This is a genomic window from Kitasatospora sp. NPDC002543 (genome assembly GCF_053594915.1).
In genome coordinates, this window is the sequence record NZ_JBSFWR010000006.1 from 1 (window position 1) to 57671 (window position 57671).

The following is a 57671-nucleotide window of genomic DNA, read 5'->3' on the forward strand; positions in this document are numbered from 1 at the left end:
CTGCCCGGTGTCGGTGATCATCACGTTGTCCGGCTTGATGTCCCGGTGCACCATGCCCGCGTCGTGCGCCGCCGGCGGGGCGGCCTCCGTGCCGTCCGGGGCCGGGCCGGGACCGGTGCGGGACCGGTGCGGGGCCGGCCCGGGACCGGTGCGCGGGCGGCTACTCGCCGCTGTCGGGGGCGAAGCGGATCACGACCGCCTTGGAGGTGGGGGTGTTACTGACGTCGGCGGTGGAGTCGAGCGGCACCAGGACGTTGGTCTCGGGGTAGTAGGCCGCCGCCCCGCCGCGGGCGACGGGGTAGTGGACGACCCGGAAGTGCGGGGCGCGGCGCTCCACGCCGTCGGTCCACTCGCTGACCAGGTCGACGTACAGGCCGTCGGCGAGTCCGAGCTCCTCGGCGTCCGCGGGGTTGACCAGGACCACCCGGCGGCCGCCCTTGATGCCGCGGTAGCGGTCGTCGAGGCCGTAGATCGTGGTGTTGTACTGGTCGTGCGAGCGCAGGGTCTGGAGCAGCAGCCGGCCCGGCGGGACCTCGGGGGCGGTCAGCGGGTTGACGGAGAAGTTGGCCTTCCCGGTCGCGGTCGGGAAGGTGCGGGAGTCCCGGGGGCCGTGCGGCAGGGTGAAGCCGCCGGGGCGGCGGACCTTCTCGTTGAAGTCCTCGAAGCCCGGCACGACACGGGCGATCCGGTCCCGCAGGGTGTCGTAGTCGGCGGCGAAGTCCTCCCACGGCACGGTGTCCCCGGGCCCGAGCACGGTGCGGGCGAGCCGGCAGACGATCGCGGTCTCGGAGAGCAGCCCGGGGGCGGGCGGGCGCAGGCCGCCGCGCGAGGCGTGCACCTGGCCCATCGAGTCCTCGACGCTGACGAACTGGGCGCCGCGGGCGGTGACGTCCCGGTCGGTGCGGCCCAGGGTGGGCAGGATCAGGGCGCGGGCGCCGGTGACCACGTGCGAGCGGTTGAGCTTGGTGGAGACGTGGACGGTCAGCCGGCAGCGGCGCATCGCGGCCTCGGTGACCTCGGTGTCGGGGGTGGCCGCGACGAAGTTGCCGCCCATCGCGAAGAAGACCCCGATCCTGCCGTCGCGCATCGCGCGGATGGTGTCCACCGAGTCGAGGCCGTGCTCGCGCGGCGGTTCGAAGCCGAACTCCCCGCCCAGCGCGTCCAGGAAGGCGGCGCCGGGGCGCTCGAAGATGCCCATCGTCCGGTCGCCCTGGACGTTGCTGTGCCCGCGCACCGGGCAGACCCCGGCGCCGGGGCGGCCGACGTTGCCGCGCAGCAGCAGGAAGTTGACCACCTCGCGGATGGTCGGCACGGCGTGCTTGTGCTGGGTGAGGCCCATCGCCCAGCAGACGATGATCTTCTCGGACCGCAGCACCAGCCGGCCGAGCTCCTCGATCTGCTCCCAGGGCAGGCCGGTCGCGGCGAGCACCTCGTCGCGGTCGGTCTTCCGCGCCTGGGCCTCGAACTCCTCGAAGCCGTGGCAGTGTTCGGCGACGAAGCCGTGGTCGACGCCGTCCTGCTCCAGGACGATCCGGTTCAGCGCGCGGAACAGCGCGAGGTCGCCGCCGAGGCGTATCTGCAGGAAGAGGTCGGTCAGCTTGGTGCCGTGGCCGACCAGGCCGCGGGCGTGCTGCGGGTTCTTGAACCGCTCCAGGCCGGCCTCCGGCAGCGGGTTGACGCTGACGACGGTGGCGCCGGCCCGCTTGGCGCGCTCCAGCGCGGAGAGCATCCGGGGGTGGTTGGTGCCCGGGTTCTGGCCCGCCACGATGATCAGGTCGGCCTGGTAGAGGTCCTTCAGACCGACGCTGCCCTTGCCGACGCCGAGCGTCTCGGTGAGCGCCGAGCCGGAGGACTCGTGGCACATGTTGGAACAGTCCGGCAGGTTGTTGGTGCCGAGCCGGCGGGCGAACAGCTGGTACGCGAAGGCGGCCTCGTTGCTGGTCCGGCCGGAGGTGTAGAAGGCGGCGCCGTCCGGGGTGTCCAGGGCCTTCAGCTCCTCGGCGATCAGCGCGAAGGCGTCGTCCCAGGAGACCGGGGTGTAGTGGGTGGCGCCCTCGTCGAGCAGCATCGGCTGGGTGAGCCGGCCCTGCTGGCCGAGCCAGTAGCCGGAGCGGCCGGCCAGGTCGGCGACCGGGTGGGCGGCGAAGAACTCGGCGCGGATGCGGCGCTCGGTGGCCTCCTCGGCGACGGCCTTGGCGCCGTTCTCGCAGAACTCGGCGGTGTGGGGCTTGTCCGGCTCCGGCCAGGCGCAGCCCGGGCAGTCGAAGCCGTTCTGCTGGTTGACCTTGAGCAGGGTGGCCAGGGTGCGGCGGGCGCCCATCTGCTCGGCGGCCATCCGCAGGCTGTGGCCGACGGCGGGCAGCCCGGCGGCCGCGTGCTGGGGCGCGGACACCTCGGGGGCGTCCTGGGCCGGGTCGCTCTGCGGGGCCTGCTTGGCCATGGCCGCTCTCCTCGGGCTCTGCTGGTCCGGGCCGCCGCGTCGTCGCGGGGCCCGCCGTCCATCCTTCCACCTGGCCGGGGGCGGCGGGAGGGCGGCGGGCGGCGTCGCTAGAGTCTGTGGGACACAGCCGACGGGGGAGGGCGCGTGCGACTCGGGGACGTCCTGGACGACCGGTACGAGCTGGTGCAGAAGCTCGGGCAGGGCGGCTTCGGGGTGGTGTGGCGGGCCGAGGACCTCCGGCTGGGGCGCTCGGTGGCGGTCAAGGTCATCGGGCACCACGACGGCGACCAGGCGAAGGCGGCGCTGCGGTTCGTCCGCGAGGCGCACGCCGCGGGCCAGTTGTCGCACCCGCACATCGTCACCGTGCACGACCTCGGCCAGTGCGGGACGGAGGAGGACCGGGAGGTCACCTTCCTGGTGATGGAACTGCTCACCGGCCGCACCCTGACCCAGGTGATCCGGGCGGGGCTGCCGGACCCGGAGCAGAGCCTGCGCTGGGGGCGGCAGATCTGCGAGGCGCTGGCGGCGGCGCACGACGCGGGCATGGTGCACCGGGACATCAAGCCGGACAACGTGATGATCACCGACACCGGGCAGCTGAAGGTGCTGGACTTCGGCATCGCCCAGCTGGACACCGGCGCGGCCGGGCTGACCACCGTCGGGACGGTCATCGGCAGCCCGCCGTACATGGCCCCCGAGCGGTGGACCGGCGACCGGGTGGACGGACGGGCCGACCTGTACGCGCTCGGCTGCGTCCTGGTCGAACTCTGCACCGGGGCAAGGCCGTTCGCGGGGGACTCGACGCCCGTGCTGATGTACCAGCACCTCAACGAGCCGCCGCCGGCGGTGGACCCGGCCCGGCACGGGCTGTCGCCGCACCTGCCGGTGCTGCTCGCCGAGCTGCTGGCGAAGGACCCGCAGGACCGGCCGGCCGACGCCCGGACGGTCGCGCGCCGGCTCGCGGACCTGGCGGAGGGCAAGGAGCCGCCCCCGGCACCGCCCGTCCGGCCCGCGCCGACCACCCGGCGGGCCGCCGCCCGGCAGGTCCGGCCGCGCGGCCGGATCCGGCAGCCGAACCTGAAGCCGGTGGGGCGGCCGCCGCTGGTGCTGCCCGATCCGCCGCGGCCCGTCCCTCCGGACCGCCCGGACCGTCCGGACCGCCCGGACCGGCCCGACCTGCCGCCGGCCGCCGTCGAGGACGAGGCGGCCGTCCGGGGCCGGCTGCGGGAGGGGCTGCGGGCGGCGGAGCGGGAGGGCTCCGACACGGAGGCGCTGCGCCTGCTGCGGCCGCTGGTCGACGGCGCCGCGCGGGCGCTCGGGGCGGTCGACCCGGAGGTCGTCCCCGCCCGGCGGGACCTCGCCGACCGCCTCGGCCGGGCCGGCGAGGCGGCGGAGGCCGTCCGCAGGCTCCAGGAGCTGGTGGAGGACCTCGGGCCGGGCGACGCCCGCACGGTGGAGGTGCGGTACGACCTGGCCGGGCTGGTCCGGCACAGCGGCGAGGCGGTCACCGCGATCCGCCTGCTGACCGAACTCCTGCCCGCGATGCGGGAAACCTGGGGTCCGTGGGGCGCCCCCGTCCTCCGGGCCCGGTACGACCTCGCGGTGTGCCGGGCCCGGCGGGGCGACTTCCGGACCGCCGCGCTGGAGCTGGGCGAACTGCTGCCCCGGCTCGTCGAGGTCCTCGGCGGGCAGGACCGGCTCTGCGTCCGGGCCGCGGCGGACCTGGCGGAGTACCGGGAGCGGTCGCGGCGCCGCGACCGTGCGGGCCGGGCCGTCCGCCGGCTGAAGCGACGGATCGACCGGGCCGCGGCGGCGGCGCTGGTACGGCGGATCCGGGACGCCGGTCACGCCGGGCTCTCCCCCGAGGAGCCGGCCCGCGCCCTGGAGCGCGGGACCGGCGTCGGCGGTGTCGGGCAGCGGGTGGCCGCCGCTCCGGCCTACGTCTCGGACGAGGATCTGGTGGAGGAGATCTTCGGCTCGTAGCCCGCGTCACCCCACCAGTGCCGGGGCCGCCGGGAGGGCGGCCAGGGCCCGGAGCAGGGCGCGGGCGGCGGAGTCGTTCTGCCGGAAGCCCGGGGCGTCGGTGCGGGGGCGGGCGAAGGCGGCGGCCGCGCGCAGGCTGGTGTGCGGGCCGAGGGCGGTGCGGCGCGGGTGCGGGGCGCCGCCGAGGGCCGGGTCGAGCAGCCGGCTGTCGGCGGGGGCGATGGTGACCAGGCCGGAGCGGTGGGTGTGGTCCGGGTCGGTGACCACCTCCTCGACGACACGGCCGGTGCGGTGCAGTTCGCGCAGCAGCGGGTCCAGGGTGCGGGCCAGTTCGTGCTTGGGCAGGTACGCCTCGACCAGCGCCGTCGCGCTGACGCGGTGGCCGGGCACGGTGGCGCCGGAGGCCCGCCAGGTGCCGCTCGCCTCGTCCCGTTCGACCCGCACGTCCGCACCGAGGAAGCGCACCACCCCGGCCTCGGAGAGGGCGAGCAGCTGGCGCAGCCGGAAGCCGGGCGGGCCGGAGGCGAGGAAGCTGAAGTAGCCGAAGAACCACTCGTCCACCTCCTCGGCGATCGAGCGGGCGGTGAGCCGGCCGCTCGCCGTCACCCGGGGGAGCTGGCCGAACAGGGAGAGCAGGGCGAGGAAGGCGCCGAGGTCGGCGCTGTGCGCGGGGTCGGCGCGGCGGTCTGCGTCCGCGGTGACGTACCCGCGCAGGTGGGCCTGGAGCTCCTCGTCGGTGCCGAGTTCGAGCCCGGCCAGCGGGTGGTCGAGCCGTTCGAAGTCGATCCGGTCGGCCGGGTCGGGGACGGCCTCGGCGACCAGGGCGGCGAGTTCGGGGGAGTACCAGCCGTGGCGGTCGTAGCGGGCGAGGAACTCCGGCCAGGGCAGGGCGGTGCGTTCGGGGTGGGCGTGGAACAGCTCGTGGTAGTGCCCGAAGCCGATCTCCTTGGCCATCAACGGCCAGAAGTCGCGCCGCAGTTCGAGCGGTCCGCCGGTGGCGAGCACGGCGTCCACGGCGGCCTTGTCGAAGTACCGGGGGAGCGGGGCGGGCGGCCCCTGGAGGCGGTAGCCGGTCTTGGAGTGGTACGGGACGCCGCGCCGCGAGCCGAGGTGGAGCACCGGCTCGCGCCCGGACGGGAGGTAGCGCAGCGCGGGCCCGTCCCCGGTGGGTTCGAAGCGGCCGCCGCGGCCCTCGGTGAGCAGGGCGATCAGATCCACCGAGGCGAGGCCGAGGCCGCGCACCACCACCTGTTCGCCGGGGGCCAGGCCCGCCAGCTCGGCGGCCGTGTCGGCGGTGTAGGCGGGCGGGAGGTGGAAGCGGCCGTGCCGGGCGGCGAACTCGGCGTCGGCGGCGAAGCGCGGGTGCGGGGCGGAGTCGAGGTGGCCGAGGGTGAGGACGACGTGGTCGGCGGTGAGCGTCCGGTCGGTGAGGTGGACGGTCTGCGGGCCGTCGGCCGGGCCCTCGATCCGCCGGACGGTGTCGCGGTGGACGGTGACCGTGACGTGTGCCGGCAGGTCGGCGACGGCGCGGCGGAACACCCAGTCCAGGTAGGCGCTCTGGGCCCGGCGGGTGGGGAAGTCGGTGGGTTCGAGGGTGCGCAGCTCGGCCCGGACGGCCGGGTCGGCGACCGTCCGGTAGGGCGCGAACTCCTCCTGCCGCGGCGCCCATTCGGCCAGCGAGGGGCCGGGGCGGACCGGCCCTTCGAGGGTGGAGCGCTCGTCGGTGAACATGGTGACGTCCTCCGCCATCGAGTTCATCCGCAGCAGCGGGGACTGGTCGTGGCGCCAGATCCGGCCCCCGCCCGGCGGGTACGGGTCGACCAGGTGGATCGCCAACGGTCGCCCGGCGGGCAGGAGTTCGGCGGCGTTGGCGGCGAGCCGCTCCAGCAGCGCGGTGCCGCGCGGGCCGGCCCCGACGATGACGAGGGCGCTGTCCGCGATGATTCGCCCGCTGCGCTCACTCATGTGCCCGCACCACCCTGGCGAAGGCCGCCCGGGCCCGCTGCAGCGGGGTGGGCGGCAGGCCGTCGCGGGTGGCGCCCCGGGCGAAGTGCCGTTCCACGTAGTACTGGCCGATGGACAGCAGGGTGGTGACCACCAGGTACCAGATGGTGGCGACCATCAGCATAGGGATGACCTGGTACGACTGGAGGTAGACCAGCTGCACCGAGTAGAGCAGGTCGGAGACGGCCAGCACGCTGACGATGCTGGTGCCCTTGAGCGCCCCGATCAGCATGTTCCCGGCGGTCGGCACGATCGCCCGCATGGCCTGCGGCACCACGATCCGGCGCAGTACCCGCCACCGGCCGAGGCCGAGCGCGGACGCCGCCTCCAGCTGGCCGCGGTCCACGGAGAGGATGCCGCCGCGGATCACCTCGGCGGCGTACGCGGTCTCCAGCAGGGTGAGGCCGATGACGGCGGTCAGGGTGGGGCCCATCAGGTTCACCGTCCGCACCGTGACGAACTCGGGGCCGAACGGGATGCCGAGGCCGAGGGTCGGGTAGAGCGCGCCGATGTTGAAGAAGAACAGCAGCTGCACCAGCGGCGGGGTGGAGCGGAACACCCAGATGTAGGCCCAACTGAGCGTGCGCAGGACCGGGTTGGCGGACAGCCGCATGGTGGCGAGGAGGGTGCCGAGCAGGAAGCCGAGGGCGAGGGTGACGGCGGTCAGCCAGAGGGTCAGGGTGAGCCCGTTGAGCACCGAGCGGGCGGTGAACCAGTCGGCGACCACGCTCCACCGGAAGGCCTTGTTGCGGATCACCGAGTTGAGCGCCATCGCGGCCAGCAGCAGGGCGACGGCGGCGGCGGCCCACTGACCGGGCTTGCGGCGGGCGACGATCCGGGCCTCGGTGGCGGGTGGCGCGGTGGGGCGGTCGACGAGGGAGGGGGCGGGCAGGACGTCCTGCGGGGTGGCCATGGCGGCGGCTCCTGGGCGGAGTGCGGGCGGGAGGGTACGGCGGTGGTCACGTACGCGGGGCGCGGCCCGTGTCCCTCAACACGGCCGGCGCATGGCACTGCACTCCGCGCCGATCGTACGCATGCGCGATCGACGGCTGTCAAGGGTGATCGGGGTGGGGAAGGGGTCGGTCGGGGCGTGTAGGAAAAGCGACAGGAGATCGCAACAGTGCGGCAATGATGGATGGTTGACGTACCGATCGGCCGACTGTTCAACTTGGGGCCATGTACGCCGAGCAGCCCCTGGTCAGTCGCGACCACATCGACTTCGGTCGGGTGTGGTCCGCGGCGTGTCGCGGCTGACCCGGCAGCGGGCCGCCCGTCCGGCCTGATCCCCCGACGGGGAGCCCTCCCTCGGTCCGCCCCGTCGCGGCCGGTTCCGTCGGCCGCCGGCCGGCGACGCGCCGGGCGCCCCCGCTGCCGCCGACGAAGCCGATGAACCGGCACTGCGCTCCGGCAGTCTCCCCACTCCTTCCACCGTCACCCCCGCTTCCACCGCCACCCCGCTCGACGGCCGCCCCGCCGCGGCCGCCTCCGGGCTGCCCACCCGCGGCCCGACGGAGTCCCGCCCACCCGAAAGGTTCCGCCATGCCCGTCGAATTCCTCGGCATCGCCGCCACCGGCGACGGTTCGGAGACCACCGCCCGCACCACCGCCGCCTTCGACCGCGACTACACCCTGCGGCTGGCCCGGGCGCACGAGGACCACGGCTGGGACCGGGTGCTCTTCGCCTACGGGGCCGGCGCCCCGGAGCCGGCCGCCGCGGCCGCCTTCCTCGCCTCGCACCTGGACCGCCTCCAGATCCTGCTGGCGCACCGGCCGAACGTCTCCTACCCGACCTTCGCGGCCAAGACCTTCGCGACCCTCGACCGGATCAGCGACGGCCGGCTGACCGTGCACTTCATCACCGGCGGCAACGACCACGAACAGCAGCGCGAGGGCGACTTCCTGACCAAGGACCAGCGCTACGAGCGCACCCGCGAGTACATCGGCATCGTCAAGAAGGCCTGGACCAGCCGGGAGCCCTTCGACCACGAGGGCCCGTACTACCGCTTCAACGACTTCGTCTCGGACGTCTTCCCCGTCCAACTCCCGCGCCCCGACGTCTCCTTCGGCGGCTCCTCGGACGCGGCCTACGCGGCCGGCGGCGCCGAGGCGGACATCTACTGCCTCTGGGGCGAGCCGCTGGCCCGCACCGCCGAGCAGATCGAGCGGGTGAAGGAGGCGGCCCGGGCCGCCGGGCGCACCGACGTGCCGCGGATCCAGGTGGCGTTCCGGCCGATCATCGCGCCGACCGAGGAACTGGCCTGGGAGAAGGCCCACCGGACGGTGGCCGCGATCCGGGCCCGCCGGGGCGCGAACCGGCCGGGGGCCGCCCCGGGTGCCGTGACGCCCGAGCCCGTGGCACCCGGGGCCGTGGCACCCGAGAACGTCGGCTCCCGGCGGCTGATCGAGATCGCCGAGGCCGGCGAGCGCTACGACCGCGCGCTGTGGACCCCGACCGCCGCGGCCACCGGCGGGGCGGGCAACTCCAACGCGCTGGTCGGCACCCCGGAGACGGTCGCCCAGGCGCTGCTCGACTACTACGACCTCGGCGTGGACATCCTCTCCGCGCGCGGCTACGACCTGGTGGACGACGCGATCGACTTCGGCCGGTACGTCATCCCGATCGTCCGCGAGGAGGTCGCCAAGCGGGACGCCGCCGCGGCCGCCCGGGCCGCCCGGGCCGAGCGCGACCGCCACCAGCTGATCGCGGCGCAGGCGTGAGCGGGGGCGTGAGCGCGGGTTCGAGCATCGGTGTCGGCGCGGCCCCGTCGCCCGCGGCCGACTTCCGCCGGGTCGCCGTCGACGACCCGCTGGCCGAGCCGCTGCTGCGCGAGCTGACCCACGAGTACGTCACCCGGTACGGCCCCGAGGCGCACCAGGAGATGACCCGCTACCCGAACGAGGCCTTCGCCGAGCCGCACGGCGTGCTGCTCCTCCTGCTGGAGGACGGTGAGCCGGTGGCCGGCGGCGCCTACAAGCGCCGCGACGAGTCCACCGCCGAGGTGAAGCGGATGTGGACGCACTCCGCGCACCGCCGCCGGGGCCTGGCCCGCCGGGTGCTGGCCGAACTGGAGCGGACGGCGGCCGCGGCCGGCTACACCCGCTTCTACCTCACCACCGGACCGCGTCAGCCCGAGGCCAAGGGCCTCTACCTGGCGGCCGGCTACACCCCGCTGTTCGACGTCTCGGCCGACCCCCTGACCATCGGCCCGCTCCCCTTCGAGAAGCAACTGCCCGCCGCCGCGGAGCAGTTGCCAGTCCTGGCCCCGACCTCCTGAAAGGCCCCCCGTGAGAACCAGCACCGTCCGCCGCCGCCTGCTCGCGACCGCCGCCCTGCTGCCGGTCCTGGCCCTGGCCGCCTGCGGCTCGGACCCGAAGATCGCGGGCGCGGCGGTGGCGGGCGGTCCGGCCGCCACCGCCACCGAGGACCTCGTCTCCGGCCTGCGGACCTCCGAGGCCGCCGCCGCGCTGCTGCCCGAGGAGGTCCGCAGGGCCGGCACGCTGAAGTTCGGCTCCTCCTTCGGCTCGCCGCCCAGCGCGTTCTACGCCGACCAGGTCAGCAAGAAGCCCGCCGGGATCGACGTGGACTTCACCGACGCGGTGGCCAAGCTGCTCGGCCTGACCGTGCAGCGCGAGGAGGCCGCCTTCGAGACCATCCTGCCCGCCCTGGACAGCGGGAAGTTCGACGTCGGCACCGGCAACTTCGGGGTCACCGCGGCCCGGCTGAAGACCATCGACTTCGTCACCTACATCGACGACGGCCAGGGCTTCGCGGTGAAGAAGGACAACACCGCGATCCAGCCGGTCACCGACCTCGTCCAGCTGTGCGGACTGACCGTCGGCACCGGCGCCGGCACCACCTTCGAGACCACCCTCAACAGCCGGCGGAACGTCTGCGCCGACGCGGGGCGCAAGCCGTACGAGGTCAAGGCGTTCAGCGAGGGCGGCGCCCTGCTGACCGGCCTCCAGCAGGGGCGGGTGGACGTCGTGATGTCCACCATCAACGGCCTGCGCCACCAGGCCGCGCAGGAGGCCTCCGGGACCCGCTTCCTCGGCGAGTTCCACCGCCTCGACGTCGGCTTCGCGCTGAAGAAGGGCTCGAAGCTCGCCCCGGCCCTCCAGGCGGCGGTCAACCAGCTGATCAAGGACGGGACGTACGAGCGGATCCTGCGCAAGTGGGGGGTCGCCGAGTCGGCGATCACGGAGTCGCAGATCAGCCCGCCCGAGCACGCCTGAGCGCCGCTGCCCCGCCCGCCGCCCGCCGCCCGCCGTCCAAGGAGTCCCCGATGACCGTCAGCACCGCGGCGCCGCCGACGCCGCCGACACCCCCGCCCCCGTCCGGGCCGGCCCCGGCCCCGGCCGCCCTCGACCTCGACGAACTGGCCGGCCTGCGGACCGTCCCCGCCCGCCACCCCTGGCGCTGGGCCGTCGGGCTCGCCGCGCTGGTCGTGCTCGCCCAGTTCGCCCACGGCCTGGCCACCAACCCCGGCTGGGACTGGGCGACCTTCCGGCTCTACTTCACCGCCGACACCATCCTCCGGGCGATCGGACGGACCCTCGAACTCACCGCCTACGGCACGGTACTGGGCTTCCTGCTGGGCGCCGCGGTGGCCGCGATGCGGCTGTCCCGCAGCGCGATCCTGCGGTCCATCGCCTGGGCCTACGTGTGGGTGTTCCGCTCGATCCCGCTGATCGTCCAGCTGGTCTTCTGGTTCAACCTCTCCTACCTGTACAAGCGGTTCGGGATCGGCATCCCCTTCGGCCCGACCTTCGGCGACGTCGAGACGGTCGGGGTGCTCGGCGCGCTCGGCGCGGCGGTGCTCGGCCTCGGGCTGCACCAGGCCGCGTTCGCCGCCGAGATCATCCGCGGCGGCATCGTCGCGGTGGACGCCGGCCAGCGGGAGGCCGCCGCCGCGCTCGGCATCCCGCCCTGGCGCCAGGGCCTGCGGATCGTGCTGCCGCAGGCCATGCGCGGCATCCTGCCGGCCGCCGCCAACGAGGTGGTCTCGCTGCTCAAGGGCACCTCGGTGGTCTACGTGATGGCGATCGGCGAGCTCTTCTACCAGGCCCAGGTCATCTACGGCCGCACCGGCCGGGTGGTGCCGCTGCTGATGGTCGCCACCGTCTGGTACGTGCTGCTGACCACCGTGCTCTCGATCGGCCAGTACTACGTCGAGCGCCGCTTCGCCCGCGGCACCCGACGCACCCCGCCGCCCACCCCCTGGCAGCGCGCCCGGGCCTTCGCCCGCGGCCTGCGGTCGGGCACGGGTCCCGCCGCCGCCCGCATCCGTCCCGCCGCCGCCCGCACCTCCGGAGGACAGCCGTGACCACCCTGACGAAGCCCGGCCCGAACCCGGCCGGACCGCCCCCGGCCGCCCCGATGGTGCAGGTCCGCGGCCTGCACAAGAGCTTCGGCCGGCTGGAGGTGCTGCGCGGCGTCGACCTGGACGTCCCGGCGGGCTCGGTGACCGTGGTGCTCGGCCCGTCCGGCTCCGGCAAGTCCACCCTGCTGCGCGCGATCAACCACCTGGAGAAGCTGGACCGCGGCCACGTCGCCATCGACGGCGAACTGATCGGCTACCGCCGCTCCGGGGACCGGCTGTACGAGCTCAAGGAGCGCGAGGTGCTGCGCCAGCGCACCGGCATCGGCTTCGTGTTCCAGAACTTCAACCTGTTCCCGCACCTCACCGTGCTGGAGAACCTGGTGGAGGCGCCGGTCGCCGCGCTGCGCCGTCCCAAGGCCGAGGCCAGGGCGACGGCGCTGGCGCTGCTGGAGCGGGTCGGGCTGGCGGACAAGGCCGCCGCCTACCCCCGGCAGCTGTCCGGCGGGCAGCAGCAGCGGGTGGCGATCGCCCGGGCGCTGGCGCTGGAGCCGAAGGTGCTGCTGTTCGACGAGCCGACCTCGGCGCTCGACCCGGAGCTGGTCGGCGAGGTGCTGGACGTCATCAAGGACCTGGCCCGCAGCGGCACCACGATGATCGTGGTCACCCACGAGATCGGCTTCGCCCGCGAGGTCGCCGACACCGTGGTCTTCATGGACGGCGGCGTGGTGGTCGAGCAGGGCCCGCCCGCCGAGGTCCTGGACCGGCCGCGGCACGAGCGCACCCGGGCCTTCCTGGCCAAGGTGCTCTGACCCGCCCGCTCCCCACCGACCCACCCGTACCCAGCCCGCTCCCCGCCCCCGCCCCGCCCAGACACCACGCCACCTTCACCGAGCAGGAGTCCCGCCGTGCCCCTACCCCGCCGCGCCCTCGTGACCGCCGCCGGCGCGCTCGCCGCCGCCCTCGCCCTGGCCGGCTGCGGCAGCACCGCCACGGGCGCCGCGGCGGACCTCGCCCCGGCCGGGGGCGGCACCGCGCCCGACGGCACCGTGGTGAACCTGTCGCCGAACCAGAACCGGGTCACCACGCCCAAGGTCGACGCGATCGCCGCGCTCGTCCCGGAGGAGATCAGGAAGAAGGGGACGCTGACCGTGGTCGACTCGATCGGCACCACCCCGCCGCTGGACTTCTACGCGAACGACGACAGGACCGTCATCGGCGTCGAGCCGGACCTCGCCTCGCTGATCGGCAACGTGCTGGGCCTCAGGGTCGAGTTCAACCCGGTCTCCTGGGAGAACATCTTCGTCGGCCTGGACAGCGGCAAGTACGACGTCGGCCTCTCCAACATCACCGTCACCGAGGAGCGCAAGGAGAAGTACGACTTCGCCACCTACCGGCTGGACGTCCTCGGCTTCGAGGCGAAGAAGGGCAGCGGCCTCAAGGTCACCGGCGCCCGGGACCTCGCCGGGAAGACGGTCGGCGTCGCCACCGGCACCAACCAGGAGAAGCTGCTGGTCTCCTGGAGCGAGGAGAACGTCAGGAACGGCCTCAAGCCGATCGACATCAAGTACTTCCAGGGCACCGAGTACTACCTGGCGCTCTCCTCCGGCCGGATCGAGGTCTACAGCGGCCCCAACCCCAGTCTGGCCTTCCACGCCGTGCAGACCGGCCAGACGGAGGTCGTCGGCACCTACTCGGGCGGCGGCGCGGACGTCATCGGCAAGATCGCGGCGACCACCCGGAAGGACAACGGGCTGGTCAGGGCGCTGAACGGGGCGATCGACGAGGTGATCCGCAACGGCAGCTACGGGCAGGTGCTCAAGCGCTGGGGCCTGGACACCGAGGCCGTGGCGGCCTCCGAGATCAACCCGCCCGGACTGCCCAGGCCGAAGCCGTAGCGCACCGGTCCGGGCTCGTTCACCCGTTCGTCCCCGCCCGCCGCTATGGTGACCCCTCCGACGGCGAACGGCGTGCGGTCGCGGTCGAGTTGGGGGAGGGCATGGAGCAGGGCGAGGTGCTCGGCGGACGCTTCCGGCTGGAGCAGAAGCTGGGCAGGGGCGGTTTCGGGGTGGTCTGGCGGGCGACCGACACGACCATCGACCGGGAGGTCGCGGTCAAGGTGCTGCTCGCCGAGCACGCCACCGACCGGGAGGCGGTCAGCCGGTTCGTCCGCGAGGCCCGGACGGCCGGGAGCCTCAACAGCCAGCACATCGTGACCGTGTACGACTACGGCTGGACCGAGACGGCCTCCGGCAAGATCCCGTACCTGGTGATGGAGCTGGTCCGCGGCCGGGTGCTGTCCGAGGTGCTCAGGACGGGGCGGCCGGACCACAAGCAGGCGCTGCGCTGGATGCGGCACGTGTGCAAGGCGCTGGACGCCGCGCACCGCTCGGGGATCGTCCACCGGGACATCAAGCCCGAGAACGTGATGATCACCGAGGGGGACGAGCGCGCCAAGGTCCTGGACTTCGGCATCGCCCGACTGGTCACCCAGACCGTCCGGCTCACCTCCACCGGCAACGTGGTCGGCACCGTCCCGTACCTGGCCCCCGAGTGCTGGTCCGGCGGCGCGGTGGACGGCCGGGCCGACCTCTACGCGCTCGGCATCATGCTGTACGAGGTCTGCGCCGGTGCCCGCCCGTTCCGCGCCGCCTCGGCCGCCGAGTACATGTACAAGCACCTGGAGGAGGTTCCGCCCCGGGTGCGCAGCAAGGACCCGGCACTGGCCGGGCTGATCGCCGAACTGCTCGCCAAGCGGCCCGAACAGCGGCCGTCCGGCGCGGCCGAGGTGCTGGAGCGGCTGCGCGGCGTCCAGCCCGGGGTGCTGCGCCCGGACGACCCCAGCCCGGAGCAGCTGCGCCGGCGGGCCGACCGCGCCTGGCAGCACGGCGAGGCCGGCTCGGCGGCGGAGGCGGTGGAGATCCTCACCGCGCTCGTCCCCGACTTCGCCCGGATCTGCGGCCCGGAGGACCCGCGCACCCTGCGCACCTGCCACGACCTGGCCCTCTGGCTGGCCCGGGACGGCAGCCCGGGTGCCGCCGTCGCACTGCTGGACGGGCTGACCCGACTGCCCGGCGCCACCCCGGAGGCCCGGGCGGACGCGCGGCGCGACCTCGCGCACTGGCAGCGGGAGGCCGCCCGGCTGGGCCCGGGCCTGCCGCGGCCGTTCACCCTGGGGGAGCTGCTCGGCGGCCCCTCCTGAGCGGCCCCGCCGGGTGCCGACCGTGCGGGCCGCCGAACCGGGCCCGCCGGGTGTCAACCGTGCGGGCCGCCGAACCGGGCCCGCGGCCGGGGCGGGAACCGGGAGGATCCCGCTCACCGGGACGGTCTGGCCCGCCGCCCCGGCGCGTTGGTATACCTCGTTGCCGGACTCGGGTCGGCGTCCGCGCCGCCCCGGTGAGCTGCGACGAAAGGCTGGTGACGGATCGATGAAGCTCCTGCGCGTCGGACCCGCGGGCGCCGAGCGCCCGGTCGTCCTGGGCGGCGACGGTACCGCGTACGACCTCTCGGGGCGGACCCGTGACCTCGACGGGGCCTTCCTGGCCGGGCTGGACCCGGCCGCGCTGGCCCGGGACGCGGCCGCCGGCCTCCTGCCGGTGGTGGACCTCGACGGCCTGCGGGTGGGCGCTCCGGTGGCCCGGCCGGGCAAGGTGGTCGGCATCGGGCTCAACTACCGCGACCACGCCGCCGAGGCCGGGGCCGCGATCCCGGCCGAGCCGGTGATCTTCCTCAAGCCGAGCTCCACCGTGGTCGGCCCGTACGACGAGGTGCTGGTGCCGCGCGGCGGCGAGAAGACCGACTACGAGGCCGAGCTGGCGGTCGTGATCGGCCGCACCGCCCGCTACCTGGACTCGCACGCCGAGGCGGCCGGGGTGATCGCCGGGTACACGATCGCCAACGACGTCACCGAGCGGGCCTTCCAGTTCGAGCGCGGCGGCCAGTGGGACAAGGGCAAGTCGGCGGAGACCTTCACCCCGCTCGGGCCCTGGCTGGTCACCGCCGACGAGGTGGCGGACCCGCAGGCGCTGACCCTGCGGCTCTGGGTCAACGGCGAGCAGCGCCAGCACGGCAGCACCGCGGAGATGGTCTTCCCGGTGCTCGAACTGGTCCGCTACGCGAGCCGGTTCATGGTGCTGGAGCCCGGCGACGTGGTCATCACCGGCACCCCGGCCGGGGTCACCCTGGGCCGCCCCGGCACGCCGTACCTCGCCCCGGGCGACGTGGTCGAGATCGAGGTCGACGGGCTGGGCCGCCAGCGCCAGGTGCTCGGCGCGGCGTGACGGCGTAGGCCGTCCCGGCCCTTGGCACGGGGGTCGGGAACGTCACGCCGGGCCGAGCACCGCCCGCAGCCGCTCCACGCGTTCCGGCCGCGGTCCCTCCAGCGCCAGCACCCCCGCCAGCACCTCGGCCGTCTGCGGGTCGTGCAGCGCCGTCGCCGCCGCCATCGCGGTGAACTGGTCCACCAGCCAGTCGCGCAGCTCCGCCACCGGCAGCGTCCGCCCCTCGTCCAGCCAGCTCAGCGACGCGCCCTCGACCACCGCGATCCACGAGCGCACCAGCAGCGTCAGCCGCGGCCCGGCCTGCCGGACGCCCAGGTGGCGCAGCGTGCGCCGCAGCGCGGCCCGCCGGACGTCGTCCACGATCGCCGAGGTGCGGGCCGTCTCCACCACCGAACCGCCGCGCAGCAGCGCCGAGTAGCCCGCGTCGTGCTCGGCCACGAAGGCGAAGTAGCCGTCCAGCACCGCCGCCAGCTGCTCGGACGGCCGCCCGCTCAGCGGCACCGCGAAGCGGCTGGTCAGCTCGTCCGCCGCGGTGCGCAGCGCGGCCTCGTACAGCTGCTGCTTGCCGCCGGCGAAGTAGCGGTACACCAGCGGGCGGGAGGCCCCGGCGGCCTCGGCGACGTCGTCCAGGCTCACCTCCTCGGGCGGCCGGGAGGCGAACAGCTCCAGGGCGACCGAGATCAGCTGCTCACGCCGCTGCTGGACCGGCAGCCGCCGGTAGCCGGTGCGGCGCGGGCGCGGTTCGGGGGCGTCGGGGGCGGGTGCCTGTCCGGCTGCGGGGGCGGGGCTGGCTTCCATGGCGGCCAAGCGTAATGGGCTGCGGACGGATCGGATCCGGTCGCGCGGAACGGATTTTTCGCAGGCGAACCCCGCTCGCAAAGGGGTTGCAAAGCAGGCCCGCCGCGAAATGATGTCGGAATGCCTGAAGAACTGATCACCGCCGACGGCGCCACCCCTCGCCGCATCGCCGACGACCACGTCCGCGAACTGGCCGAGCTCGACCCGCTGACCGCGGTCTACCTCGGCGTCAACCTCGACGACGACCGGCTGCCCGACCTCTCCCCGGCCGGGGCCGAGGCCATCGCCGACCTCGCCCGCCGCACCCTGGCCCGGCTCGACGAGGCCGAGCGGGCCGGCGCCGCCGAGGACGAGGCGGAGCGCCGCTGCGCCCGGCTGCTGCGCGAGCGGCTGACCGCCGAACTGGCCGTGCACGAGGCGGGGGAGGGCTTCCGCTCGCTGCGCAACCTGGGTTCCCCGGTGCACGACCTGCGGGAGTCCTTCACCCTGATGGGCACCGACACCGAGGCCGAGTGGCAGGTGATCGGCCGCCGCCTGGCGAGGGTGCCGGCGGCGTTCGAGCAGTACCGGCGGACGCTGGCCGAGGGCGTCGAGCGCGGCCTGCTGTCCGGCCCGCGCCAGGTGACCACGGTGCTCGGGCAGTTCGCCGAGTGGCTGGGCGAGGACGCGCCGGCCGAGGGCGACGGCGGGCGACGGGCGGGCTGGTTCGGCCAGTTCGTCCAGGACGCGCCGGAGAGCGTGCGCCCCGAGCTGGTGAAGCACGCGGAGGCGGCCTCGGAGGCGCTCGCGGAGCTGCGCGACTGGCTGCGCGACGTGTACGGCCCGGCGGCGGCCGGCGCCCCGGACACCGCGGGCCGGGAGCGCTACGCCCGCTGGGTGCGCTACTGGACCGGTGCCGACCTGGACCTGGACGAGGCCTACGCCTGGGCCTGGAGCGAGTTCCACGACCTGCTGGCGCAGATGGAGGCCGAGGCCGAGAAGGTCCGCCCGGGCGAGGGCCTGCTGGCGGCGATGCGGTGGCTGGAGACGGACGGTCCGGCGATCGAGGGCGCCGAGGAGGCCCGGGAGTACCTCCAGGGCCTGATGGACCGGGCGGTGCGGGACCTCCAGGGCACCCACTTCGACCTGGCCGAGCCGGTCACCCGGGTCGAGTCGAGGATCGCCCCGGCCGGCAGCGCCGCCGCGCCGTACTACACCGCTCCCTCGCTGGACTTCAGCCGTCCCGGGCGGACCTGGCTGCCGCTGCTCGGCCGGGAGCGCTTCCCGACCTGGGACCTGGTCTCGACCTGGTACCACGAGGGGGTCCCGGGCCACCACCTGCAGCTCGCGCAGTGGAACTACGTCGCGGACCGGCTCTCCACCTACCAGGTGAGCCTCGGCGGGGTGAGCGCCAACCTGGAGGGCTGGGCGCTGTACGCCGAGCGCCTGATGGACGAGCTCGGCTACCTCACCGACCCGGGCCACCGGCTGGGCTACCTCAACGCGCAGATGATGCGCGCGCTGCGGGTCATCGTCGACATCGGCATGCACGTGGGCCTGGACTTCCCGGCGGACTCCCCGTACCGCCCGGGCGAGCCGGTCGCCCCGGAGCACGCCCGGGAGTTCTTCGGCCTGTACTGCGGCCTGTCCGCCGACGTCCTGGACAGTGAGCTGGTCCGCTACCTGGGCCTGCCCGGCCAGGCGATCGGCTACAAGCTCGGCGAGCGCGCCTGGCTGCGCGGACGGGCGGCGGCGAAGGCGGCGCACGAGGCGCGCGGCGAGGAGTTCGACCTCAAGGCCTGGCACATGGCGGCGCTCTCGCAGGGCTCGCTGGGGCTGGACGACCTGGTCGAGGAGCTCTCGGCGCTCTGACGCCCGAAGCAGGCCCCCGGTACTCGGTCCGGAGTCCCGGGGGCCTGGTTATTTTGTCCCGAAGGTCTGATTTGGCAAGGTTTTTCCTTGCGATCCGTCCGGGTCGGGGTTTGGCTGGAAGGCGACTGCGTGACCTCTCCGCCCCCACTCCGGAAGGCTCGACCAGTGCCTGCGCAAACCGCCACGGGTCATGAGGACGCGGACCGCCGCCGCTGGTGGGCGCTGGCGGTCATCGCCACCGCCCAGCTCATGATCGTGCTCGACATCACCATCGTGAACATCGCACTGCCGTCCGCCCAGCGGGAGCTGGGCATCTCGGACGCCGACCGGCAGTGGGTGATCACCGCCTACACGCTCGCCTTCGGCGGCCTGCTGCTGCTCGGCGGCCGGCTGGGCGACCTCTTCGGCCGCAAGCGCGTGTTCACCGTCGGCCTGCTGGGCTTCGCCCTCGCCTCCGCCCTCGGCGGCGCGGCGGTCGACCCGGCCATGCTCTTCGGCGCCCGCGCCCTCCAGGGCGCGTTCGGCGCCCTGCTCGCCCCCTCCGCGCTGGGGCTGCTCTCCACCACCTTCTCCGATCCCCGGGAACGCAGTACGGCCTTCGGCATCTTCGGCGCGATCGCCGGCGGCGGCTCCGCGATCGGGTTCATCGCGGGCGGCCTGCTGACCGAGTACCTGGACTGGCGCTGGTGCCTGTTCGTCAACGTGCCGATCGCCGCCGTCACCGCCTTCGCGGCGTTCAGCGTGCTGAACCGCGACCACGTCGAGAAGAGCCGCCGGACGCGGCTGGACCTGCCCGGGGCGCTGCTCGGCTGCGGCGGCCTGCTGGCGGTCGTCTACGGCACCTCCGAGGCCGTGAACCGGGGCTGGGGCGACGCCCTGGTGGTCGGCTCGCTGCTGCTGGGCGCGGCGCTGCTCGCGGTGTTCGTCCTGGTCGAGCGGCGCACCGCGAACCCGCTGCTGCCGCTGCACATCGTCGCCGACCGCAACCGCGGCGGCGGCGCGCTCTCGGTGGGCCTGGCGATGGTCGGCATGTTCGGCCTGTTCCTGTTCCTGACCTACTACCTCCAGGCCATCAAGCACTTCTCGCCGGTCGTGTCCGGCCTGTCGTTCCTGCCCATGACGGTCGCGATCGTGCTGAGTTCGACGGGCTTCGCGGCCCGGATGATGACGAGGGTGCCGACCCGCTACCTGGTCGGCCCCGGGCTGCTGCTGGCCGCGGGCGGCATGGCCTGGCTGACCCAGATGCGGGTCGGCAGCCCCTGGGCCGGCATGGTGCTGCCCGCCGAGCTGCTGATCGGCCTGGGCATGGGCCTGGTCTTCATGCCGGCCATGAGCCTGGCCACCCTCGGGGTCGCCCCGAACGAGGCCGGCGCGGCCGCGGCCACACTCAACTCGGCCCAGCAGGTGGGAGGTTCGGTGGGCACCGCCTTGCTGAACACGGTCGCCGCGAGCGCCACCGCGAGCTTCCTGGCCACCCGGATCGCCTCCGATCCGGCGGTGCGGGCCCAGGGCGCGGTGCACGGCTACGTGGTCGCGACCTGGGTGGCGATGGGTGTCCTGCTGCTGGCCGCGCTGATCGCGGTGCTGATGATCGACCACCGGCCGGCGCCCGCCGAGGCCACCGCCGTGCCGGTCGGGGAGGCGGCGGAAGCGCCTTCCGCCGCCCGGGCCGCCCAGGTGTCCGCGGTGCGGGCGGCGGACGGGCGGCCGAGCCCGCGGGCCGTCGCCCGGGCCGATGTCAGGGCGAACGTCAGGGCCGCAGCCGAGGCTCCCGCGGAGACGGGTCGGGAGCGGCCACCGGCCGACTGAAACTTGCAGCAAGGTCTTGCAGTCAACCTCCGGCGCCTGCTTGACTCCTGGCACGTCCAGGGATCAAGGAGGCGCCATGCTGCCCGAGTTCGACCTGCTCGTCGTCGGCGGCACCGGCGTGGACACCATCGTCCGGGTCGAGCGGCTGGAGATCCCGCCCGGCGACTCGCGCTTCGTCGAACCGGTGCGGGACTACGTCGGCCACACCGGCAACGGCGTCGCCCTCGGCGCGCACCACCTCGGCCTGCGCACCGCGTTCATCGACTTCCTCGGCGACGACGCCCAGGGGGACCTGGTCCGCGCCCACTACGCGCGCCACGGCCTGCACTTCGCGCACCTGGTGAGCCCGCACGGCACCCCGCGCGGGGTCAACCTGGTGGACGCGGCCGGCCGCCGGTTCTCCTTCTTCGACGGCCGCCACCCCGCCGGCCTGCGGCTGCCCCGCGACTTCTACCTGCCGTACGCCGAGCGCAGCCGGCACGTCCACCTGTCCATCACCGGCGTCAACCGGGACATGTACGGCGACCTGCACCGCCTCGGCCGCACCACCTCCACCGACCTGCACGACTGGGACGGCGCCGACCCGCACCACCGCGACTACGCGCTCGGCTCCGACCTGGTCTTCCTCTCGGTGGCCAGCTGCCGGGGCCGGCACGAGGAGGTGATGCGCGCGGTCCTCGCCGAGGGGCGCGCGCGGGTGGTCGTCGCAACCGCCGGGGCCGAGGGCTGCCACCTGCTCACCCGCGACGACCCGGCGCCCCGCCACCTGCCCGCCGTGGACCCGGGCCGCCCGGTGGTGGACACCAACGGCGCCGGGGACGCCTTCGTGACCGGTTTCCTGTACGCCTGGTTCCGGGGCCGCGCGCCGCTGGACTGCGCCCGGGCCGGTACGGTGGCCGGTGCTTTCGCCTGCACCGCCGCCGGGACGCACACCGCCTTCGCGGGAGCCGGCGAACTGGACGCGGTGCTCGCCGGATCCTGACACCGGAGGGCGCGAGCGGACGACGGGTTTCTCATCGAGCTCCCAGGAGCCCGTCACATCGCTACCAGGCTGAGGCGACATAGTCGTCGACCGAACGCCACCCGATCGCCCCGGCAGGAGAAACAGGCATGGGCAAGCACCGCCGCCAGAGGTCGCGCCGCCGCGGACTCCTGGTCCCGTCCCTGTTCACCGCGCTGTCCGCGGTGGCGGTCGCCGCGGTGCTGACCGGCACGCACGGGCTGGACCTGTCCGACACGACGGCCGCCGGGAAGGCGGCCCGCGGCACCCGTACCGTCGCCGCGCCCGCCCCGGCCACCGGCCCGGCGGACGCGGTCGCGCCCGCACCGGTCGCGGCCCCCACGCCCGCCGGGACCCCGACCGCCGGGACCCCGACCGCCGCCCCGGCGACGCCCGCCCCGGCCGCCACGGCGGCCGCGCCCGCCACCCACGTCGCCCTCGGCACCACCGACGTGGCCCCGGCCGGCGACCGCGAGGCCGGGACGGTCGGCGCGCTGTTCAACGGCGCGGTCGGGGCGGGCGGCCACTTCTGCACCGCCAGCGTGCTGCACAGCCCCACCGGCAACCTGCTGCTGACCGCCGCGCACTGCCTCAGCGGCACCGACGGCGTCACCTTCGTCCCCGGCTACCGCGACGGCTCCGCGCCGTACGGCACCTGGCAGGTGACCGCCGTGCACACCACCGCCGGCTGGTCCCAGAAGGGCGACGTGGACGAGGACTTCGCGATCCTGGAGACCGCCCCGAGCGGCGGCCGCAACGTCGAGGACGTGGTCGGCGGCAACCGGCTGGGCACCGACGAGCCGTTCGACGCGACCGTCCGGCTCTACGGCTACCCCGCCGACTCCGAGGCGCCCGTCCTGTGCACCAACACCACCGGGCAGCAGAGCGCCTACCAGCGGGTGGTCCACTGCCCGGCCTACCCGGGCGGCACCAGCGGCGGACCCTGGATCAACACCGCCACCGGCGACGTGATCGGCGCGATCGGCGGCTACCAGCAGGGCGGCGACACCGACGACATCTCGTACAGCGCCTACTTCGACCACACCATCGCCGAGCTCTGCGCCCAGGTCGGGGCGGCCGCCTCCTGAGCCCCCGGGCCTCCGCCCCGGGAGCGGGGCGGGCCCTCCGGCCGGCCGGGGCCGAACGGGCCCGCCCGGCCCCGGAACATGACGAAGGCCCAGATCCGTGGATCAACTCCACTGATCTGGGCCTCAGTCGCACTTCCTGCGAAGTGCCCCCGGTAGGATTCGAACCTACGCACCCGCCTCCGGAGGGCGGTGCTCTATCCCCTGAGCTACGGGGGCCTACTGGCCTGTCGGGCGCTCGCGCTTCCGACATGAAGAACAGTAGCAGGTGTGACCACCGGTCCGTGCACGGGTTTCCCGGAAGATCGTCCGGGCGGTGGCGGCGGCCGGGGAGCGGACGGGGCGGAAGTGCCCAAAGGCCGGACGGGGCGGCGGGGCCGCCGATACCCTCGGTGAGGTGTCGGGAGTGTCCGGGCGGGTCCTCGTGGTGGACGACAGCGAGGTGATCCGCCAGCTGATCAGGGTCAACCTGGAGCTCGAAGGCTTCGAGGTGGTGACCGCCGCCGACGGCGCCGAGTGCCTGGAGGTCATCCGCCGGGTGCAGCCCGACGTGGTGACGCTGGACGTGGTGATGCCGCGGCTGGACGGCCTGCGGACGGCGGCCCGGCTGCGGGCGACCCCGGACACCAGCCGGCTGCCGATCGCGATCGTGAGCGCCTGCACCCCGGCGGACCTCGACCTGGGGGAGACGGTCGGGGTGGACGGCTACCTCGGCAAGCCCTTCGACCCGGCCGACCTGGTGGCCCTGGTGCGGCGCCTGATGCGGCTCACCGGACAGGCCGACGGGCGGACCGGGGAGCGGGCCGGGGAGCGGACCGCCGGATCGCCCGATGCAGTTCGCCCAGAGCGAACAGAGCGCACCGATCGCGGCTGAGACCCCCGGAACCACGGCGCCCGGGCGTCTCAACGGGCAAACCGAGTGGCGGGCGGGTACCCCGTCTCGCCTACGCTTGGCGTCGTGACCCCCGCAGACCTTTCCCAGGCAATCCAGGCCGCAGTGAGCTCCGCCGTCGAGGCGGGCGAGCTGGCCGTCGCCGTGCCCGAGCACGTGACGGTCGACCGGCCCAAGAACAGGGACCACGGCGACTACGCGACCAACGTGGCCCTCCAGCTCGCCAAGGCGGCCGGCAAGCCGCCGCGAGCCGTTGCCGAACTGCTGGTCGAGCGCCTGCGAGGGATCACCGGCGTCGCCAAGGTCGACATCGCCGGTCCGGGCTTCCTGAACATCACCCTGGACACCGCCACCGCCGGCGCGCTGGCGCGCACCGTCGTCGAGGCGGGCGAGGCCTACGGCCGCAACGAGGCCCTCAAGGGCCTGAAGATCAACCTGGAGTTCGTCTCCGCCAACCCGACCGGCCCGATCCACATCGGCGGCGTCCGCTGGGCGGCCGTCGGCGACTCGCTGGCGCGCGTGCTGCGGGCCTCCGGCGCCGACGTCACCACCGAGTACTACCTCAACGACGCCGGTGTGCAGATCACCAAGTTCGCCGCCTCCCTGCAGGCCGCCGCGAACGGCCGCGAGGTGCCCGAGGGCGGCTACGTCGGCGAGTACATCGTCGACATCGCCAAGACCCTCACCGACGCCGTCCCCGGCGTGCTCGACCTGCCCGAGGCCGAGCAGCTGGAGGTCTTCCGCACCGAGGGCCTCAAGCTCATGGTCGCCGAGATCCAGCGCTCGATGGAGGAGTTCGGCACCCACTTCGACGTGTGGTTCTCGGAGAAGACGCTGCACGACTCCGGCGCGGTCGAGACGGCCATCGACCGGCTGCGCGAGCAGGGCCACGTCTTCGAGCAGGACGGCGCGGTCTTCCTGCGCACCACCGACTTCGGCGACGACAAGGACCGCGTCCTGATCAAGGCCGACGGCGACAAGACCTACTTCGCCGCCGACGCCGCGTACTACCTGTCCAAGCGGGACCGCGGCGCCGAGGTCGCGCTCTACATGCTGGGCGCCGACCACCACGGCTACGTCAACCGCCTCAAGGCCATCTCGGCCTGCGCGGGCGACGACATGGACCGCAACATCGAGGTGAAGATCGGCCAGTTCGTGAAGATGCTTCGCGACGGCGAAGAGGTCCGCATGTCCAAGCGGGCCGGCAACATCATCACGATCGACGACGTGGTCGAGTGGATCGGCGTCGACGCCGCCCGCTACACCCTGGCGCGCTCCTCCACGGACTCGACGATCACGCTGGACATCAACCTGCTGACCAGCCAGACGACCGAGAACCCGGTCTTCTACGTCCAGTACGCCCACACCCGGATGTGCGGCGTCGCGCGCAAGGCCGCCGAGCTGGGCGTGGACAAGGGCACGGCCGAGCAGTTCAAACCCGAGCTGCTCGCCACCGAGTGGGAGTCCGACGTGCTCGGCCACCTCGCGGAGTTCCCGCGGGTGCTGGCCACGGCCGGCGAGCTGCGCGAGCCGCACCGGGTCGCGCGCTACCTGGAGGACCTCGCGGGCAAGTACCACCGCCTGTACGAGAACTGCATGTTCCTGCCCAAGGGCGACGAGGAGCTCAACGACACGCACCGCGCCCGCCTCTGGCTGGTCGAGGCGACGCGCACCGTGCTCGCCAACGGCCTCACGCTCCTGGGCGTGACGGCGCCCGAGCGGATGTAGGCACCACCCCCAAGCGCACAGCGGGGGCGGCTGACGGTCAACGGGGACCGTCGCCGCCCCTCGCCATAGGTCTCGAAGGAACCCAGCACATGAGCGAGCTCAGCGAGCGAACCACCAGGGCGGTGCCCGGCGAAGGCCCCGTCGAGCGAAGCGAGGCGGGAGCATGAGCCGTTCCGCGCACCCCGCAGGCCCCCGCCACGGCGACGTCCTGCCCGAGGGCCACTACCAGGCCCCGCCCGCCGACCTGAACGCGCTCGACCCCAAGGTCTGGGCGCGCACCGTCGCCCGGAACGGCGAGGGCGTGGCCACCGTCGGCGGCGTCGACGTCAAGCGGCTGGCCGCCGAGTTCGGCACCCCCGCGTACGTGCTGGACGAGGAGGACTTCCGCTCCCGGGCACGCGCCTGGCGGGACGCCTTCGGCGCCGAGGCGGACGTCTACTACGCCGGCAAGGCCTTCCTCTCCAAGGCCGTGGTGCGCTGGCTGCACGAGGAGGGCCTCAACCTCGACGTGTGCAGCCCGGGCGAGCTGGCCGTCGCGCTGGCCGCCGGGATGCCGCCGCAGCGGATCGCGCTGCACGGCAACAACAAGTCCGCGGACGAGCTGGAACACGCGGTGAAGACCGGGGTCGGGCACGTCGTGGTCGACTCCTACGAGGAGATCGAGCGCCTGGCCGCGATCGCCGCCCGCCAGGGCGTGCGCCAGCGGGTGCTGATCCGGATCACCGTCGGCGTCGAGGCGCACACCCACGAGTTCATCGCCACCGCGCACGAGGACCAGAAGTTCGGTCTGTCCCTCACCGGGGGAGCGGCGGCCGAGGCGGTGCGCCGGGTGCTCGGCCACGACAGCCTGGAGCTGCGCGGCATCCACTCGCACATCGGCTCGCAGATCTTCGACATGGCCGGCTTCGAGGTGGCCGCCCGCCGGGTGGTCGGGCTGCTGGCCGGGATCCGCGACGAGCACGGCGTCGAGCTGCCCGAGATCGACCTCGGCGGCGGCCTCGGCATCGCGTACACCAGCGAGGACGACCCGCGCGAGCCGGCCGAGATCGCGGCCGCGCTGGCCGACATCGTCCGCCGCGAGTGCGCCGCCGCGCACCTGGACGCCCCCCGGCTGAGCGTGGAGCCGGGCCGGGCGATCGTCGGCCCGACGGCGTTCACGCTGTACGAGGTCGGCACCGTCAAGCCGCTGGAGGGCCTGCGCACCTACGTCAGCGTGGACGGCGGGATGTCCGACAACATCCGCACCGCGCTGTACGACGCCGAGTACTCGGTGGCCCTGGTGTCGCGCACCAGCGACGCGGAGCCGATGCTGGTGCGGGTGGTCGGGAAGCACTGCGAGTCCGGCGACATCGTCGTCCGGGACGCCTTCCTGCCGGCCGACCTCGTCCCGGGCGACCTCATCGCGGTGCCCGCCACCGGCGCCTACTGCCGCTCGATGGCGAGCAATTACAACCACGCCCTCAAGCCCCCCGTGCTCGCCGTCAAGGACGGTGCGGCCCGGGTGATCGTCCGGCGGGAGACGGAGGAGGATCTCCTGCGTCTGGATATCGGATGACGAAATTCTCGTCTCAGATCATGGAACGACCGTAGATCCGTACGGAAAGTCCCGGAGACTGGTACGGACCGAAGTTCCCGGCGGCCAAGGAAAACCCGCCGGGAATTACCGAAGCAGAAGAATGCAGAGCGGAGTCGGATGATGCGTACGCGCCCGCTGAAGGTGGCGTTGCTGGGTTGTGGTGTGGTGGGCTCCGAGGTGGCGCGCATCATGACGACGACGGCCGACGACCTCGCCGCTCGCATCGGCGCTCCGGTCGAACTGGCCGGGATCGCGGTCCGCCGGGCCGGGCGGACCCGCCCGGGCGTCCCGGAGCACCTGATCACCACCGACGCCGAGGCCCTGGTCAACCGGGGCGACATCGACGTGGTGGTCGAGGTGGTGGGCGGCATCGAGCCGTCCAAATCGCTGATCCTGTCCGCGTTCGCGCGGGGCGCCTCGGTGGTCAGCGCCAACAAGGCGCTGCTCGCCAAGGACGGCACCGAGCTGCACGCCGCGGCCGCCGGGGCCGGGGTCGACCTGTACTACGAGGCCGCCGTGGCGGGCGCGATCCCGCTGCTGCGCCCGCTGCGCGAGTCCCTCGCCGGCGACAAGGTCAACCGGGTGCTGGGGATCGTCAACGGCACCACCAACTTCATCCTCGACAAGATGGACACCACCGGCGCCGGCTACTCGGAGGCGCTGGAGGAGGCCACCGCGCTGGGCTACGCCGAGGCCGACCCGACGGCCGACGTCGAGGGCTTCGACGCCGCCGCCAAGGCCGCGATCCTGGCCGGCATCGCCTTCCACACCAAGGTCACCGCGGCGGACGTCTACCGCGAGGGCATCACCGAGGTGACGGCGGCCGACATCGCCTCCGCCAAGGAGATGGGCTGCGTGGTCAAGCTGCTCGCGATCTGCGAGCGGGCCGCGGACGGCGAGTCCGTCACCGCGCGCGTCCACCCGGCGATGATCCCGCTGTCGCACCCGCTGGCCTCCGTCCGCGAGGCGTACAACGCGGTGTTCGTCGAGGCCGAGGCGGCCGGCCGGCTGATGTTCTACGGCCCCGGCGCGGGCGGCTCGCCGACCGCCTCCGCGGTGCTCGGCGACCTGGTCGCGGTCTGCCGCAACAAGGTGGCCGGCACCACCGGCCCCGGCGAATCGGTGTACACCCGGCTGCCGGCCAAGCCGATGGACGAGGTGGTCACCCGCTACCACGTCAGCCTGGACGTGGACGACCGCGCGGGCGTGCTCGCCCAGGTGGCGTCCGTCTTCGCCGAGCACGGCGTCTCCATCGACACCGTGCGCCAGCAGGGCCGCGACGGCGACGCCTCGCTCGTCGTGGTCACCCACCGTGCCACCGACGCCGCGCTGTCGGCGACGGTCGACAAGCTCCGCGCGCTGGACAGCGTGCGGGACGTGGCCAGCATCATGCGGGTCGAAGGGGAATAAGGAACAGCCATGAACGCCGTTGCCGAGAACGTCGTCCGAGGCGCGCACACCCACCAGTGGCGCGGCCTGATCGAGGAGTACCGGGACCGCCTGCCGGTCACCGCGGCCACCCCGGTGGTCACCCTGCTGGAGGGCGGTACGCCCCTGGTCCCCGCCCAGGTGCTGTCCGAACGCACCGGCTGCGAGGTCTACCTCAAGGTCGAGGGCGCCAACCCGACCGGGTCCTTCAAGGACCGCGGGATGACGATGGCCATCTCCAAGGCCAAGGAGGAGGGCGCGCAGGCGGTCATCTGCGCGTCCACCGGCAACACCTCGGCCTCCGCCGCCGCGTACGCGGTGCGGGCCGGGATGGTCTCCGCCGTGCTCGTCCCGCAGGGCAAGATCGCCCTCGGCAAGATGGGCCAGGCGCTGGTGCACGGCGCCCGGATCCTCCAGGTCGACGGGAACTTCGACGACTGCCTCACCCTCGCGCGTGAACTGTCCGAGAAGTACCCGGTGGCCCTGGTCAACTCGGTCAACCCGGTGCGGATCGAGGGCCAGAAGACCGCGGCCTTCGAGATCGTCGACATGCTCGGCGACGCCCCGGACATCCATGTCCTGCCGGTCGGCAACGCGGGCAACATCACCGCGTACTGGAAGGGCTACCGCGAGTACTCCGCGGACGGCCTGGCCACCCGCACCCCGCGGATGTGGGGCTTCCAGGCCTCCGGCTCGGCGCCGATCGTGGACGGCGCGCCGGTGCTCAAGCCGCAGACCATCGCCACCGCGATCCGGATCGGCAACCCGGCCTCGTGGGACTTCGCGCTCGCCGCGCGGGACGAGTCCGGCGGCCTCATCGACAAGGTGACGGACCGTCAGATCCTGTCCGCCTACCGGCTGTTGGCCTCGCAGGAAGGCGTCTTCGTGGAGCCCGCCTCGGCCGCCTCGGTGGCCGGCCTGCTGGCCAAGGCGGAGGCCGGCCTGGTCGACCCGGGCCAGCGGATCGTCTGCACCGTGACCGGCAACGGCCTGAAGGACCCGGACTGGGCGGTGGCCGGCGCGCCGCAGCCCCAGATCGTCCCGATCGACCCGGAGGCCGCCGCCCGCAGCCTCGGACTGCTCGACCGGTAGAGGGGCCTGACACCTCGACGGGTCGACCCTTTCGGGGGTCGGCCCGTCGGAGTTCCCGACTGACACTTTTGTGTCAATCGGCCTGCGCATGGCGATCCCTTTCCGTCGCTCCCCCCGGCGGAGGGGGGTGTGCATTCCGGCCAGAACCGGCAACACACCAGATCGAAGGCCCACGGGGTGTACCGCTCGGGAACCTCTCTTCGATACTCTGGCCTCGGCCGTGCGGCACATGCCCCGGGCCCGGCGGGTCCGGGCCGAGCCGACCGCCGCGACCGCCCGCCCCGACGGGCCGTGGTCCGATCCCCGCCCTCGCACCGACGACGCGCTCCGCGCCGCCCGATTTCCCCAGGAGAGTCCACCGCATGGCCGGTCCTGCGTTCCGTGCCGCCGCCGTCCGGGTCAGGGTTCCCGCGACCAGCGCCAACCTCGGCCCGGGTTTCGACGCCTTCGGGCTCGCGCTGGGTCTGTACGACGACGTGGTCGTCCGGGTCTCCGACTCCGGCCTGTCCGTCGACATCGCCGGCGAGGGTGCCGACACGCTTCCGCGCGACGAGCGCCACCTGCTGGTCCGCTCGATGCGCGCCGCCTTCGACCGGCTCGGCGGCCAGCCGCGGGGCCTCGAAGTGGTCTGCGCCAACCGGATACCGCACGGCCGCGGCCTCGGCTCCTCCTCGGCCGCCATCTGCGCCGGCATCGTGGCCGCCCGAGCGGTGACCATCGGCGGTCCGTCCGCGCTGGACGACGACGCGCTGCTGGCCCTCGCCTCCGAGCTGGAGGGCCACCCGGACAACGTCGCGGCCTGTCTGCGCGGCAACTTCACCATCGCCTGGACCGACGAGGAGTCGGCCAAGGCGATCGCGCTGGAGCCGTCCGAGCAGGTCGTCCCGGTGGTGTTCGTACCGGCCGGCGAGGTGCTCACCGAGACCGCGCGCGGACTGCTGCCGAAGACCGTCCCGCTGGCCGACGCGGCCGTCAACGCGGGCCGCTCCGCACTGCTGGTGGAGGCGCTGACCCGGCGCCCCGAACTGCTCCTCGCCGCCACCGAGGACCGGCTCCACCAGGACTACCGCTCCTCCGCCATGCCGGACAGCGCCGCACTGGTCGGCGCACTGCGCGCCGAGGGCGTTCCCGCGGTCATCTCCGGGGCCGGACCGACCGTCCTGGCGCTCACCGACGAGGCGGGCGCGGACAAGGTGCTCTCCTTCGCCGGGCACCACGGCCACGGCGGCGACCCGGCGTTCGCCGCGCACCGGCTGGACGTCGACCGCACCGGGGCCGTCGTGCTCCCGCTGGACGTCTGAGCAGCCCGAACGGGCCGTCCGGGGCCCGGCACCGGCACCCTGCCGAGCCGGCCCCGACGGACACGATTGGCAAGCGCAAGGCTGGGGAATGTCTGAGGGGGTCGGTAGTGTTAACCTCATTGCTGCACCAGGTGCCCTCCGGGGCTAGGTGCGCCGCGTCCCGATCCCAGCACTCCACGGCAGTGGAGTCCCGGCGATGCACGGGGCGACGATTCTCCGGGAGCCCACCGCAGCGCGTACGCAGCCTGCCTGCGCGACATGCGGCCGCATCCCGAAGCCGTGACACGGCACCTGACTCCCACCCGCGGCCTCCCACCTAGAGGCCAGGACGGGCGGAGCGCGGGCCACCGTCACGCGACGGGGGCCCGGGATTCGCAGGGAGCGTGGGGGTTACGCCCTCAGGGGAGGTCGACACACGACCGGCCCACGCGCCACTTTGCACCACCGTGCTTCATGCACCGCACCTCGTACGTAGCTCTCCCTCGACGGGCTCCCGCCATTCGAGGGATCACCGCCTCGGACCGACGCAGTCGAGCGTTGGTCAGGACAGCACAACCGGTCGCCGAGCCAGACAGGCCGACGTCCGCTCCAGGGAAGGACCCTTAGTGAGCGACTCCACCGATCTGATGGGCGCGCGCCCGGACGCCGACGCGTCGGACGCAGCCGCCCCCGCTGCCCCGGCGCGGCGCCGCCGCAGTGCCGCCGCGGGCCTGGACGGCATGGTCCTGGCCGAGCTCCAGAAGCTCGCCGCGGATCTTGGCATCACCGGTACCGGACGCATGCGCAAGAGCCAGCTGATCGAGACCATCAAGGAGAAGAGCGGCGGGGACCCGCTGCTCGCCGCCGGTGGCACCGCCGCCCCGGCCGCCAAGCGCACCGCCGCCAAGGCGGACGCCGAGGCCCCGGCCGAGAAGCCGGCCCGCCGCACCAAGGCCGCCGCCAAGGCCCCGGCCGAGGCTCCGGCCGAGGCCGCCGAGCCGCAGGCCCAGATCGAGATCCCGGTCCAGGCCGCCGCCGAGACCGCCGCGCCGGCCCGCGCCGAGCGCACCCGCCGCCGTGCCACCTCGGCCGCCGGCGCGCCCGCCGCCCCGGCCGCGGAGGCCGCCACCGAGGCCGCCGGTGTCGCGGTCGCCGAGCCGAAGCAGGCCGAGACCCGCCCGGCCGAGACCCGTGGCTTCGAGGGCCGCGAGGACGGCCGCGAGAGCCGCCGGGACCGCCGTGAGCGCCGTGAGCGCCGCGACGGCACCGAGCGCACGGAGCGCACCGAGCGCACCGAGCGTGCCGACCGCCAGGAGGGCGGCGAGGCCCAGGACGGCGACGGCCGCGAGTCCCGCCGGGACCGCCGCAACCGCCGCGAGCGCGCCGACCGCCAGTCCTCCCAGCAGGGCGGCGGCCAGCAGCAGGGCGGCCAGGCCGACCAGCAGGGCCGCCAGGCCCCGCAGGCCCAGCAGCCGCAGGCCCAGCAGGGCGGCTACGACGACGACGAGTTCGGCGAGGGCCGCCGGGGCCGGCGCGGGCGCTACCGCGACCGCCGCGGCCGCCGCGGCCGTGACGGCTTCGAGGCCGGCACCGTCGAGCCGCAGATCGGCGAGGACGACGTCCTGATCCCGGTCGCGGGCATCCTCGACATCCTCGACAACTACGCGTTCGTGCGGACCTCCGGCTACCTGCCGGGCCAGAACGACGTCTACGTCTCGCTCGCCCAGGTCCGCAAGAACGGCCTGCGCAAGGGTGACGCCATCACCGGCGCGGTGCGCCAGCCGCGCGAGGGCGAGCGCCGCGAGAAGTTCAACGCCATGGTGCGGCTGGACTCCGTCAACGGCATGGACCCGGAGAGCGGCCGCGGCCGTCCCGAGTTCAACAAGCTCACCCCGCTGTACCCGCAGGAGCGGCTGCGCCTGGAGACCGACCCGGGCGTGCTGACCACCCGGATCATCGACCTGGTGTCGCCGATCGGCAAGGGCCAGCGCGGTCTGATCGTCGCGCCGCCGAAGACCGGCAAGACCATGGTGCTCCAGGCGGTCGCCAACGCGATCACCCACAACAACCCCGAGTGCCACCTGATGGTCGTCCTGGTCGACGAGCGTCCGGAAGAGGTCACCGACATGCAGCGGTCGGTCAAGGGCGAGGTCATCTCCTCGACCTTCGACCGCCCGGCCGAGGACCACACCACCGTCGCCGAGCTGGCCATCGAGCGCGCCAAGCGCCTTGTGGAGCTGGGCCACGACGTGGTCATCCTGCTGGACTCGATCACCCGCCTCGGCCGCGCCTACAACCTGGCGGCGCCGGCCTCCGGCCGCATCCTGTCCGGTGGTGTCGACTCGACCGCGCTGTACCCGCCGAAGAAGTTCTTCGGTGCCGCGCGCAACATCGAGAACGGCGGCTCGCTGACCATCCTGGCCACCGCGCTGGTCGAGACCGGCTCGCGCATGGACGAGGTGATCTTCGAGGAGTTCAAGGGCACCGGCAACATGGAGCTCAAGCTCGACCGGAAGCTCTCGGACAAGCGCATCTTCCCGGCCGTCGACGTGGACGCCTCCAGCACCCGCAAGGAGGAGATCCTGCTCGGCAGCGAGGAGTTGGCCATCGTCTGGAAGCTGCGCCGGGTGCTGCACGCGCTCGACTCGCAGCAGGCGATCGAGCTGCTCCTGGACAAGATGAAGCAGACCAAGAGCAACGCCGAGTTCCTGATGCAGATCGCCAAGACCACCCCCGGCTCCGGCGACTGACCGTAGCCGGACGGCTGTCGAAGCACGGAACCCCGGATCGCGCGAGCGGTCCGGGGTTCCGTGCGTCCGGACCACTTTGTTCCAGAGTCGGGACAACTTGGGGGCGTTTGGATCATGTTGTCCGATTTACTCTGGACCGTATGGCCGAGCACAAGAGGGTCCTGAGTCGCCGCCGCAGAGTCCTGCGGACGGCCGCCTGCGCGTTCGCCGCGCTCGTCGTCCTCGGTGCCGGCGCGGCCCTCTTCGCCTACTTCAGGTTCAACGGCAACATCAAGAGCGTCGACATCGACGGCCGGCTCGGCGACGCCCGGCCGCCGGCCGCCACCGACGGCTCCTTCAACATCCTGGTGCTCGGGTCCGACTCGCGCTCCGGCGACAACGGCTCGATGGCCGGCGGGGACACCGGCGAGACCGCCCGCTCGGACACCGCGATGGTGGTGCACATCAACCAGGACCACTCCCGCGCCGAGGTCGTCTCGATCCCGCGCGACACCCTGGTCACCCGCCCCGACTGCGCCGACGCGAGCGGCCGGACGGTGGCCGGCGCCAAGCGCGCGATGTACAACAGCGCCTTCGAGAGCGGCGGCGCGGCCTGCGCGGTCAAGACCACCGAGCAGCTCACCGGCCTGCGGATGGACCACTACCTGCAGATCGACTTCGCCGGCTTCGCCCGGGTCGTGGACGCGATAGGCGGGGCCACCGTGACGACCACGGTGGCCATCCACGACAAGGACAGCGGGCTCGACCTGCAGCCCGGCGAGCACCACCTGGACGGCCAGCAGGCGCTGGCCTTCGTGCGCACCCGGCACGGCGTCGGCGACGGCAGCGACCTCGGCCGGATCGAGCTCCAGAAGCAGATGGTCAGGTCGCTGCTGCGGCAGGTCGGGGGGAGCGGGATGCTCACCAACCCGGTCAAGCTGTGGTCGATCGGCGACACCGTGACCAAGAGCATCACCACCGACTCCGCGCTCGGCTCGGTGAACTCGCTGGTGGGGCTCGCCCAGGAGCTCAAGGGCATAGGCCCGGACCAGCTGAGCATGGTCACCCTGCCGGTGGAGACCGCCCCCAGCGACCCGAACCGGGTGGTCCCGCAGCAGCCGCAGGCCGGGCAGGTCTGGGCGGCGCTCAAGGCCGACCAGCCGTTCCCGTCGGCGGTCGTCTCCGCGCAGCCGGAGAATCCCGCCCAGGCGGCTCCCACGGCCGCCGCGGCGCCCTCCGGGCGGACGGCGGGGAAGCCGACCGCGAAGGCCACCGCGGCCCGCTGAGCACGGCCGCGGGCCCGCGTCGAGGGGGTGCCAGAGAGGGCGGGGGCAGGGCGCCGGGGGCGTCCGGAATATCCCGGAACGCGACCCGGTTTGGGAAGATGCGGCTGGTCCTGGCAGACTGGTCCGTCGGTCCCGGTTCACGTGCGGTGCTCCAGCCGCCGACCCGGTGCCCTCCCGAAACCTAGGAGAACCCCTTGAAGCCCAACGTTCACCCCGAGTACGTGGTCACGCGCGTGACCTGCACCTGCGGCGCCGAGTTCACCACCCGCTCGACCGAGACCAGTGGCGAGATCCGCGCCGAGGTCTGCTCGCAGTGCCACCCGTTCTACACCGGCAAGCAGAAGATCCTCGACACCGGTGGCCGCGTGGCCCGCTTCGAGGCCCGCTTCGGCAAGCAGCACAGCGCGAAGGCCTAGCGCTCCCTCGGCGCCGGTTCCCGGCGCCCCCGTACTCGTTCCGGGGGCGCCAGGGGGCCGGCGCCGTTCGCGTCCCCCCGCACGTTCCGCACCCCCCACACGTTTCCGAGTCCCCGGGAAGAAGGCCACCCCATGTTCGAGGCAGTCGAAGAGCTCCTCGTCGAGCACGCCGACCTCGAGACGAGGCTGGCCGACCCGTCCGTCCACGCCGACCAGAACAACGCCCGCAAGCTGGCCAAGCGGTACGCCGAGCTGACCCCGATCACCCGGGTCTACCGGCAGTGGCGGCAGGCCGGCGAGGACATCGAGGCCGCGCGTGAACTCGCCGCCGAGGAGCCGGAGTTCCTCTCCGAGGTGAAGGACTCCGAGGCCCGCCGGGACGAGCTCACCGAGGAGCTGCGGCTGCTCCTGGTGCCGCGCGACCCGAGCGACGACAAGGACGTCATCCTGGAGATCAAGGCGGGCGAGGGCGGCGAGGAGTCCGCGCTGTTCGCCGGCGACCTGCTCCGGATGTACCTGCGCTTCGCGGAGCGGATCGGCTGGAAGACCGAGATCATCGACTCCAATGAGTCCGACCTCGGCGGCTACAAGGACGTCTCGGTGGCCGTGAAGACCAAGGGCAACGCCGAGCCCGGCCAGGGCGTCTGGGCCCGGCTGAAGTACGAGGGCGGCGTGCACCGCGTGCAGCGCGTCCCCGCCACCGAGTCGCAGGGCCGCATCCACACCTCCGCGGCGGGCGTGCTGGTCACCCCCGAGGCGGAGGAGGTCGAGGTCGAGATCCTCGCCAACGACCTGCGGATCGACGTCTACCGCTCCTCCGGCCCCGGCGGCCAGTCGGTCAACACCACCGACTCCGCGGTCCGGATCACCCACCTGCCGACCGGTATCGTGGCGTCCTGCCAGAACGAGAAGAGCCAGCTCCAGAACAAGGAGCAGGCGATGCGCATCCTGCGTTCGCGACTGCTGGCCGCCGCGCAGGAGGAGGCCGAGCGGGAGGCCTCGGACGCGCGCCGCAGCCAGGTCCGCACGGTGGACCGCTCCGAGCGGATCCGCACGTACAACTACCCCGAGAACCGCATCTCGGACCACCGCACCGGATTCAAGTCGTACAACCTGGACCAGGTCCTGGACGGCGACCTGAACGCGGTGATCCAGTCCTGCGTCGACAAGGACGCGGCGGCCAAGCTCGCCGCGGCCCAAGAGAACTGAGACCGGCGCGCCCCAGCCCGCGTTTCGCCCGAAGCCGGAGAAACAAGAGGTCGTACGGATGAACCTGCTGCTCGCCGAGGTGGCCCAGGCCACCCAGCGGTTGGCCGCGGCCGGCGTGCCGTCGCCGCGCTTCGACGCGGAGGAGCTCGCCGCCTACGTCCACAACGTCAAGCGCAGCCAGCTGCACACGGTGAAGGACGCCGACTTCGACGCCCGGTACTGGGAGGCGGTCTCCCGGCGGGAGGCGCGCGAGCCGCTCCAGCACATCACCGGGCGGGCGTTCTTCCGCTACCTCGAACTGGCGGTCGGCCCCGGGGTGTTCGTGCCCCGGCCGGAGACCGAGACGGTCGTCGAGTGGGCGATAGACGCGGTGCGCGACATGGACGTGGCCGAGCCGCTGGTGGTCGACCTGTGCTCCGGCTCCGGCGCGATCGCGCTCGCCCTGGCCCAGGAGCTGCCGCGCTCGACCGTGCACGCCTTCGAACTGGACGAGGGCGCGCTGGAGTACACCCGGCGCAACATCGAGGCCAGCCCCGACCGCGCGCGGGTCACCCTGCACGCCGGTGACGCCACCAGGGCCTTCGAGGACGACCGCTCCTGGGACGGCCGCTTCGACCTGGTCATCTCCAACCCGCCGTACATCCCGCTCACCGAGTGGGAGTACGTCGCGCCGGAGGCCCGCGACCACGACCCGCAGATGTCCCTGTTCTCCGGTGAGGACGGCCTGGACACCATCCGCGGCATCGAGCGGGTCGCGGCCCGGCTGCTGCGCCCGGGCGGCGCGGTGGTGATCGAGCACGCCGACCAGCAGGGCGGCCAGGTGCCGTGGATCTTCAACGAGGAACACGGCTGGACGGACACCGCCGACCACCGTGACCTGAACAACCGGCCGCGCTTCACGACCGCCCGGAGGGTCGGGTCGTGAAGAGTCGAGCACCGTACGACCGCCCGGAGGGTCGGGTCGTGAACATCAAGCGCCGTACGACCGCGCGCAAGGCCGCGCTGTGACCACAGCGACGGCCGTGGTGACTGCCATGAGCCACTCCGGAAGGGGACCGCACCGATGAGCCGCCGCTACGACTGTGCCGATGCCGGGGACCGCGCCACCGGTCTGCGCGAGGCCGCCTCGGCCATCCGCCGCGGCGAACTCGTCGTGCTGCCCACCGACACCCTGTACGGGGTCGGTGCGGACGCCTTCTCCCCGGAGGCCGTCGGCGAGCTGATGGCCGCCCGCGGCCGCGGCCGCAACACGCCGTCGCCGGTGCTGGTCGGCTCGCCGACCACCCTGCACGGGCTGGTCACCGACTTCTCCGAGCAGGCCTGGGAGCTGGTCGACGCCTTCTGGCCCGGCGGCCTCACCCTGGTCGCCCGCCACCAGCCCTCGCTGCGCTGGGACCTCGGCGACACCCGCGGCACCGTCGCGGTCCGGATGCCGCTGCACCCGGTCGCGATCGAGCTGCTGAACGCCACCGGCCCGCTGGCCGTCTCCAGCGCCAACCGGATCGGCGGGCCCTCCCCGCTGACCTGTGACGAGGCGCAGGCCCAGCTCGGCGACGCGGTCTCGGTCTACCTGGACGGCGGGGCGGCCGTCGATTCCGCCACCTCGTCGATCGTCGACGTCACCGGCAAGGTCCCGGTCCTGCTGCGGGCCGGTGCGATCAGCGTCGAGCAGCTGAGGGAGGTCGTCCCCGACCTGGAGGCCGGCAGTTGACGCCGACCGCCTCGCTCCACGCCGGGCCGGGCATAGCGCCGTACCTGAGCGTGGGCCCCAGGCCGCTGGACCACTTCCGGATCCTGTTCGTCTGCACGGGGAACATCTGCCGCTCGCCGATCGCCGAGCGGCTGACCCGGCGTGAGCTGGACACCCGGCTGAGCCCCCGGGTGGCCGGGCGGATCCTGGTGGAGAGCGCCGGGACCTGGGGCCACGAGGGCGCGCCGATGGAGGACCACGCCGCGACCGTGCTCGACGAGTACGGCGCCGACAGCGGTGGCTTCACCGGCCGCGAGCTGCTGGACGAGCACGTGGTCGAGGCCGACCTGGTGCTCACCGCGACCCTGGACCACCGCGCCCAGGTGATCTCGATGGGCCACGAGGCGGGGCTGCGGACCTTCACGTTGAAGGAGTTCACCCGGCTGGTGCGGACGATAGACCCGGGCACCCTGCCGGACCCCCGGCGCGGCGCCGACGTCACCGAGCGGGCCCGCGCGCTGGTCCGGGCGGCCGCCGCGCTGCGCGGCTGGCTGCTGGCCGCCACCCCGGAGTCGGACGAGCTGGACGACCCGTACGGGGCGCCGATCGGCATGTTCCGCAACTGCGGCGAGGAGATATTCCACGCGGTCGACCCGGTGGTCACCGCGCTCACCGGCGTTCCCGCGCCGCGCTGACGCGCCGCCCCTGGCCGTCCTGGCCCGTCGCGCTCCCGCACCGCCCCACCCCCGGGCTCCCTCTCCGGATGGCTCCCGGCGTCGAAGGGGGCCGTCCGGCCGCGGCTCGGCGAGCCGGGTCGCGGCGGCGGTCCTACGCTGGGTGACACAGTCCCCGCAGCGCCCGGGAGCCCCGCCATGACCGTCACCGATGCCGCGACCGGACCGACCGCGACCACCGGGCGCCCCTGGGCGTCCGGGGCGCTGCACCGGGCCGATCCGCAGCTGGCCGACCTGCTGGCCGCGGAGTCCGAGCGGCGCGCCGAAACGATCCAGCTGCTGGCGGGGGAGAACCTGACCACCCCGGCCGTCCTGGCGGCGCTCACCGGCCCGCTGATCGACAAGTACGCCGAGGGCTACCCGGGCCGCCGGCACCACACCGGCTGCGCGCTGGCGGACGCCGCCGAGCTGCTGGCGATCGACCGGGCCCGTGAGCTGTTCGCCGCCCCGCACGCCAACGTCCAGCCGCGGTCGGTGACTTCGGCGATGCTGGCGGCGTACGCGGCGCTGCTGCGGCCCGGCGACGGGGTGCTGGCGATGTCGCTGGAGCACGGCGGCCACCTCAGCTGCGGCTCGCGCGCCAACTTCTCCGGTCGCTGGTTCGCCTTCACCGGCTACGGCGTGCGCGAGTCCGACGGGCTGATCGACCTCGACCAGGTCCGCGACCTGGCCCGGGAGCACCGTCCCAAGGCCATCGTGGCGGGATCGATCTCGTACCCCCGGCACCCGGACTGGGCGGCGTTCCGGGAGATCGCCGACGAGGTGGACGCCTATCTGATCGCTTCCGCCGCGCAGATCACCGGGCTGATCGCGGCCGGGGTGGCGCCCTCCCCGGTGCCGTACGCGGACGTCACGGTGGCGGCCACCCACAAGCTGCTGCGCGGTCCGCGCGGCGGGCTGCTGCTGTGCACGGCGGAGCTGGCCGAGCGGATCGACCGGGCGGTGTTCCCGTTCAGCCAGGGCGGCGCGGCGATGAACGAGGTGGCCGGCAAGGCGGTGGCCCTCGCGGAGGCCTCCGGGCCCGCGTACCGGGCGTACGCGCAGCGGACGGTGTCCGGGGCGCGGGCGCTCGCCACGGGGCTCGCAGAGGCCGGAACGCGCCTGCTGACGGGCGGTACGGACACCCACCTGGTGACGGCCGACGTGAGCCCGCTCGGGGTGAGCGGCGCGGAGGCCGAGCGGCGCTGCGCCGCGGCCGGGCTGCTGCTCGGCAAGTGCGCGCTGCCGTACGACCCGGCCCCGGCCGCCGAGACCTCCGGCATCCGGCTGGGCACGGGCACGGTGACCAGTCAGGGGATGGGGGAGCCGGAGCTGACCGAGATCGCCGGGCTGATCGCGCGGGTGGTCACCGGTGGCGCGTCCGCCCCGGCCGCGGCGCGGGTCCGGGAGCTGGCGCTGGCCTTCGCCGACCGGGCCTGACGGAGGCCCTCGCCGAGTATCCGGATCTCCTACCCCGGAGGGCGAACCGCGATGCACGGTCCCGGCGTCCGACTCAATAAGGTGTGTGCCGTGGCGACGCACCTCGAACCCCGGGAAGGCAGGGGAGTACCTTCGGTACCCCCCCGTTCGACAGTGATGCAGGAGGCCAGTGGTGCGTGAGTATCTGCTGGTGCTGTTCTGCACCGCCGCCGTCACCTATCTGCTGACCGGCCCGGTGCGGAAGTTCGCCATCGCGGCCGGCGCCATGCCGCCGGTGCGCGCCCGCGACGTGCACCGCGAGCCCACGCCGCGGCTCGGCGGCATCGCGATGTTCGGCGGACTGTGCGCGGGCATCCTGGTCGCCTCGCAGCTCGACAACCTGAGCAAGGTGTTCTCCCAGGGCACCGACATCCGCGCGCTGCTGTCCGGGGCCGGGATCATGTTCCTGCTCGGGGTGCTGGACGACAAGTGGGGCGTGGACGCGCTGGTGAAGCTCGGCGGCCAGATGATCGCGGCCGGCGTGATGGTCTGGCAGGGCGTCACGGTGATCACCCTCCCGGTGCCCGGCGTCGGCCCGGTCGCGGTGAGCCCGACCCAGGGCATGGTCATCTCGGTCACCCTGGTCGTCGTCATGGTCAACGCGGTGAACTTCATCGACGGCCTGGACGGTCTGGCCGGCGGCATGGTCTGCATCGCCGCGATGGCGTTCTTCCTGTACAGCTACCGGCTCTGGTACGGCTACACGATCTCCGACGCGGCCCCCGCCGTGCTGTTCAGCGTGCTGCTGATCGGCATGTGCCTGGGCTTCCTGGCGCACAACATGCACCCCGCGCGGATCTTCATGGGCGACTCCGGCTCGATGATGCTGGGCCTGATGCTGGCCGTCGCCGCGATCTCCATCACCGGCCGGGTCGACCCCGACCTGATCAGCAGCGAGACCGGTTCGCAGACCGCCACCGTGCACACCCTGGTGCCGATCTACATCCCGCTGCTGCTGCCGCTGACGGTCATCGCCCTGCCGCTGGCCGACCTGCTGCTCGCGGTGGTGCGCCGGACCTGGGCCGGCCAGTCCCCGTTCGCCGCGGACAAGCGGCACCTGCACCACCGGTTGCTCCAGGTCGGTCACTCGCACAGCCGTGCCGTACTGATCATGTACTTCTGGGCCGCGCTGATCGCCTTCGGCACGGTGGCCTTCTCGGTGACCAACACCGGCCGCACCGTCGTCCTGGCGCTCGCCGGGCTCTGCCTGGTCGGCCTGGTGGTGCTGCTCACCCCGCGGTTCCGGCCGCGCGCCCCGCGGGCGGTGCAGTCCTTCGTCCCCCCGCGCTACCGCCGCCGGCAGACCGGTCCGATGGCCGAACTGTCGGCGAAGGACAAGCAACTCCTCGGTGAAGCCGGCGAGGGATCCGGCGTGGGGTCCACCGCGACCGGCCGACACGACAGGGCCACCGGCCGCCGCTGACAAGGGAGTTGATGTCCCCTCAGAGGGCGTTCACCCGAATGGCGGAGCCGTTGCGCCGTTGGTGTGACAGGTGCCACACATTCATGGTAAAGCTCTCATCAAATAGTTTGTGATACCGTTCACGAGTATCGAGAACACGCCGAAAGACCTGACAGGTGGATGACTTCCGTCCCTGTCGGTCTCCCTCACCGGGCCCGTCGTTCCCATGGCGGCCCGCGGCGATGCCTCGGTCCGGTGTCATCCGCCACCGCTGTGCCCGTCCCCCCGCCATCGACATGCCGCCGGAGCTGCCGACATGCCGTCCACCGACGCCCGGATCCTCCGAGGCGCCGCGATTCCCACTGCGGTCGCCGGGATCATCGCCATGGCGATCTCCTTTGCCGTTGCCGGTGGGAAGGGGCTGCTCGGCGCCCTGTTCGGCGCGCTCCTCGTGATGGCCTTCTTCAGCTTCGGCCAGGTCGCGCTCGACCGGCTGACCAGGTCGAACCCGCAGATCATGATGGCCGCGGCGCTGCTGGTGTACACCACGCAGATCCTGCTGGTCGGCATCGTGCTCGCGGTGTTCAAGGACACCGAGCTGTTCAACCGGCAGGCCTTCGCGTTCACCCTGCTCGGCTGCGCCCTGATCTGGACGGGCTTCCAGGTGCGCGGAGCACTCAAGGCCAAGACCTTCTACGTCGACCCCGACGCCTCCGAAAAGAAGGGCGACAAGCCCTCCGACAAGGGGCGTCAACAGTGACGAGGCCCAACTGTCCCCCCAACGAGGGGGGCGGTGTTTATGCCGCGCTGACGGGCTGCTATCGTCCGTCGCAACAACGGAGTACGGGAAGAGGCCAGGTCTGTCCGGACAGCGGACGGATCGCCCCCCTGATCCGCGCAGTCTTCGATGATCCCGCTGTGGTGCCGTGCACCGGCGCGCGGGGTCGGCGAGAAACCCATCAAGTTCCAGTGCCGCTCCGTGGTCGCAGGCCACGCCGACACACCGAGGTTGCCGTAACCATGCGTCACGACGAAGGAGTCCGCGGTGAGTGCTGAACTCACGTCCCTCGCCTCAGGCAGTTGCCACTTCGGGGACGCTGGCTGTGGCTTCCCGGCCCCGGGTCTGAACGAGTTCCAGTTCAAGCCGATCTTCTCGATCGGCAGCATCGAGTTCAACAAGCCGATGCTGCTGTCGATCATCGTCGCGCTCCTGGTCGTCGGGTTCTTCTGGGCCGCCTTCGCCAAGCCGCGCCTCGTTCCCGGCAAGCTGCAGCTGGTCGGTGAGATCGGCTACGACTTCGTCAAGCGCTCCATCGTGCTGGAGACGATCGGCAAGAAGGGCGAGAAGTACGTCCCGATGCTGGTCTCGATGTTCTTCTTCATCTGGTTGATGAACATCATGTCGATCATCCCGTTCGCACAGTTCCCGGTGTCGGCGGCGATCGCGTTCCCGGCCGGCCTCGCGGCGGTCGTGTGGATCACCTACATGACGCTGACCTTCAAGAAGCACGGCTTCGTCGGCGGTCTCAAGAACCTCTGCTGGCCGTCGGGCATCCCCGGCTGGGTCATGTTCATCCTGGTGCCGATCGAGTTCTTCTCGAACATCTTCGTGCGCCCCTTCACGCTCGCGGTCCGAGCCTTCGCGAACATGTTCGCCGGCCACCTGCTGATCGTGATGTTCTCCATCGCCTCCTGGTACCTGCTCAGCCCGTCCCTGGGCGCGCTGTACGGCTCGGCCTCGTTCATCGTCGCCGTCGGCCTGACCGCCTTCGAGCTGCTGGTCCAGTTCCTGCAGGCCTACATCTTCGTGATGCTGGCCAGCAGCTACATCGCCGGTGCCCTGGAAGAGGCGCACTGAGCCCCGGGGCCACGGCCCCGCCGAGAACCACCTCCCGGATCGCCCGGTGGCCAATCACCACCGGATCACCACCCTGCAAAGGACAACGTCAATGAGCATCCTCGCTGAGGGCACTGTCTACGGTTCCGTCGCCTCCCTGGGCTACGGCCTCGCCGCCATCGGCCCCGGCATCGGCGTCGGTCTGATCTTCGGTAACGGTGTCCAGGCCATGGCCCGCCAGCCCGAGGCTGCCGGTCTCATCCGTTCCAACATGTTCATCGGCTTCGCGCTGACCGAGGCGCTCGCCCTCATCGGCATCGTCATGCCGTTCGTCTTCGGCAACAAGTAATCCCGCCGTAGACCCTTTCTGAGGAAGGTCCAGATATGAGCATGGCGATCGTCCAGCTCGCGTCCGAGGAGAAGATGAACCCTCTCCTCCCCGCGTGGCCCGAGATCATCATCGGCCTGCTCTGCTTCTTCATCGTCTTCGGTCTGCTCGGCAAGAAGCTCCTCCCCAGCATCGAGAAGGTGCTGTCGGAGCGCCGGGACGCGATCGAGGGCGGGATGGAGCGCGCCGAGGCCGCCCAGGCGGAGGCCCAGGCCCTGCTTGAGCAGTACCGCGCCGAGCTCGCCGAGGCGCGCCACGAGGCTGCCCGCATCGTCGAGCAGGCTCGCGAGCAGGGTGCCGCCCAGCTCGCCGAGATGCGCGAGGAGGGCCAGCGTCAGCGCGAGGCCATCGTCGCCGCCGGTCACGCCCAGATCGAGGCGGACAAGAAGCAGGCCACTGCCGCCCTGCGTCAGGACGTGGGCTCGCTGGCCACCCAGCTGGCGTCCCGCATCGTGGGTGAGTCCCTCGAGGACCACACCCGGCAGAGCGGTGTCATCGACCGCTTCCTGGACGAGCTGGAGGCCAAGGCCGCCGTTGCTCAGGGTGCGGCCAAGTGATCGGCGCCAGCCGCGAGGCCCTCGCTGCCGGCCGGCAGAACCTGGAGAGCCTGACCGACTCCACCTCGGTGGACGCGGCCAAGCTCGCCGAGGAGCTCACCGCCGTCACGGCCGTGCTGGACCGTGAGGTGTCGCTGCGCCGAGTCCTGACCGACCCGTCCCGGTCGGGCCAGGACAAGGCCCAGCTGGTCACCTCGCTGCTGACCGGCCAGGTCTCCGGCGAGGCCGTCGACCTGGTCTCCGGTCTGGTCCGCTCCCGCTGGTCGGGCTCGCGCGACCTGGTGGACGCGACCGAGGAGCTCGCCGCCTACGCGGAGATCATCGCCGCGGACAAGGCCGGCGCCCTGGACGACGTCGAGGACGAGCTCTTCCGCTTCGGTCGGGTGGTGAGCGGTTCGCACGAGCTGCGGGCCGCGCTGACCGAGCCGAAGGCCGGTGCCGTCGCGAAGGCCGAGCTGATCAAGAAGCTGCTCGGCGGCCGCGCCAACGCCGGCACCGTCCGGCTGGTCACCGCCCTCGTCAACGTGCCGCGTGGCCGTAGCCTGGAGCAGGGCCTCGAGTCCTACTCGAAGCTCGCCGCCGCGCGCCGCGGCCGCGTGGTGGCCCTGGTCACCACCGCGGTGCCGCTGTCGGACACCCAGAAGGAGCGCCTGTCCGGTGCTCTGGCCCGGATGTACGGCCGCCAGGTCCACCTGAACATCGACGTCGACCCCGAGGTCGTCGGCGGCGTCCGGGTGCAGATCGGCGACGAGATCATCAACGGCACCGTGTCGAGCCGCCTCGAAGGCGCTCGCCAGTCGCTCGAAGGCTGAGCACCGAAGCAGCACATCCGACCCTCGGTCGGGAAACCGGCTCCACCGGAGTCGGGCAAACGTACGGCCGGTTCGGAAGACCCGGCCGAGAGTCGAATACTTGCGGCCCTCAATGGCGGGCCGAGGATCGCAAACTAGGAGAGCAGGGAAGCCTGATGGCGGAGCTTACGATCCGTCCGGAGGAGATCCGGGACGCGCTGGCCGACTTTGTCCAGTCGTACCAGCCGGACGCCGCTTCTGTGGAAGAGGTCGGCACGGTCACTGACGCGGCGGACGGCATCGCGCATGTCGAGGGCCTGCCCTCGGTCATGGCGAACGAGCTGCTGAAGTTCGAGGACGGCACGCTCGGCCTCGCGCTGAACCTCGACACCCGCGAGATCGGTGTCGTCGTCCTCGGTGAGTTCGGCGGCATCGAAGAGGGCCAGACCGTGCGCCGCACCGGCGAGGTCCTCTCGGTTCCGGTCGGCGACGGCTACCTCGGCCGCGTCGTGGACCCGCTGGGCAACCCGATCGACGGCCTGGGCGACATCGCCGCCACCGGTCGCCGCGCCCTGGAGCTGCAGGCCCCCGGCGTCATGGCCCGCAAGTCGGTCAAGCAGCCGCTGCAGACCGGCATCAAGGCCATCGACGCGATGACCCCGATCGGCCGCGGCCAGCGCCAGCTGATCATCGGCGACCGCCAGACCGGCAAGACCGCGGTGGCCGTCGACACGATCATCAACCAGCGTGACAACTGGCGCTCGGGCGACCCGGAGAAGCAGGTCCGCTGCATCTACGTCGCCGTGGGCCAGAAGGGCTCCACCATCGCGTCCGTCCGCGGCGCCCTGGAGGAGGCCGGCGCGCTGGAGTACACCACCATCGTGGCCGCTCCCGCCTCCGACCCGGCCGGCTTCAAGTACCTCGCCCCGTACACCGGCTCGGCCATCGGCCAGGAGTGGATGTACGACGGCAAGCACGTCCTGATCATCTTCGACGACCTGTCGAAGCAGGCCGAGGCCTACCGTTCCGTCTCCCTGCTGCTGCGCCGCCCGCCGGGCCGCGAGGCCTACCCGGGTGACGTCTTCTACCTGCACTCCCGCCTGCTGGAGCGCTGCGCCAAGCTGAACGACGCCCTGGGCGGCGGCTCGATGACCGGTCTGCCGATCATCGAGACCAAGGCCAACGACGTCTCGGCGTACATCCCGACCAACGTCATCTCCATCACCGACGGCCAGTGCTTCCTGGAGTCCGACCTGTTCAACGCCGGCATCCGCCCGGCCGTGAACGTCGGTATCTCGGTCTCCCGCGTCGGTGGCTCCGCCCAGATCAAGGCCATGCGCTCGGTCGCCGGCCGCCTGCGTCTGGACCTCGCCCAGTACCGCGAGCTGGAGGCCTTCGCCGCCTTCGGTTCCGACCTGGACGCGGCCTCCAAGGCCCAGCTGGAGCGCGGTGCGCGCATGGTCGAGCTGCTGAAGCAGGGCCAGTACCAGCCGTTCCCGGTCGAGGAGCAGGTCGTCTCCATCTGGGCCGGCACCAACGGCAAGCTGGACGACGTCCCGGTCGCCGAGATCCGCCGCTTCGAGCGCGAGTTCCTGGACCACGTCCGCCTCCAGCACAAGGACCTGCTGGCCGGCATCGTGGAGACCGGTCTGCTCGCCGACGGCACCGTCGACGCCCTGACCAGCGCGATCGATGCCTTCAAGCAGGGTTACCAGACGGCTGACGGCAAGCTGCTCTCCGAGCAGGCCTGAGTCCGGTAGCGAGGGAAAGGACGTAACGACCCATGGGAGCACAGCTTCGGGTCTACAAGCGCCGGATCCGCTCTGTCACCGCGACGAAGAAGATCACCAAGGCGATGGAGATGATCTCCGCGTCGCGCATCGTCAAGGCGCAGCGCGCGGTGGCCGCCTCCACTCCGTACGCCGACGAGCTCACCCGGGCGGTGACGGCGGTGGCCACCCGGTCCAACGCCAAGCACCCGCTCACCACCGAGAACCCGAACGCCAAGCGCGCGGCGGTCCTGCTGATCACGGCGGACCGCGGCCTGGCGGGCGGCTACTCGACCAATGCCATCAAGGCCGCCCAGTCGCTCACCGAGCGCCTCAAGGCCGAGGGCAAGGACGTGGTGACGTACATCATCGGCCGCAAGGGCGTCTCGTACTACACGTTCCGCGGCCTGACGGTCGCGGGCTCGTGGACGGGGTTCTCGGACAAGCCGACCTACGGTGACGCGAAGACCGTGGCGGTCGACCTGATCGAGGCCTTCACGGCCGAGACCGGCGGCGTGGACGAGCTCCACCTGATCTCGACCGAGTTCGTGTCCATGCTGACGCAGAACGCGATCGAGGCGCGGCTGCTGCCGCTGAAGCTGGACGAGGTCCAGCTCAGCGACCAGAAGCCGGCCAAGTCGGAGATCTTCCCGCTGTACGACTTCGAGCCGTCGGCGGAGGGCGTCCTGGACGCGCTCCTGCCGCGGTACGTCGAGAGCCGGATCTACAACGCGCTGCTGCAGTCGGCCGCTTCCGAGCACGCCGCCCGCCGCCGCGCGATGAAGAGCGCGACGGACAACGCCGGCGAGCTCATCAAGTCGCTCACGCGGCTTGCCAACTCGGCCCGTCAGGCCGAGATCACCCAGGAAATCAGCGAGATCGTCGGTGGCGCCAACGCGCTCGCTGACGCGAGCCGCGGGAGCGAATGAGTATGACCACCACTGTTGAGCCGACCACGGCGACGGGCCGCGTCGCGCGGGTCATCGGCCCGGTCGTCGACGTGGAGTTCCCCGTCGACGCGATTCCGGACATGTACAACGCCCTGCACGTCGAGGTGGACAACCCCGACGGCTCGGGCAAGAAGACCCTGACCCTCGAGGTCGCCCAGCACCTCGGCGACGGCATGGTCCGCGGCATCTCGATGCAGCCGACCGACGGCCTGGTCCGTGGCTCGCAGGTCACCGACACCGGTGCCGCGATCTCCGTCCCGGTCGGCCAGATCACCAAGGGCAAGGTCTTCAACGCCCTCGGCGACGTGCTGAACGTGGACCAGGCGGAGTTCGACAAGCAGGTCGAGGTCCGCTGGCCGATCCACCGCACCGCTCCGGCGTTCAAGGACCTCGAGTCCAAGACGGAGATGTTCGAGACCGGCATCAAGGTCATCGACCTGCTCACCCCGTACGTCCAGGGTGGCAAGATCGGTCTGTTCGGTGGTGCCGGTGTCGGCAAGACCGTTCTGATCCAGGAGATGATCTACCGCGTCGCCGAGAACTTCGGTGGTGTGTCGGTGTTCGCCGGCGTCGGCGAGCGCACCCGTGAGGGCAACGACCTCATCGACGAGATGGTCGACTCGGGCGTTCTGGACAAGACCGCGCTGGTCTTCGGCCAGATGGACGAGCCGCCGGGCACCCGTCTGCGCGTCGCGCTCTCCGCGCTGACCATGGCGGAGTACTTCCGTGACGTCGAGAAGCAGGACGTGCTCCTCTTCATCGACAACATCTTCCGGTTCACCCAGGCCGGTTCCGAGGTGTCGACCCTGCTCGGCCGCATGCCCTCCGCGGTGGGCTACCAGCCGAACCTGGCCGACGAGATGGGCCTCCTGCAGGAGCGCATCACCTCGACCCGCGGTCACTCGATCACCTCGATGCAGGCGATCTACGTCCCCGCGGACGACCTGACCGACCCGGCGCCGGCCACCACCTTCGCCCACCTGGACGCGACCACCGTTCTGTCGCGCCCGATCTCGGAGAAGGGCATCTACCCGGCCGTCGACCCGCTGGACTCCACGTCCCGCATCCTCGACCCGCGGTACATCGCGCAGAACCACTACGACACGGCCCTCCGTATCAAGGGGATCCTGCAGAAGTACAAGGACCTCCAGGACATCATCGCGATCCTCGGTATCGACGAGCTGTCCGAAGAGGACAAGATCACGGTCCACCGTGCCCGTCGCGTCGAGCGCTTCCTCTCGCAGAACACCTACGTGGCGAAGCAGTTCACCGGTGTCGAGGGCTCGACCGTGCCGCTGTCGGAGACCATCGAGGCCTTCAACGCGATCGCGGACGGCAAGTACGACTCCGTCCCGGAGCAGGCCTTCTTCATGTGCGGTGGCATCGAGGACCTCGAGAAGAACGCCGCCGAGCTGGCGAAGAAGTAATCGCGGCCGGTAGCAGCTGTGCGTGACCGTGAGGGGTGGCCCCCGAGCCTGGGGACCACCCCTCGCGTCGCATCGGCTGTGATTCCGGTCAAATCCGTGCCGCCGGTTTCATGCCGGAGGCGCGGGGCCGTTATTCTTACCGAAACTCCCGAGTAATCGGGCGTTGCATGAGCCTAGGAGCCCACGTTGGCTGAGCTGCACGTCGAGCTGGTCGCAGCCGACCGCAAGGTGTGGTCCGGTGCGGCCACCATCGTCGTCGCCCGTACGGCCTCCGGTGACACCGGCATCATGCCGGGACACACCCCGGTGCTGAGCGTGCTGGAGACCGGTCCCGTCACCATCCGCACGGTGGACGGCGGCACCGTGATCGCCGCGGTGCACGGCGGCTTCATCTCGTTCGCCGACAACAAGCTGTCTCTGCTCGCGGAGATCGCCGAGCTGGCGGACGAGATCGACGTCGCGCGTGCCGAGCGCGCACTGGAGAAGGCCAAGTCGGACCTGGACGAGCACGCCGAGCGTCGCGCCGAGGTCCGTCTGTTCGCGGCGCGCGGCCTCAAGGCCCACGCCTGAGTGCGCCGGACCCCGGCTTAGCGGGGTCGACCGACGGTCCCGGGGACGCGTGAGCGTGACCCCGGGACTGTCGTCGTAGTTGGTAGGTCAGGGCGGTCGCTTCATACGACCGTTACGGGGAACGCGGGTAGCGAGGAGGTGGGTGAGCATGGTCCTCGCGCTTGTGCTGTGTGCGGCGGTCGTGGCCCTGGGAGTGATCGGGCTGATGGCCTTCGCCGTCAGGCGCCGCCTGATCCAGCGGGTCGGCGGCACCTTCGACTGCAGTTACCGGCTCAAAATGCCCGCCGACGCCTCGACGCAGCCCGACCTCGACGAGAACGGCAAACCCACCTCAGCCCCGGTCCCCCCGACCGACGGCAAGGGGTGGGTTTTTGGTATCGGCCGCTACAGCGGTGACTCGATCGAATGGTTCCGGGTCTTCTCGTACGCCCCTCGCCCGCGCAAGGTGCTGCCGCGCCGGGAGATCGAGGTGCTCGGCCGGCGCTACCCCGAGGGCCAGGAGGAGCTCGCGCTGCTGTCCGGCTCGGTGGTGCTGCGCTGCCTGCACAACGGGGCACCGCTGGAGCTGGCGATGAGCGAGGACGCGCTGACCGGCTTCCTGGCCTGGCTGGAGGCAGCGCCCCCGGGGCAGCGAGTCAACGTGGCGTAGCGACGAGACTCGATGGGGGCACCTCCCGGCCGGAGGCTGGGGGACAACGTGGCGTAGCGACGGGACTCGATGGGGGCACCTCCCGGCCGGAGGCTGGGGGACAACGTGGCGTGGCGACGGGACTCGGTGGGGGCACCTCCCGGCCGGAGGCTGGGGGACAACGTGGCGTAGCGACGGGACTCGGTGGGGGCACCTCCCGGCCGGAGGCCGGGGGACGACGTCGCGTAGCGGGGCCGACGCCGCCCGGCCCGGCGGCTAGTCTGGCCGCATGGTCAATCTGACGCGCATCTACACCCGTACCGGCGATGACGGCACCACCGCGCTCGGCGACATGAGCCGGACCAGCAAGACGGACCCGCGGCTGGTCGCGTACGCGGACACCAACGAGGCCAACGCGGCGATCGGGGTGGCCCTGGCGGTCGGGGAGCTGCCGGAGCCCATGACGGCGGTGCTCGTCCGGGTCCAGAACGACCTGTTCGACGTCGGCGCCGACCTGTCCACCCCGGTGGTGGAGGACCCGAAGTACCCGCCGCTGCGGGTGCTGCAGTCCTACGTCGACCGGCTGGAGGCGGACTGCGACGAGTACCTGGCGCAGGTGGAGAAGCTGCGCAGTTTCATCCTGCCCGGCGGCACGCCCGGTGCGGCCCACCTGCACCTGGCCTGCACGGTGGTGCGGCGGGCCGAGCGGGCGACCTGGGCGGCGATCGCGGAGCACGGCGACAGCGTCAACCCGCTGACCGCGAAGTACCTCAACCGGCTGTCCGACCTGCTGTTCATCCTGGCCCGGGTGGCCAACAAGGAGCGCGGCGACGTGCTCTGGGTCCCGGGCGAGAACCGCTAGGCCCCGAGCGGGCACCCGCTCCGGGCAGGCCGGCGCCCGTCCGCGGACCCGTCCCCCGTGGGGGTCCGCGGACGGGCGCCGGCGGTTCTCAGGACCGGTCCGCCGGGGTGCGGGCGGGCTCGGTGCCGGTGGCGGCCTTCTCCGTGACCACCCGGCCGTTCTCGACCGTCACTCCGGCCGGGGCCTCCTTGGGCCAGAGCGAGTAGCAGCCGGCCACGACCACGTTGACGACGGCCGCGATGCCCAGCTTCCAGTACCACTGGGCGAAGGTGCCGAAGTGCGCGGAGCCGTCGGAGAGCGGGACGAGCAGGCTGATCAGGCTCAGCGTGATCGCGGCGGACACCACGGTCCGGCCGGCGACCTGCCACTCGTACCTGGTCCGCTCCGGCCCGTACTTCGGCGAGGGCAGCGGCTTGGGCCCGCCGGCGAAGCGGTGCTGGAAGTGCCGGTCGGCCCAGCGGACCAGCGAGGGGCCGTAGCCGATCGAGAAGCCCGCGTAGCTCGCGGCCAGCGCGTGCGTCCAGCTCGCGGTGGCGCCGCCGCGCAGGTCGAGGACGGTGAGGGCGTACAGGGTGAGGTCGACCACCGGCAGGCCGATCAGCAGCACGGTGCTGGTGCGGCGCCACCGGAGCAGGTAGCGGCTGGCGAGGCCGAGGCCGAGCAGGATCCAGAAGGAGATCTCGGCCGCGACGATGAGAGTGACGATCACGTTCTGCTCCCGGACGTTTTCGGTGGTGCCTCCAGCCTCGTGTGCGGGCGCGCCGGTGTCGTCGTCGCGCGGTGCCGTCCGGGCCTGCATCTTTCGATGTAGCGGGCTCCTCCGTGGACCGGAGCCGGGTGGGCCGCGGGGATGGTGAGATGGGAACGTGCCGCTCCCGTTCCCCGTCCTCCCCCCGCGCCGCCAGGACCAGCTGATCGCCCTGTGCGGGCTGTTCGGCGGGCTGGTCCTGATCGCCTTCAAGGTGTACGACCGGGCCGACCGGGTGCCGCTGTGGGCGGTGCTGGCGCCGCTGCTGGGGATGTCGGCGATGGAGCTGGTCCGGCGGACCAGGCCGGTGCTGGCGGTGTCGGTCGGCGGGCTGGCCTTCGCGGGGAGCGTGTTCGCGGGCAGCCTGATGGCGACGCTGATCATGTACACCGACCTGCTGTACGCGGCGGTGCTCTACGGCAGCGCGCGGATGTCCCGGGTGCTGCACCTGAGCGGCGGGGCCACCGTGCTGGCGCTCTCCACGCTGTCGGCGATCTACACCGGCACTTCCGCCGCGCTGCTGGTGGCGGTGGTCAGTTCGCTGGTGTTCCTGGGGCCGGTGTGGACCGGCGACGTGGTGCGCAAGCACCGCCGGGAGGCGGAGGCCGAGCGGCTGCGGGCGGAGCAGACCGCGCTGCTCTCGGAGATGGACCGGCGCGAGGCGGTCGGTGCCGAACGGGCCCGGATGGCAAGGGAGTTGCACGACGTGGTGGCCAACCACCTGTCGGCGATCGCGATCCACGCCACCGGTGCGCAGTCGGCCGCCAGGCGGCGGCGGCTGGCCGAGGACGACCCGCTGGTGGAGGTGCTCGCGGTGATCCGGGAGAACAGCGTCCAGGGATTGGCCGAAATGCGCCGCATGATCGGGCTGCTCCGGGAGAGCGGGGGCGGAGAGGCGGACGCGTCCTACGCGGCGCCCGACCTGGCCGCGGTGGACGCCCTGCTGGCCAAGGCCCGGGCGGCCGGCCGGGACGTCGGGCTGGACTTCGAGCTGACCGAGCAGGGGGAGCGCGGCGACCTGCCGGTGCCGGTCGGCCTGGCCGCGTACCGGATCGTCCAGGAGTCGCTGACCAACGCGCTCAAGCACGCCGGGCCCGGACTGGTCAGCCTGCGGCTGGAGTTCGCGCCCGAGGAGCTCAGGATCGCCGTCGACAGCCCGTACCGGGGCGGCCCGGGCCGGGAGCTGCCCGGCGCCCGGGCCGGGCTGGTCGGCATGGCGGAGCGGGCCGGGCTGCTCGGCGGCCGCTTCGAGGCGGGGCCGAAGGACGGACAGTGGAGCGTGCGCGCGGTGCTGCCGCGCGCCCACGGGAACGAGGGGCGGGCATGACGATCCGGGTACTGGTGGCCGAGGACCAGGCGGCGGTGCGGGCGGCGCTGGTGATGATCCTGCGCGCCGAGCCGGGGTTCGAGGTGGTGGGGCAGGCCGCCGACGGCGAGGAGGCCGTCCGGCTGGCGCTGGAGCTGCGGCCGGACGTGGTGCTGATGGACGTGCAGATGCCCCGGCTGGACGGCGTGTCGGCGACCCGCGAGGTGGTCACGGCCGGCGCCGGCCAGGTGCTCGTGCTGACCACCTTCGACCTGGACGAGTACGTCTACGGCGCGCTGCGGGCCGGCGCGTCCGGGTTCCTGCTCAAGGACCTGGAGGCGGACACCCTGATCGAGGGCATCCGGACGGTGGCGCGCGGGGACGGGATGCTGGCGCCGTCGGTGACCAAGCGGCTGATCGGGACCTTCGCCCGCCCCGAGCGGCCGGTCGGCCCGGAGGCTCGGGCCGCGGTGGGGGCGCTGACCGGCCGTGAGCGGGAGGTGCTGGCCTGCATCGGGGCGGGGATGTCCAACGGGGAGATCGCGGTCCGGTTGGAGATGGCGGAGGCGACCACCAAGACGCACGTCAGCCGCATCCTGGCGAAGCTGCGGCTGCGCAGCCGGGTGCAGGCGGCGATCCTGGCGCAGGACCTCGGGATGACCGTCTGATCACCGGACGGGCCGGTCGTCCGACCGTCCGACGAGCCGACCGGTTCGGTTGCAGATCACACTCCCGATTGCTATTGCCCGGGGGATCCTGGCAGTTAGAGTCCCGGAAACGAGCGACGCGGCTCGCAACGGCGGTGACCCCTGCCCTGAGCCGCCTTCAGGGCCCGCCCGCGGGGCGGCGACGGCATCGGGAGACCCAGCCATGAGCAATGCGTCCAGCAAGCAGATCGCCGTGATCGGTGCCGGCCTGATGGGCGCCGGCATCGCCCAGGTGTCCGCGCAGGCCGGCCACCCGGTGGTGCTGCGGGACGTCACCGAGGAGGCGCTCCAGCGGGGTCTCGCGGGCATCCGCGCCTCCTATGAGAAGTTCGTCGCCAAGGGCAAGCTGAGCGCCGAGGACGCCGAGGCCGCGCTGGGCCGGATCACCACCACCACCGACCTGGGCGCCGTCGCCGAGGCCGACATCGTGGTCGAGGCCGTGTTCGAGAAGGTGGAGGTCAAGGAGGGCGTCTTCCGCGAGCTCGACAAGCTCGCCAAGGACGGCGCCGTGCTGGCCTCCAACACCTCCGCCATCCCGATCACCCGGATCGCGGCCGTCACCGGGCGCCCGGAATCGGTCGTCGGCGTCCACTTCTTCTCGCCGGTCCCGATGATGAAGCTGGTCGAGCTGGTCCGCGGCTACAAGACCAGCGACGAGACGCTGGCCACCGCCCGCGCCTACGCCGAGGGCGTCGGCAAGGAGGTCGTGGTGGTCAACCGCGACGTCGCCGGTTTCGTGACCACCCGCCTGATCACCGCGCTGGTCGTCGAGGCCGCCAAGCTGTACGAGTCGGGCGTGGCCACCGCCGAGGACATCGACACCGCCTGCCGGCTCGGTTTCGGCCACGCGATGGGCCCGCTCCAGACCGCCGACCTGACCGGCGTGGACATCCTGCTGCACGCCGCCCACAACATCTACACCGAGACCAAGGACGAGAAGTTCGCCGCGCCGGAGATCATGGCCCGCATGGTCACCGCCGGTGACCTGGGACGCAAGAGCGGCCGCGGCTTCTACCCGTACGAGGGCAAGTGACCCGGCAGGGCTGAACGACCGGCGGGCCGTGCGATCGGAGCATCGTACGGCCCGCTCCGCCGGGACGGGTGAGTTTCCTCACGCCGGGGGCCGCAGACGGGTGATTTGGGCGGTAATCGAGCGTAGGTGTGGGGCCGACCTGCGTATATTCCCTCGGACGGGTGAAGTTGATTCAGATCTGGCCGGAACCAGCAACCTGTGGAGCCGGTTCACCGTCAGATGAGGGAACCCGGCATTCCGCCCGGGTCCGGGTGTGGGGCTGCGGCCCGCCCGGACGCACCCCACGCTCCCGCACCCGGCACGGCCGGGGCGGACCCGCCCCGCACCAGGCCGCCCAGGCGAAGGAGGAGAGCATGCGCATCACCGGCGACCACACGGCGCTGGCCATCGAAGGCCGCCTCGACGTGCGCACCGCCGCCGACGCACGGGCCCGGCTGCACCAGGCGGTGGACGGCGGCCTCGGCGACCTCGTGCTCGACCTCGGCCGGCTGGAGTTCTGGGACGCCACCGGACTCGGCGTGATCATGGGCACCCACCGGCGGGCCGGCCGGATCGGCCGCCGACTGGTGCTGCGCTCCGTCCCGGCCCAGCTCCAGCGGCTGCTGGTGGCCACCAAGCTGCACCGCATCCTGGCCGTCGACGGCGCCGCCGGCATGTCCGGTGTCGCCGAGGCGCACGGGATCGCCTTCTAGCGGACGCCCTCCGAGGACGCCTTCCGGGGAGGTACCCCTGGGCGGCGTCCTGTCGCGCACCCGGGAACGATCGGCAGGACGCCCCCGGGAGACGCCCGCCCCGTTCCGCCGCGCCGCGCGCCGGACCGCGCGCCCGTGCACCCCCGGCCCCGCCGCGCAACCCCCCTGGTCAGCGTGGCGGACCGGCCGTCAGACGCGGACCGCCCTGCACGGCCCGGTCCGAATGTGCAAGAGTCTGCCCGTCAGAAGACGGCCGCCGGGGCTGCCTCCAGCCCGGCCGCGGCCGCTACCGGGACGTCAGCCGGGCGGCGCGGGGCGCCGACGGTCGAGCACGATGCGGAGCAGAACGTGGCACAGCCATCCGGGGAGTTCCGGCAGGAGGCCGTCCGCATCCGTGGCGGCGAACTGGTCTCCGGCGGCCTGCTGGTGGGCGTCGGCGCCCCGGACGGCTCCGAGGTCAGGCCCTGCCCCGAGGAGTGGCGGCCGCGCCCGCGCAGGACCGGCCGCAGCGAGCCCGCCCGCGGCCCGGCCGGCGGCGTCGGCCGCGCGGTCGGCCCGCTCGCGCTCGGCGCCGGTCCCTCCGACCTGCCGCTGCTGGACCGCGAGGCCGACGTCGCCGAACTGCTCGGCCTGCTCGCCGAGGGCCGCTCGATACGCCTGGTCGGCCAGGCCGGCTCGGGCCGCAGCGCGCTGCTGTCGGCCGTCGCCGAGGCCGCCGCCGACCTCGCCCCCGGGGGAGTGGTGCAGCTCTGCGGCCACCGCCGGACCCTCTCCGACCTGCTCCAGGACCTCTTCGCGGCCACCCACCACGCCCCCGGCTACCGCCCCGACCCCGGGCAGCTGGCCGTCCACCTCGCCGAGGTCGGCGCGATCGTGGTGATCGACGCCGCCGAGCCCTCCGGCGACGAACTGGAGCGGCTGCTCGCCGCCGCCCCCGGCTGTGCCTTCCTGATCTCCGCCGCCCCGGACAGCCCGCCGCCGGCGGCCGGCTCCCGGCTCCAGGACCACCTGGTCGCCGGGCTCTCCCGCTCCGCCTGCCTCGCCCTCACCGCCCGGCTGGCCGGCCGTCCGCTGGACGTCGACGAGAAGGCCTGGGCGGTGGACCTCTGGTTCGAGTCCGAGGGCCTGCCGCTGCGCTTCGTCCAGGCCGCCGCCCTGCTGCGCCAGCGGGACGTCTCGGTGGACGCGCTGGTCGCCGCCGAGGACGACCGGATGGACGTCTTCGGAGCCGTCGACGAGCCCGTCCACGACCCGGACCCGGCGATCCGGGAGGACGCGCTGCGCCGCACCGTCCCGCTGCCCTCGGTGGCGGAGACGGCCTCGCCCGCGGTCCGGCTCGCCGAGGGGCTGAGCGAGCCCGCGCAGGCCGTGCTGCGGCTCGCCGTCGCGCTCGGCGGCGAGTGCCCCACCGCGCCCCACCTGCCGGCGCTGATCGACGTCGGACAGGGCGAGGCCGCCCTCGCCGAACTCACCGACGCGGGACTGGCGGTGTCCATCGGCGGGCACCACCGGCTGACCGCCGGCGCGCTCGACCTGCTCGCCCCGCACTGGCCGGCCCGCGGCTGCGTCGACGGCGCCGCCCAGCACTTCGCCTGGTGGGTCGGACACAGCTCGGTGACGCTGGAGCAGATCGCCGCCGAGGCCGAGGTGATGATCGGGGTGCTGCTCGCGGACCGTACGGCCGGGCGGCACGACGCGGTGGTCCGGCTCGCCCGCGCGGCCGCGCCCGCACTGGCGCTCTCGCTGCGCTGGGGCGCCTGGGAGCGGGCACTCCAGCTCGGCCTGGAGGCGGCCCGCCGCACCGGCTCGGCCGTCGACCAGGCCTGGTTCCACCACGAGGCGGCCGTGCACGCGATCTGCGACCGGCAGCCGTCCCGGGCCATCGCCGAACTGGAGACCGCGCTCACCCTGCGGGCCA

At 72.9% G+C, this 57671-nt stretch carries 49 protein-coding genes and 1 tRNA gene (1 of these 50 running past the window's edge); 44 read left to right on the forward strand and 6 right to left on the reverse strand.

The genetic code is table 11. From position 1 onward, the window contains the following. Positions 1 to 160: 160 nt before the first annotated feature. Positions 161 to 2440 (reverse strand): FdhF/YdeP family oxidoreductase, encoded by a 2280-nt coding sequence (locus tag ACWD4P_RS04430; RefSeq protein ID WP_359828083.1) that lies wholly within the window; start codon positions 2438 to 2440, stop codon positions 161 to 163. Positions 2441 to 2584: 144 nt separating this feature from the next. On the opposite strand from ACWD4P_RS04430, the gene ACWD4P_RS04435 reads away from it, so the two are divergent. Then, the gene (locus ACWD4P_RS04435; protein WP_449778531.1) at positions 2585 to 4423 is read left to right on the forward strand and encodes a protein kinase domain-containing protein; all 1839 of its coding nucleotides are present in this window, start codon (positions 2585 to 2587) and stop codon (positions 4421 to 4423) included. A gap of 6 nt (positions 4424 to 4429) precedes the next feature. Here the strand turns inward: ACWD4P_RS04435 and ACWD4P_RS04440 are convergent, their stop codons facing one another. Beyond that, positions 4430 to 6388, reverse strand: a complete 1959-nt coding sequence (locus ACWD4P_RS04440; protein WP_449778532.1) for an FAD/NAD(P)-binding protein — start codon at positions 6386 to 6388, stop codon at positions 4430 to 4432. Then, on the reverse strand, positions 6381 to 7340 hold the full coding sequence (locus tag ACWD4P_RS04445; protein ID WP_359827498.1) for an amino acid ABC transporter permease: 960 nt from the start codon (positions 7338 to 7340) through the stop codon (positions 6381 to 6383). The genes ACWD4P_RS04440 and ACWD4P_RS04445 overlap by 8 nt, the downstream gene beginning before the upstream one ends. A gap of 626 nt (positions 7341 to 7966) precedes the next feature. On the opposite strand from ACWD4P_RS04445, the gene ACWD4P_RS04450 reads away from it, so the two are divergent. From ACWD4P_RS04450 to ACWD4P_RS04485, 8 genes are all read left to right on the forward strand, one after another. Then, complete coding sequence (locus tag ACWD4P_RS04450) at positions 7967 to 9145, forward strand: LLM class flavin-dependent oxidoreductase (RefSeq protein ID WP_449778533.1); 1179 nt, start codon at positions 7967 to 7969, stop codon at positions 9143 to 9145. Between the two features lie 8 nt (positions 9146 to 9153). After that, complete coding sequence (locus ACWD4P_RS04455; protein ID WP_449778534.1) at positions 9154 to 9702, forward strand: GNAT family N-acetyltransferase; 549 nt, start codon at positions 9154 to 9156, stop codon at positions 9700 to 9702. Between the two features lie 10 nt (positions 9703 to 9712). Next, positions 9713 to 10660, forward strand: coding sequence for an ABC transporter substrate-binding protein (locus tag ACWD4P_RS04460; protein ID WP_359827501.1), 948 nt, complete (start codon positions 9713 to 9715; stop codon positions 10658 to 10660). Positions 10661 to 10710: 50 nt separating this feature from the next. Further along, entirely contained in the window at positions 10711 to 11751 is a 1041-nt protein-coding gene (locus ACWD4P_RS04465; RefSeq protein WP_449778535.1) for an amino acid ABC transporter permease, read from the forward strand. Positions 11752 to 11804: 53 nt separating this feature from the next. Continuing rightward, entirely contained in the window at positions 11805 to 12557 is a 753-nt protein-coding gene (locus ACWD4P_RS04470) for an amino acid ABC transporter ATP-binding protein (RefSeq protein ID WP_359827514.1), read from the forward strand. A gap of 96 nt (positions 12558 to 12653) precedes the next feature. After that, the gene (locus ACWD4P_RS04475) at positions 12654 to 13643 is read left to right on the forward strand and encodes an ABC transporter substrate-binding protein (RefSeq protein ID WP_449778536.1); all 990 of its coding nucleotides are present in this window, start codon (positions 12654 to 12656) and stop codon (positions 13641 to 13643) included. Positions 13644 to 13744: 101 nt separating this feature from the next. Further along, positions 13745 to 14947, forward strand: a complete 1203-nt coding sequence (locus tag ACWD4P_RS04480) for a serine/threonine-protein kinase (protein WP_449778537.1) — start codon at positions 13745 to 13747, stop codon at positions 14945 to 14947. Positions 14948 to 15173: 226 nt separating this feature from the next. Further along, positions 15174 to 16025 carry a fumarylacetoacetate hydrolase family protein gene (locus ACWD4P_RS04485; RefSeq protein ID WP_359827505.1) on the forward strand — a complete coding sequence of 284 codons (852 nt, stop codon included), beginning with the start codon at positions 15174 to 15176 and terminating at the stop codon, positions 16023 to 16025. Positions 16026 to 16067: 42 nt separating this feature from the next. On the opposite strand, the gene ACWD4P_RS04490 is transcribed toward ACWD4P_RS04485, so the two are convergent. Further along, positions 16068 to 16823, reverse strand: a complete 756-nt coding sequence (locus ACWD4P_RS04490; RefSeq protein WP_449778538.1) for a TetR/AcrR family transcriptional regulator — start codon at positions 16821 to 16823, stop codon at positions 16068 to 16070. Positions 16824 to 16943: 120 nt separating this feature from the next. Between ACWD4P_RS04490 and ACWD4P_RS04495 the strand changes: the two genes are divergently transcribed. From ACWD4P_RS04495 to ACWD4P_RS04510, 4 genes are all read left to right on the forward strand, one after another. Next, the gene (locus ACWD4P_RS04495) at positions 16944 to 18674 is read left to right on the forward strand and encodes a DUF885 domain-containing protein (protein ID WP_449778539.1); all 1731 of its coding nucleotides are present in this window, start codon (positions 16944 to 16946) and stop codon (positions 18672 to 18674) included. 165 nt (positions 18675 to 18839) lie between these two features. After that, a complete protein-coding gene (locus tag ACWD4P_RS04500) occupies positions 18840 to 20483 on the forward strand; it encodes an MFS transporter (RefSeq protein WP_449778540.1) in 1644 nt (547 codons plus the stop codon). A 76-nt stretch (positions 20484 to 20559) separates the two neighbouring features. Further along, positions 20560 to 21465 carry a carbohydrate kinase family protein gene (locus tag ACWD4P_RS04505; protein ID WP_449778541.1) on the forward strand — a complete coding sequence of 302 codons (906 nt, stop codon included), beginning with the start codon at positions 20560 to 20562 and terminating at the stop codon, positions 21463 to 21465. Positions 21466 to 21593: 128 nt separating this feature from the next. Beyond that, complete coding sequence (locus tag ACWD4P_RS04510; protein WP_449778542.1) at positions 21594 to 22571, forward strand: trypsin-like serine peptidase; 978 nt, start codon at positions 21594 to 21596, stop codon at positions 22569 to 22571. A gap of 144 nt (positions 22572 to 22715) precedes the next feature. Here the strand turns inward: ACWD4P_RS04510 and ACWD4P_RS04515 are convergent. After that, positions 22716 to 22787, reverse strand: a tRNA-Arg gene (locus ACWD4P_RS04515). Between the two features lie 187 nt (positions 22788 to 22974). On the opposite strand from ACWD4P_RS04515, the gene ACWD4P_RS04520 reads away from it, so the two are divergent. The 26 genes from ACWD4P_RS04520 to ACWD4P_RS04645 all read left to right on the forward strand — a co-directional run bounded on the left by ACWD4P_RS04520 (position 22975) and on the right by ACWD4P_RS04645 (position 51267). After that, positions 22975 to 23442: a response regulator gene (locus ACWD4P_RS04520; RefSeq protein WP_449778590.1), complete on the forward strand. Its 468-nt coding sequence runs from the start codon at positions 22975 to 22977 to the stop codon at positions 23440 to 23442. A gap of 84 nt (positions 23443 to 23526) precedes the next feature. Then, complete coding sequence (argS, locus tag ACWD4P_RS04525) at positions 23527 to 25188, forward strand: arginine--tRNA ligase (protein WP_359829560.1); 1662 nt, start codon at positions 23527 to 23529, stop codon at positions 25186 to 25188. 163 nt (positions 25189 to 25351) lie between these two features. Next, on the forward strand, positions 25352 to 26743 hold the full coding sequence (gene lysA, locus ACWD4P_RS04530) for a diaminopimelate decarboxylase (protein WP_359829559.1): 1392 nt from the start codon (positions 25352 to 25354) through the stop codon (positions 26741 to 26743). A 138-nt stretch (positions 26744 to 26881) separates the two neighbouring features. Continuing rightward, complete coding sequence (locus ACWD4P_RS04535; protein ID WP_449778543.1) at positions 26882 to 28174, forward strand: homoserine dehydrogenase; 1293 nt, start codon at positions 26882 to 26884, stop codon at positions 28172 to 28174. A 9-nt stretch (positions 28175 to 28183) separates the two neighbouring features. After that, the gene (gene thrC, locus ACWD4P_RS04540) at positions 28184 to 29284 is read left to right on the forward strand and encodes a threonine synthase (RefSeq protein ID WP_359829557.1); all 1101 of its coding nucleotides are present in this window, start codon (positions 28184 to 28186) and stop codon (positions 29282 to 29284) included. 362 nt (positions 29285 to 29646) lie between these two features. Continuing rightward, entirely contained in the window at positions 29647 to 30585 is a 939-nt protein-coding gene (thrB, locus tag ACWD4P_RS04545) for a homoserine kinase (RefSeq protein WP_359829556.1), read from the forward strand. A 605-nt stretch (positions 30586 to 31190) separates the two neighbouring features. Continuing rightward, positions 31191 to 33314, forward strand: a complete 2124-nt coding sequence (gene rho, locus ACWD4P_RS04550; protein WP_449778544.1) for a transcription termination factor Rho — start codon at positions 31191 to 31193, stop codon at positions 33312 to 33314. Between the two features lie 140 nt (positions 33315 to 33454). Beyond that, the gene (locus tag ACWD4P_RS04555; protein ID WP_359829298.1) at positions 33455 to 34579 is read left to right on the forward strand and encodes an LCP family protein; all 1125 of its coding nucleotides are present in this window, start codon (positions 33455 to 33457) and stop codon (positions 34577 to 34579) included. Between the two features lie 194 nt (positions 34580 to 34773). Further along, the gene (gene rpmE / locus ACWD4P_RS04560; RefSeq protein WP_030057539.1) at positions 34774 to 34995 is read left to right on the forward strand and encodes a 50S ribosomal protein L31; all 222 of its coding nucleotides are present in this window, start codon (positions 34774 to 34776) and stop codon (positions 34993 to 34995) included. Between the two features lie 132 nt (positions 34996 to 35127). Then, positions 35128 to 36204: a peptide chain release factor 1 gene (gene prfA / locus ACWD4P_RS04565; RefSeq protein ID WP_359829297.1), complete on the forward strand. Its 1077-nt coding sequence runs from the start codon at positions 35128 to 35130 to the stop codon at positions 36202 to 36204. 58 nt (positions 36205 to 36262) lie between these two features. Continuing rightward, positions 36263 to 37129: a peptide chain release factor N(5)-glutamine methyltransferase gene (gene prmC / locus ACWD4P_RS04570; RefSeq protein ID WP_359829296.1), complete on the forward strand. Its 867-nt coding sequence runs from the start codon at positions 36263 to 36265 to the stop codon at positions 37127 to 37129. Between the two features lie 138 nt (positions 37130 to 37267). Further along, positions 37268 to 37915, forward strand: a complete 648-nt coding sequence (locus ACWD4P_RS04575; RefSeq protein ID WP_359829295.1) for an L-threonylcarbamoyladenylate synthase — start codon at positions 37268 to 37270, stop codon at positions 37913 to 37915. A 32-nt stretch (positions 37916 to 37947) separates the two neighbouring features. Next, positions 37948 to 38589, forward strand: a complete 642-nt coding sequence (locus ACWD4P_RS04580; protein WP_355252781.1) for an arsenate reductase/protein-tyrosine-phosphatase family protein — start codon at positions 37948 to 37950, stop codon at positions 38587 to 38589. 177 nt (positions 38590 to 38766) lie between these two features. Continuing rightward, a complete protein-coding gene (locus ACWD4P_RS04585) occupies positions 38767 to 40047 on the forward strand; it encodes a serine hydroxymethyltransferase (protein WP_359829294.1) in 1281 nt (426 codons plus the stop codon). Positions 40048 to 40219: 172 nt separating this feature from the next. Beyond that, the gene (locus tag ACWD4P_RS04590) at positions 40220 to 41509 is read left to right on the forward strand and encodes an MraY family glycosyltransferase (RefSeq protein WP_359829293.1); all 1290 of its coding nucleotides are present in this window, start codon (positions 40220 to 40222) and stop codon (positions 41507 to 41509) included. Positions 41510 to 41804: 295 nt separating this feature from the next. Continuing rightward, positions 41805 to 42248, forward strand: a complete 444-nt coding sequence (locus ACWD4P_RS04595) for a hypothetical protein (protein WP_359829292.1) — start codon at positions 41805 to 41807, stop codon at positions 42246 to 42248. 285 nt (positions 42249 to 42533) lie between these two features. Then, the gene (atpB, locus tag ACWD4P_RS04600) at positions 42534 to 43346 is read left to right on the forward strand and encodes a F0F1 ATP synthase subunit A (RefSeq protein WP_449778545.1); all 813 of its coding nucleotides are present in this window, start codon (positions 42534 to 42536) and stop codon (positions 43344 to 43346) included. Positions 43347 to 43437: 91 nt separating this feature from the next. Continuing rightward, a complete protein-coding gene (atpE, locus tag ACWD4P_RS04605; RefSeq protein WP_031074289.1) occupies positions 43438 to 43674 on the forward strand; it encodes an ATP synthase F0 subunit C in 237 nt (78 codons plus the stop codon). 41 nt (positions 43675 to 43715) lie between these two features. Continuing rightward, positions 43716 to 44270, forward strand: coding sequence for a F0F1 ATP synthase subunit B (locus ACWD4P_RS04610; protein ID WP_359830931.1), 555 nt, complete (start codon positions 43716 to 43718; stop codon positions 44268 to 44270). Next, entirely contained in the window at positions 44267 to 45082 is an 816-nt protein-coding gene (locus ACWD4P_RS04615; RefSeq protein ID WP_359830929.1) for a F0F1 ATP synthase subunit delta, read from the forward strand. The genes ACWD4P_RS04610 and ACWD4P_RS04615 overlap by 4 nt, the downstream gene beginning before the upstream one ends. Before the next feature lie 155 nt (positions 45083 to 45237). Beyond that, positions 45238 to 46812 (forward strand): F0F1 ATP synthase subunit alpha, encoded by a 1575-nt coding sequence (gene atpA, locus ACWD4P_RS04620; protein ID WP_359830927.1) that lies wholly within the window; start codon positions 45238 to 45240, stop codon positions 46810 to 46812. A gap of 32 nt (positions 46813 to 46844) precedes the next feature. After that, positions 46845 to 47759 carry a F0F1 ATP synthase subunit gamma gene (locus ACWD4P_RS04625; protein ID WP_449778546.1) on the forward strand — a complete coding sequence of 305 codons (915 nt, stop codon included), beginning with the start codon at positions 46845 to 46847 and terminating at the stop codon, positions 47757 to 47759. A 2-nt stretch (positions 47760 to 47761) separates the two neighbouring features. Continuing rightward, complete coding sequence (gene atpD, locus ACWD4P_RS04630; protein WP_359829785.1) at positions 47762 to 49207, forward strand: F0F1 ATP synthase subunit beta; 1446 nt, start codon at positions 47762 to 47764, stop codon at positions 49205 to 49207. A 186-nt stretch (positions 49208 to 49393) separates the two neighbouring features. Next, entirely contained in the window at positions 49394 to 49777 is a 384-nt protein-coding gene (locus ACWD4P_RS04635; RefSeq protein WP_030057524.1) for a F0F1 ATP synthase subunit epsilon, read from the forward strand. Between the two features lie 148 nt (positions 49778 to 49925). After that, positions 49926 to 50426 carry a DUF2550 domain-containing protein gene (locus ACWD4P_RS04640; protein WP_359829786.1) on the forward strand — a complete coding sequence of 167 codons (501 nt, stop codon included), beginning with the start codon at positions 49926 to 49928 and terminating at the stop codon, positions 50424 to 50426. A gap of 268 nt (positions 50427 to 50694) precedes the next feature. Beyond that, a complete protein-coding gene (locus ACWD4P_RS04645; RefSeq protein ID WP_449778547.1) occupies positions 50695 to 51267 on the forward strand; it encodes a cob(I)yrinic acid a,c-diamide adenosyltransferase in 573 nt (190 codons plus the stop codon). A gap of 88 nt (positions 51268 to 51355) precedes the next feature. On the opposite strand, the gene ACWD4P_RS04650 is transcribed toward ACWD4P_RS04645, so the two are convergent. Then, complete coding sequence (locus ACWD4P_RS04650) at positions 51356 to 51976, reverse strand: hypothetical protein (protein WP_359829788.1); 621 nt, start codon at positions 51974 to 51976, stop codon at positions 51356 to 51358. 157 nt (positions 51977 to 52133) lie between these two features. Here ACWD4P_RS04650 and ACWD4P_RS04655 point away from each other — a divergent pair, with 157 nt between their 5' ends. From ACWD4P_RS04655 to ACWD4P_RS04675, 5 genes are all read left to right on the forward strand, one after another. Further along, positions 52134 to 53342 carry a sensor histidine kinase gene (locus ACWD4P_RS04655; RefSeq protein WP_449778548.1) on the forward strand — a complete coding sequence of 403 codons (1209 nt, stop codon included), beginning with the start codon at positions 52134 to 52136 and terminating at the stop codon, positions 53340 to 53342. Further along, positions 53339 to 53989 (forward strand): response regulator transcription factor, encoded by a 651-nt coding sequence (locus tag ACWD4P_RS04660; protein WP_359829790.1) that lies wholly within the window; start codon positions 53339 to 53341, stop codon positions 53987 to 53989. Before ACWD4P_RS04655 ends, ACWD4P_RS04660 begins: the two co-directional genes overlap by 4 nt. 202 nt (positions 53990 to 54191) lie before the next feature. Beyond that, the gene (locus ACWD4P_RS04665; RefSeq protein ID WP_359829791.1) at positions 54192 to 55061 is read left to right on the forward strand and encodes a 3-hydroxyacyl-CoA dehydrogenase family protein; all 870 of its coding nucleotides are present in this window, start codon (positions 54192 to 54194) and stop codon (positions 55059 to 55061) included. A 353-nt stretch (positions 55062 to 55414) separates the two neighbouring features. Continuing rightward, positions 55415 to 55753, forward strand: coding sequence for an STAS domain-containing protein (locus ACWD4P_RS04670; protein ID WP_359829792.1), 339 nt, complete (start codon positions 55415 to 55417; stop codon positions 55751 to 55753). A gap of 348 nt (positions 55754 to 56101) precedes the next feature. Then, positions 56102 to 57671, forward strand: partial view of an ATP-binding protein gene (locus tag ACWD4P_RS04675; protein ID WP_449778549.1) — the 5' portion only. It continues 701 nt past the right edge of the window; the window shows 1570 of its 2271 coding nt (coding positions 1-1570); the start codon lies at positions 56102 to 56104; the stop codon falls past the right edge of the window.

Excerpts from the sequence above, each read along its gene's own strand:
- ACWD4P_RS04430 (WP_359828083.1), bottom strand. The coding sequence starts at position 2,440 with ATGGCCAAGCAGGCCCCGCAGAGCGACCCGGCCCAGGACGCCCCCGAG.
- ACWD4P_RS04440 (WP_449778532.1), bottom strand. The coding sequence starts at position 6,388 with ATGAGTGAGCGCAGCGGGCGAATCATCGCGGACAGCGCCCTCGTCATC.
- ACWD4P_RS04445 (WP_359827498.1), bottom strand. The coding sequence starts at position 7,340 with ATGGCCACCCCGCAGGACGTCCTGCCCGCCCCCTCCCTCGTCGACCGC.
- ACWD4P_RS04450 (WP_449778533.1), top strand. The coding sequence starts at position 7,967 with ATGCCCGTCGAATTCCTCGGCATCGCCGCCACCGGCGACGGTTCGGAG.
- ACWD4P_RS04465 (WP_449778535.1), top strand. The coding sequence starts at position 10,711 with ATGACCGTCAGCACCGCGGCGCCGCCGACGCCGCCGACACCCCCGCCC.
- ACWD4P_RS04470 (WP_359827514.1), top strand. The coding sequence starts at position 11,805 with ATGGTGCAGGTCCGCGGCCTGCACAAGAGCTTCGGCCGGCTGGAGGTG.
- ACWD4P_RS04480 (WP_449778537.1), top strand. The coding sequence starts at position 13,745 with ATGGAGCAGGGCGAGGTGCTCGGCGGACGCTTCCGGCTGGAGCAGAAG.
- ACWD4P_RS04485 (WP_359827505.1), top strand. The coding sequence starts at position 15,174 with ATGAAGCTCCTGCGCGTCGGACCCGCGGGCGCCGAGCGCCCGGTCGTC.
- ACWD4P_RS04490 (WP_449778538.1), bottom strand. The coding sequence starts at position 16,823 with ATGGAAGCCAGCCCCGCCCCCGCAGCCGGACAGGCACCCGCCCCCGAC.
- ACWD4P_RS04495 (WP_449778539.1), top strand. The coding sequence starts at position 16,944 with ATGCCTGAAGAACTGATCACCGCCGACGGCGCCACCCCTCGCCGCATC.
- ACWD4P_RS04505 (WP_449778541.1), top strand. The coding sequence starts at position 20,560 with ATGCTGCCCGAGTTCGACCTGCTCGTCGTCGGCGGCACCGGCGTGGAC.
- ACWD4P_RS04510 (WP_449778542.1), top strand. The coding sequence starts at position 21,594 with ATGGGCAAGCACCGCCGCCAGAGGTCGCGCCGCCGCGGACTCCTGGTC.
- lysA (WP_359829559.1), top strand. The coding sequence starts at position 25,352 with ATGAGCCGTTCCGCGCACCCCGCAGGCCCCCGCCACGGCGACGTCCTG.
- ACWD4P_RS04535 (WP_449778543.1), top strand. The coding sequence starts at position 26,882 with ATGATGCGTACGCGCCCGCTGAAGGTGGCGTTGCTGGGTTGTGGTGTG.
- thrC (WP_359829557.1), top strand. The coding sequence starts at position 28,184 with ATGAACGCCGTTGCCGAGAACGTCGTCCGAGGCGCGCACACCCACCAG.
- thrB (WP_359829556.1), top strand. The coding sequence starts at position 29,647 with ATGGCCGGTCCTGCGTTCCGTGCCGCCGCCGTCCGGGTCAGGGTTCCC.
- ACWD4P_RS04555 (WP_359829298.1), top strand. The coding sequence starts at position 33,455 with ATGGCCGAGCACAAGAGGGTCCTGAGTCGCCGCCGCAGAGTCCTGCGG.
- prfA (WP_359829297.1), top strand. The coding sequence starts at position 35,128 with ATGTTCGAGGCAGTCGAAGAGCTCCTCGTCGAGCACGCCGACCTCGAG.
- prmC (WP_359829296.1), top strand. The coding sequence starts at position 36,263 with ATGAACCTGCTGCTCGCCGAGGTGGCCCAGGCCACCCAGCGGTTGGCC.
- ACWD4P_RS04575 (WP_359829295.1), top strand. The coding sequence starts at position 37,268 with ATGAGCCGCCGCTACGACTGTGCCGATGCCGGGGACCGCGCCACCGGT.
- ACWD4P_RS04585 (WP_359829294.1), top strand. The coding sequence starts at position 38,767 with ATGACCGTCACCGATGCCGCGACCGGACCGACCGCGACCACCGGGCGC.
- ACWD4P_RS04595 (WP_359829292.1), top strand. The coding sequence starts at position 41,805 with ATGCCGTCCACCGACGCCCGGATCCTCCGAGGCGCCGCGATTCCCACT.
- atpE (WP_031074289.1), top strand. The coding sequence starts at position 43,438 with ATGAGCATCCTCGCTGAGGGCACTGTCTACGGTTCCGTCGCCTCCCTG.
- ACWD4P_RS04610 (WP_359830931.1), top strand. The coding sequence starts at position 43,716 with ATGGCGATCGTCCAGCTCGCGTCCGAGGAGAAGATGAACCCTCTCCTC.
- atpA (WP_359830927.1), top strand. The coding sequence starts at position 45,238 with ATGGCGGAGCTTACGATCCGTCCGGAGGAGATCCGGGACGCGCTGGCC.
- ACWD4P_RS04625 (WP_449778546.1), top strand. The coding sequence starts at position 46,845 with ATGGGAGCACAGCTTCGGGTCTACAAGCGCCGGATCCGCTCTGTCACC.
- atpD (WP_359829785.1), top strand. The coding sequence starts at position 47,762 with ATGACCACCACTGTTGAGCCGACCACGGCGACGGGCCGCGTCGCGCGG.
- ACWD4P_RS04640 (WP_359829786.1), top strand. The coding sequence starts at position 49,926 with ATGGTCCTCGCGCTTGTGCTGTGTGCGGCGGTCGTGGCCCTGGGAGTG.
- ACWD4P_RS04645 (WP_449778547.1), top strand. The coding sequence starts at position 50,695 with ATGGTCAATCTGACGCGCATCTACACCCGTACCGGCGATGACGGCACC.
- ACWD4P_RS04660 (WP_359829790.1), top strand. The coding sequence starts at position 53,339 with ATGACGATCCGGGTACTGGTGGCCGAGGACCAGGCGGCGGTGCGGGCG.
- ACWD4P_RS04665 (WP_359829791.1), top strand. The coding sequence starts at position 54,192 with ATGAGCAATGCGTCCAGCAAGCAGATCGCCGTGATCGGTGCCGGCCTG.
- ACWD4P_RS04670 (WP_359829792.1), top strand. The coding sequence starts at position 55,415 with ATGCGCATCACCGGCGACCACACGGCGCTGGCCATCGAAGGCCGCCTC.